Annotated in this window: 68 protein-coding genes (1 of these 68 cut by a window edge); 37 read left to right on the top strand and 31 right to left on the bottom strand. The window is 64.0% G+C overall.

What is annotated here, in order from left to right:
• Positions 1-233 precede the first annotated feature (233 nt).
• Entirely contained in the window at positions 234-1,136 is a 903-nt protein-coding gene (locus AC0YKC_RS06745) for a S1C family serine protease (RefSeq protein ID WP_320298420.1), read from the top strand.
• 13 nt (positions 1,137-1,149) lie between these two features.
• Complete coding sequence (locus tag AC0YKC_RS06740; protein ID WP_488510558.1) at positions 1,150-2,103, top strand: LysR family transcriptional regulator; 954 nt, start codon at positions 1,150-1,152, stop codon at positions 2,101-2,103.
• Here the strand turns inward: AC0YKC_RS06740 and AC0YKC_RS06735 are convergent.
• Both AC0YKC_RS06735 and AC0YKC_RS06730 read right to left on the bottom strand, forming a co-directional pair.
• Positions 2,054-2,782, bottom strand: a complete 729-nt coding sequence (locus AC0YKC_RS06735) for an SDR family oxidoreductase (protein ID WP_488510557.1) — start codon at positions 2,780-2,782, stop codon at positions 2,054-2,056. The genes AC0YKC_RS06740 and AC0YKC_RS06735 overlap by 50 nt on opposite strands.
• Positions 2,783-2,876: 94 nt before the next feature.
• Complete coding sequence (locus tag AC0YKC_RS06730; protein ID WP_434722217.1) at positions 2,877-3,221, bottom strand: VOC family protein; 345 nt, start codon at positions 3,219-3,221, stop codon at positions 2,877-2,879.
• Between the two features lie 176 nt (positions 3,222-3,397).
• Between AC0YKC_RS06730 and AC0YKC_RS06725 the strand changes: the two genes are divergently transcribed.
• Complete coding sequence (locus AC0YKC_RS06725) at positions 3,398-3,997, top strand: YdeI/OmpD-associated family protein (RefSeq protein WP_320298416.1); 600 nt, start codon at positions 3,398-3,400, stop codon at positions 3,995-3,997.
• A gap of 165 nt (positions 3,998-4,162) precedes the next feature.
• Here AC0YKC_RS06725 and AC0YKC_RS06720 read toward each other — a convergent pair whose 3' ends face one another.
• The gene (locus AC0YKC_RS06720; RefSeq protein ID WP_434722218.1) at positions 4,163-4,504 is read right to left on the bottom strand and encodes a hypothetical protein; all 342 of its coding nucleotides are present in this window, start codon (positions 4,502-4,504) and stop codon (positions 4,163-4,165) included.
• A gap of 354 nt (positions 4,505-4,858) precedes the next feature.
• Here AC0YKC_RS06720 and AC0YKC_RS06715 point away from each other — a divergent pair, with 354 nt between their 5' ends.
• The 7 genes from AC0YKC_RS06715 to AC0YKC_RS06685 all read left to right on the top strand — a co-directional run bounded on the left by AC0YKC_RS06715 (position 4,859) and on the right by AC0YKC_RS06685 (position 11,050).
• Entirely contained in the window at positions 4,859-5,566 is a 708-nt protein-coding gene (locus AC0YKC_RS06715; protein WP_488510556.1) for an SDR family NAD(P)-dependent oxidoreductase, read from the top strand.
• Between the two features lie 32 nt (positions 5,567-5,598).
• Positions 5,599-6,228 (top strand): NADPH-dependent F420 reductase, encoded by a 630-nt coding sequence (locus AC0YKC_RS06710; protein WP_488510555.1) that lies wholly within the window; start codon positions 5,599-5,601, stop codon positions 6,226-6,228.
• A 224-nt stretch (positions 6,229-6,452) separates the two neighbouring features.
• Positions 6,453-7,661 carry an ABC transporter substrate-binding protein gene (locus AC0YKC_RS06705; RefSeq protein WP_488510554.1) on the top strand — a complete coding sequence of 403 codons (1,209 nt, stop codon included), beginning with the start codon at positions 6,453-6,455 and terminating at the stop codon, positions 7,659-7,661.
• Positions 7,658-8,473, top strand: a complete 816-nt coding sequence (locus AC0YKC_RS06700; protein ID WP_488510553.1) for an ABC transporter ATP-binding protein — start codon at positions 7,658-7,660, stop codon at positions 8,471-8,473. Before AC0YKC_RS06705 ends, AC0YKC_RS06700 begins: the two co-directional genes overlap by 4 nt.
• Complete coding sequence (locus tag AC0YKC_RS06695; RefSeq protein ID WP_488510552.1) at positions 8,466-9,170, top strand: ABC transporter ATP-binding protein; 705 nt, start codon at positions 8,466-8,468, stop codon at positions 9,168-9,170. Before AC0YKC_RS06700 ends, AC0YKC_RS06695 begins: the two co-directional genes overlap by 8 nt.
• Before the next feature lie 7 nt (positions 9,171-9,177).
• Entirely contained in the window at positions 9,178-10,065 is an 888-nt protein-coding gene (locus tag AC0YKC_RS06690; RefSeq protein ID WP_320298409.1) for a branched-chain amino acid ABC transporter permease, read from the top strand.
• Between the two features lies 1 nt (position 10,066).
• Entirely contained in the window at positions 10,067-11,050 is a 984-nt protein-coding gene (locus AC0YKC_RS06685) for a branched-chain amino acid ABC transporter permease (protein WP_488510551.1), read from the top strand.
• 28 nt (positions 11,051-11,078) lie between these two features.
• Here the strand turns inward: AC0YKC_RS06685 and AC0YKC_RS06680 are convergent, their stop codons facing one another.
• Entirely contained in the window at positions 11,079-11,771 is a 693-nt protein-coding gene (locus tag AC0YKC_RS06680; protein ID WP_434722225.1) for a winged helix-turn-helix transcriptional regulator, read from the bottom strand.
• A 176-nt stretch (positions 11,772-11,947) separates the two neighbouring features.
• Here AC0YKC_RS06680 and AC0YKC_RS06675 point away from each other — a divergent pair, with 176 nt between their 5' ends.
• On the top strand, positions 11,948-12,274 hold the full coding sequence (locus AC0YKC_RS06675) for a DUF1330 domain-containing protein (protein ID WP_320298406.1): 327 nt from the start codon (positions 11,948-11,950) through the stop codon (positions 12,272-12,274).
• Between the two features lie 151 nt (positions 12,275-12,425).
• Complete coding sequence (locus AC0YKC_RS06670; protein ID WP_488510570.1) at positions 12,426-12,926, top strand: hypothetical protein; 501 nt, start codon at positions 12,426-12,428, stop codon at positions 12,924-12,926.
• 81 nt (positions 12,927-13,007) lie between these two features.
• On the opposite strand, the gene AC0YKC_RS06665 is transcribed toward AC0YKC_RS06670, so the two are convergent.
• On the bottom strand, positions 13,008-13,481 hold the full coding sequence (locus AC0YKC_RS06665) for an Lrp/AsnC family transcriptional regulator (protein ID WP_320298404.1): 474 nt from the start codon (positions 13,479-13,481) through the stop codon (positions 13,008-13,010).
• Positions 13,482-13,583: 102 nt separating this feature from the next.
• Between AC0YKC_RS06665 and AC0YKC_RS06660 the strand changes: the two genes are divergently transcribed.
• The 7 genes from AC0YKC_RS06660 (at position 13,584) to AC0YKC_RS06630 (ending at position 21,160) form a co-directional block, all read left to right on the top strand.
• Positions 13,584-14,786, top strand: a complete 1,203-nt coding sequence (locus AC0YKC_RS06660) for a diaminopropionate ammonia-lyase (RefSeq protein ID WP_488510550.1) — start codon at positions 13,584-13,586, stop codon at positions 14,784-14,786.
• Positions 14,783-14,926: a hypothetical protein gene (locus AC0YKC_RS06655; protein WP_488510549.1), complete on the top strand. Its 144-nt coding sequence runs from the start codon at positions 14,783-14,785 to the stop codon at positions 14,924-14,926. The genes AC0YKC_RS06660 and AC0YKC_RS06655 overlap by 4 nt, the downstream gene beginning before the upstream one ends.
• 147 nt (positions 14,927-15,073) lie before the next feature.
• The gene (locus AC0YKC_RS06650; protein WP_488510548.1) at positions 15,074-16,270 is read left to right on the top strand and encodes a diaminopropionate ammonia-lyase; all 1,197 of its coding nucleotides are present in this window, start codon (positions 15,074-15,076) and stop codon (positions 16,268-16,270) included.
• 177 nt (positions 16,271-16,447) lie between these two features.
• Positions 16,448-17,608 (top strand): M20 aminoacylase family protein, encoded by a 1,161-nt coding sequence (locus AC0YKC_RS06645; protein ID WP_488510547.1) that lies wholly within the window; start codon positions 16,448-16,450, stop codon positions 17,606-17,608.
• A gap of 276 nt (positions 17,609-17,884) precedes the next feature.
• Positions 17,885-20,002, top strand: coding sequence for an EAL domain-containing protein (locus AC0YKC_RS06640; protein ID WP_488510546.1), 2,118 nt, complete (start codon positions 17,885-17,887; stop codon positions 20,000-20,002).
• Between the two features lie 90 nt (positions 20,003-20,092).
• A complete protein-coding gene (locus AC0YKC_RS06635) occupies positions 20,093-20,401 on the top strand; it encodes a hypothetical protein (protein WP_488510545.1) in 309 nt (102 codons plus the stop codon).
• Positions 20,402-20,656: 255 nt separating this feature from the next.
• Entirely contained in the window at positions 20,657-21,160 is a 504-nt protein-coding gene (locus tag AC0YKC_RS06630; protein WP_488510544.1) for a hypothetical protein, read from the top strand.
• 6 nt (positions 21,161-21,166) lie between these two features.
• Here the strand turns inward: AC0YKC_RS06630 and AC0YKC_RS06625 are convergent, their stop codons facing one another.
• Entirely contained in the window at positions 21,167-21,466 is a 300-nt protein-coding gene (locus AC0YKC_RS06625; protein ID WP_488510543.1) for an AzlD family protein, read from the bottom strand.
• Positions 21,463-22,206: an AzlC family ABC transporter permease gene (locus AC0YKC_RS06620; RefSeq protein ID WP_320298396.1), complete on the bottom strand. Its 744-nt coding sequence runs from the start codon at positions 22,204-22,206 to the stop codon at positions 21,463-21,465. Before AC0YKC_RS06620 ends, AC0YKC_RS06625 begins: the two co-directional genes overlap by 4 nt.
• 170 nt (positions 22,207-22,376) lie before the next feature.
• Here AC0YKC_RS06620 and AC0YKC_RS06615 point away from each other — a divergent pair, with 170 nt between their 5' ends.
• On the top strand, positions 22,377-22,835 hold the full coding sequence (locus AC0YKC_RS06615; protein WP_320298395.1) for an Lrp/AsnC family transcriptional regulator: 459 nt from the start codon (positions 22,377-22,379) through the stop codon (positions 22,833-22,835).
• Between the two features lie 38 nt (positions 22,836-22,873).
• Here the strand turns inward: AC0YKC_RS06615 and AC0YKC_RS06610 are convergent, their stop codons facing one another.
• The 5 genes from AC0YKC_RS06610 to AC0YKC_RS06590 form a co-directional block, all read right to left on the bottom strand.
• Positions 22,874-23,191 (bottom strand): plasmid stabilization protein, encoded by a 318-nt coding sequence (locus AC0YKC_RS06610; protein ID WP_135873952.1) that lies wholly within the window; start codon positions 23,189-23,191, stop codon positions 22,874-22,876.
• 40 nt (positions 23,192-23,231) lie between these two features.
• The gene (locus AC0YKC_RS06605; RefSeq protein ID WP_434722233.1) at positions 23,232-23,429 is read right to left on the bottom strand and encodes a hypothetical protein; all 198 of its coding nucleotides are present in this window, start codon (positions 23,427-23,429) and stop codon (positions 23,232-23,234) included.
• A gap of 25 nt (positions 23,430-23,454) precedes the next feature.
• Positions 23,455-23,673 (bottom strand): hypothetical protein, encoded by a 219-nt coding sequence (locus AC0YKC_RS06600; RefSeq protein ID WP_488510542.1) that lies wholly within the window; start codon positions 23,671-23,673, stop codon positions 23,455-23,457.
• An 18-nt stretch (positions 23,674-23,691) separates the two neighbouring features.
• Positions 23,692-24,180: a hypothetical protein gene (locus AC0YKC_RS06595; RefSeq protein ID WP_434722235.1), complete on the bottom strand. Its 489-nt coding sequence runs from the start codon at positions 24,178-24,180 to the stop codon at positions 23,692-23,694.
• Between the two features lie 148 nt (positions 24,181-24,328).
• Positions 24,329-24,400, bottom strand: coding sequence for a KGG domain-containing protein (locus tag AC0YKC_RS06590; protein ID WP_488510569.1), 72 nt, complete (start codon positions 24,398-24,400; stop codon positions 24,329-24,331).
• 251 nt (positions 24,401-24,651) lie between these two features.
• Between AC0YKC_RS06590 and AC0YKC_RS06585 the strand changes: the two genes are divergently transcribed.
• Positions 24,652-25,119 carry a hypothetical protein gene (locus tag AC0YKC_RS06585; RefSeq protein WP_488510541.1) on the top strand — a complete coding sequence of 156 codons (468 nt, stop codon included), beginning with the start codon at positions 24,652-24,654 and terminating at the stop codon, positions 25,117-25,119.
• A gap of 53 nt (positions 25,120-25,172) precedes the next feature.
• On the opposite strand, the gene AC0YKC_RS06580 is transcribed toward AC0YKC_RS06585, so the two are convergent.
• Both AC0YKC_RS06580 and AC0YKC_RS06575 read right to left on the bottom strand, forming a co-directional pair.
• The gene (locus AC0YKC_RS06580) at positions 25,173-26,066 is read right to left on the bottom strand and encodes an alpha/beta fold hydrolase (protein ID WP_488510540.1); all 894 of its coding nucleotides are present in this window, start codon (positions 26,064-26,066) and stop codon (positions 25,173-25,175) included.
• A 30-nt stretch (positions 26,067-26,096) separates the two neighbouring features.
• Positions 26,097-26,330, bottom strand: a complete 234-nt coding sequence (locus tag AC0YKC_RS06575) for a DUF6894 family protein (RefSeq protein WP_320298388.1) — start codon at positions 26,328-26,330, stop codon at positions 26,097-26,099.
• Positions 26,331-26,496: 166 nt separating this feature from the next.
• Here AC0YKC_RS06575 and AC0YKC_RS06570 point away from each other — a divergent pair, with 166 nt between their 5' ends.
• Positions 26,497-27,216 (top strand): Crp/Fnr family transcriptional regulator, encoded by a 720-nt coding sequence (locus AC0YKC_RS06570; protein WP_320298387.1) that lies wholly within the window; start codon positions 26,497-26,499, stop codon positions 27,214-27,216.
• 40 nt (positions 27,217-27,256) lie between these two features.
• On the opposite strand, the gene AC0YKC_RS06565 is transcribed toward AC0YKC_RS06570, so the two are convergent.
• Complete coding sequence (locus AC0YKC_RS06565) at positions 27,257-27,556, bottom strand: DUF982 domain-containing protein (protein ID WP_488510539.1); 300 nt, start codon at positions 27,554-27,556, stop codon at positions 27,257-27,259.
• 207 nt (positions 27,557-27,763) lie between these two features.
• The gene (locus AC0YKC_RS06560) at positions 27,764-27,940 is read right to left on the bottom strand and encodes a hypothetical protein (RefSeq protein WP_320298385.1); all 177 of its coding nucleotides are present in this window, start codon (positions 27,938-27,940) and stop codon (positions 27,764-27,766) included.
• A gap of 160 nt (positions 27,941-28,100) precedes the next feature.
• On the opposite strand from AC0YKC_RS06560, the gene AC0YKC_RS06555 reads away from it, so the two are divergent.
• Entirely contained in the window at positions 28,101-29,120 is a 1,020-nt protein-coding gene (locus tag AC0YKC_RS06555; RefSeq protein ID WP_488510538.1) for an SDR family oxidoreductase, read from the top strand.
• A gap of 16 nt (positions 29,121-29,136) precedes the next feature.
• Positions 29,137-29,451: a hypothetical protein gene (locus AC0YKC_RS06550; RefSeq protein ID WP_488510537.1), complete on the top strand. Its 315-nt coding sequence runs from the start codon at positions 29,137-29,139 to the stop codon at positions 29,449-29,451.
• A gap of 24 nt (positions 29,452-29,475) precedes the next feature.
• On the opposite strand, the gene AC0YKC_RS06545 is transcribed toward AC0YKC_RS06550, so the two are convergent.
• The gene (locus tag AC0YKC_RS06545; RefSeq protein ID WP_320298382.1) at positions 29,476-29,661 is read right to left on the bottom strand and encodes a hypothetical protein; all 186 of its coding nucleotides are present in this window, start codon (positions 29,659-29,661) and stop codon (positions 29,476-29,478) included.
• Between the two features lie 343 nt (positions 29,662-30,004).
• Here AC0YKC_RS06545 and AC0YKC_RS06540 point away from each other — a divergent pair, with 343 nt between their 5' ends.
• A complete protein-coding gene (locus AC0YKC_RS06540) occupies positions 30,005-31,069 on the top strand; it encodes a YihY/virulence factor BrkB family protein (RefSeq protein WP_488510536.1) in 1,065 nt (354 codons plus the stop codon).
• A gap of 11 nt (positions 31,070-31,080) precedes the next feature.
• Here the strand turns inward: AC0YKC_RS06540 and AC0YKC_RS06535 are convergent, their stop codons facing one another.
• From AC0YKC_RS06535 to AC0YKC_RS06505, 7 genes are all read right to left on the bottom strand, one after another.
• Positions 31,081-31,293, bottom strand: a complete 213-nt coding sequence (locus AC0YKC_RS06535) for a hypothetical protein (protein WP_320298380.1) — start codon at positions 31,291-31,293, stop codon at positions 31,081-31,083.
• A 458-nt stretch (positions 31,294-31,751) separates the two neighbouring features.
• Positions 31,752-32,039, bottom strand: coding sequence for a DUF982 domain-containing protein (locus AC0YKC_RS06530; protein WP_320298378.1), 288 nt, complete (start codon positions 32,037-32,039; stop codon positions 31,752-31,754).
• A gap of 27 nt (positions 32,040-32,066) precedes the next feature.
• Positions 32,067-32,369, bottom strand: a complete 303-nt coding sequence (locus AC0YKC_RS06525) for a DUF982 domain-containing protein (protein WP_488510535.1) — start codon at positions 32,367-32,369, stop codon at positions 32,067-32,069.
• 180 nt (positions 32,370-32,549) lie between these two features.
• A complete protein-coding gene (locus AC0YKC_RS06520) occupies positions 32,550-32,894 on the bottom strand; it encodes a low affinity iron permease family protein (RefSeq protein ID WP_320298376.1) in 345 nt (114 codons plus the stop codon).
• 121 nt (positions 32,895-33,015) lie between these two features.
• On the bottom strand, positions 33,016-33,528 hold the full coding sequence (locus AC0YKC_RS06515) for a YciE/YciF ferroxidase family protein (protein WP_320298375.1): 513 nt from the start codon (positions 33,526-33,528) through the stop codon (positions 33,016-33,018).
• Positions 33,529-33,665: 137 nt separating this feature from the next.
• A complete protein-coding gene (locus AC0YKC_RS06510) occupies positions 33,666-34,262 on the bottom strand; it encodes a cysteine hydrolase family protein (protein ID WP_320298374.1) in 597 nt (198 codons plus the stop codon).
• Between the two features lie 7 nt (positions 34,263-34,269).
• On the bottom strand, positions 34,270-34,866 hold the full coding sequence (locus tag AC0YKC_RS06505) for an inorganic diphosphatase (RefSeq protein WP_320298373.1): 597 nt from the start codon (positions 34,864-34,866) through the stop codon (positions 34,270-34,272).
• 275 nt (positions 34,867-35,141) lie between these two features.
• On the opposite strand from AC0YKC_RS06505, the gene AC0YKC_RS06500 reads away from it, so the two are divergent.
• Positions 35,142-35,351 (top strand): cold-shock protein, encoded by a 210-nt coding sequence (locus AC0YKC_RS06500; protein WP_095768399.1) that lies wholly within the window; start codon positions 35,142-35,144, stop codon positions 35,349-35,351.
• Positions 35,352-35,458: 107 nt separating this feature from the next.
• Positions 35,459-35,653 carry a hypothetical protein gene (locus AC0YKC_RS06495; RefSeq protein ID WP_320298372.1) on the top strand — a complete coding sequence of 65 codons (195 nt, stop codon included), beginning with the start codon at positions 35,459-35,461 and terminating at the stop codon, positions 35,651-35,653.
• Positions 35,654-36,072: 419 nt separating this feature from the next.
• Here AC0YKC_RS06495 and AC0YKC_RS06490 read toward each other — a convergent pair whose 3' ends face one another.
• Complete coding sequence (locus AC0YKC_RS06490; protein WP_320327891.1) at positions 36,073-36,279, bottom strand: hypothetical protein; 207 nt, start codon at positions 36,277-36,279, stop codon at positions 36,073-36,075.
• A gap of 100 nt (positions 36,280-36,379) precedes the next feature.
• Positions 36,380-37,099, bottom strand: coding sequence for a Crp/Fnr family transcriptional regulator (locus tag AC0YKC_RS06485; RefSeq protein ID WP_320298370.1), 720 nt, complete (start codon positions 37,097-37,099; stop codon positions 36,380-36,382).
• Positions 37,100-37,421: 322 nt separating this feature from the next.
• Here AC0YKC_RS06485 and AC0YKC_RS06480 point away from each other — a divergent pair, with 322 nt between their 5' ends.
• A complete protein-coding gene (locus tag AC0YKC_RS06480; protein WP_488510534.1) occupies positions 37,422-38,669 on the top strand; it encodes a trimethylamine methyltransferase family protein in 1,248 nt (415 codons plus the stop codon).
• A 58-nt stretch (positions 38,670-38,727) separates the two neighbouring features.
• Here the strand turns inward: AC0YKC_RS06480 and AC0YKC_RS06475 are convergent, their stop codons facing one another.
• On the bottom strand, positions 38,728-38,931 hold the full coding sequence (locus AC0YKC_RS06475) for a CsbD family protein (protein ID WP_320298367.1): 204 nt from the start codon (positions 38,929-38,931) through the stop codon (positions 38,728-38,730).
• A gap of 349 nt (positions 38,932-39,280) precedes the next feature.
• Here AC0YKC_RS06475 and AC0YKC_RS06470 point away from each other — a divergent pair, with 349 nt between their 5' ends.
• A complete protein-coding gene (locus AC0YKC_RS06470; RefSeq protein ID WP_434722247.1) occupies positions 39,281-39,694 on the top strand; it encodes an HD domain-containing protein in 414 nt (137 codons plus the stop codon).
• 49 nt (positions 39,695-39,743) lie between these two features.
• On the opposite strand, the gene AC0YKC_RS06465 is transcribed toward AC0YKC_RS06470, so the two are convergent.
• Positions 39,744-40,244 (bottom strand): hypothetical protein, encoded by a 501-nt coding sequence (locus AC0YKC_RS06465; protein WP_320298365.1) that lies wholly within the window; start codon positions 40,242-40,244, stop codon positions 39,744-39,746.
• Between the two features lie 88 nt (positions 40,245-40,332).
• Between AC0YKC_RS06465 and AC0YKC_RS06460 the strand changes: the two genes are divergently transcribed.
• Together AC0YKC_RS06460 and AC0YKC_RS06455 are read left to right on the top strand one after the other, a co-directional pair.
• Positions 40,333-40,578: a hypothetical protein gene (locus tag AC0YKC_RS06460; RefSeq protein ID WP_320298364.1), complete on the top strand. Its 246-nt coding sequence runs from the start codon at positions 40,333-40,335 to the stop codon at positions 40,576-40,578.
• A gap of 111 nt (positions 40,579-40,689) precedes the next feature.
• On the top strand, positions 40,690-41,712 hold the full coding sequence (locus AC0YKC_RS06455) for a sensor histidine kinase (protein WP_320298363.1): 1,023 nt from the start codon (positions 40,690-40,692) through the stop codon (positions 41,710-41,712).
• On the opposite strand, the gene AC0YKC_RS06450 is transcribed toward AC0YKC_RS06455, so the two are convergent.
• On the bottom strand, positions 41,702-41,872 hold the full coding sequence (locus AC0YKC_RS06450; RefSeq protein WP_488510533.1) for a hypothetical protein: 171 nt from the start codon (positions 41,870-41,872) through the stop codon (positions 41,702-41,704). The two genes, AC0YKC_RS06455 and AC0YKC_RS06450, sit on opposite strands and share 11 nt — an antisense overlap.
• A gap of 237 nt (positions 41,873-42,109) precedes the next feature.
• On the opposite strand from AC0YKC_RS06450, the gene AC0YKC_RS06445 reads away from it, so the two are divergent.
• From AC0YKC_RS06445 to AC0YKC_RS06425, 5 genes are all read left to right on the top strand, one after another.
• Positions 42,110-42,463 carry an SPW repeat protein gene (locus AC0YKC_RS06445; RefSeq protein WP_320298361.1) on the top strand — a complete coding sequence of 118 codons (354 nt, stop codon included), beginning with the start codon at positions 42,110-42,112 and terminating at the stop codon, positions 42,461-42,463.
• Between the two features lie 148 nt (positions 42,464-42,611).
• A complete protein-coding gene (locus AC0YKC_RS06440) occupies positions 42,612-42,779 on the top strand; it encodes a hypothetical protein (protein WP_434722249.1) in 168 nt (55 codons plus the stop codon).
• A gap of 108 nt (positions 42,780-42,887) precedes the next feature.
• Positions 42,888-43,328 carry a hypothetical protein gene (locus tag AC0YKC_RS06435; protein ID WP_488510532.1) on the top strand — a complete coding sequence of 147 codons (441 nt, stop codon included), beginning with the start codon at positions 42,888-42,890 and terminating at the stop codon, positions 43,326-43,328.
• Positions 43,312-44,217, top strand: a complete 906-nt coding sequence (locus AC0YKC_RS06430; protein WP_488510531.1) for an HTTM domain-containing protein — start codon at positions 43,312-43,314, stop codon at positions 44,215-44,217. Before AC0YKC_RS06435 ends, AC0YKC_RS06430 begins: the two co-directional genes overlap by 17 nt.
• Complete coding sequence (locus AC0YKC_RS06425; RefSeq protein WP_488510530.1) at positions 44,214-45,383, top strand: SdrD B-like domain-containing protein; 1,170 nt, start codon at positions 44,214-44,216, stop codon at positions 45,381-45,383. Before AC0YKC_RS06430 ends, AC0YKC_RS06425 begins: the two co-directional genes overlap by 4 nt.
• Before the next feature lie 25 nt (positions 45,384-45,408).
• Here AC0YKC_RS06425 and AC0YKC_RS06420 read toward each other — a convergent pair whose 3' ends face one another.
• Both AC0YKC_RS06420 and AC0YKC_RS06415 read right to left on the bottom strand, forming a co-directional pair.
• The gene (locus AC0YKC_RS06420) at positions 45,409-46,200 is read right to left on the bottom strand and encodes a hypothetical protein (protein WP_488510529.1); all 792 of its coding nucleotides are present in this window, start codon (positions 46,198-46,200) and stop codon (positions 45,409-45,411) included.
• A 162-nt stretch (positions 46,201-46,362) separates the two neighbouring features.
• Complete coding sequence (locus AC0YKC_RS06415) at positions 46,363-46,833, bottom strand: Lrp/AsnC family transcriptional regulator (protein ID WP_434722254.1); 471 nt, start codon at positions 46,831-46,833, stop codon at positions 46,363-46,365.
• 139 nt (positions 46,834-46,972) lie between these two features.
• Between AC0YKC_RS06415 and AC0YKC_RS06410 the strand changes: the two genes are divergently transcribed.
• On the top strand, positions 46,973-47,449 hold the 5' portion of the coding sequence (locus tag AC0YKC_RS06410) for a tryptophan 2,3-dioxygenase family protein (RefSeq protein ID WP_488510528.1). 279 nt of this gene lie beyond the right edge of the window; 477 of the gene's 756 nt are visible here — the first part of the coding sequence; its start codon is at positions 46,973-46,975; the stop codon falls past the right edge of the window.

Here is a 47,449-nt window from a genome sequence, read left to right as displayed (position 1 = left end):
CGGAGGATGGAACGGCTACGCCAAAGAGCGGCCGCCAGGCCCGGTCACCTTCAGCAACGGCCTCAAACGTTTCCATGCCATCGCCGAGGGCTTCGCTCTTGCAAATCCCAACTAACCCGCACAACGCAAATGTGTGCGCACGCTAGCCCACAAGGGGAGAAGGGGAAGAAGCCCTTGCGTCGCGCTCCTTCGGCCATACTTATAGATAGAGACCCGCAATCCAGGATGGATCGATGACGATCGAGAAAATTTCGCGCTCCGTCGTTGCCGTGCGCGCCATGGTTCCGGACGACGCTTTCACCGCCAATGCGCTCGGCACGCGCCGCGAAGGCAGCGGCGTGGTGATCCGCGACAATGGCCTGGTGCTCACCATCGGCTATCTCATCACCGAGGCCGAGGAAGTGTGGCTGACCGACCAGGACGGCCGCGTGGTGGCGGCGCACGCGCTTGCCTACGACCAGGAAACCGGCTTCGGCCTTGTGCAGGCGCTGTCGCCGCTCAACCTCCCGGCTGTGCAGTTCGGTAACGCCAGAAAGGCCAATGTCGGCGATGCGGTGACGCTCGCCGACGGCATCGGCCAGCAGGTCGACGCCCACATCGTCACCAAGCAGGAATTCGCCGGCTATTGGGAATATCTGATCGACGAGGCGATCTTCATCACGCCCGCGCATCCGTCCTGGGGCGGGGCCGCGCTGTTCGATCGCGACGGCAAGCTGCTCGGCATCGGCTCGCTGCGTCTGCAGATGAGCCGCGCCGGCGAGGTGGCCGACATCAACATGGTCGTTCCCATCGATCTTCTGACGCCGATCCTCGACGATCTCATCAAACGCGGCCAGGCGGCCAAGGCGCCGCGTCCGTGGCTCGGCGCCTTCTCGGCCGAGTCGAACGGCATGGTGGTGGTGATGAGCGTGGCCGAAGGCGGTCCAGCGGCGAAGGCGGGGCTGCGCCAGGGCGACATCATCTCCGACGTGCGCGATGGCGAGGTCGACGGTCTGGCCGATTTCTACAGAAAACTCTGGCAGAACCCGGCCGGCGCGGAAATTCCGCTGCGCGTCGTGCGCGACGGCCGCGAGACCTGGCTGCGCGTCAAATCGGCCGACCGCAATTCCTTCCTGAAGAAGCCGCAGCTGCAGTAGCCCTGAAGCGCCGATGCATCCCAGGCTGCTGAAGACTTTTCTGGCGGTCGCGCGAACGCGCAATGTCACGCGCGCGGCGCAGGAGGTCAATCTCGCCCAGTCGAGCGTCAGCGACCAGATCCAGGCGCTGGAGACAGAGCTTGGCGCCAGCCTGTTCACCCGCTCGCGGCAGGGGCTCGCTCTGACGCCGGTGGGCGAGGCGCTGAAACCCTATGCCGAGGACTTGCTGGCGCTCGCCGACGACGCTCGCGCCGCCATCGATGCCACGAGGGCCGAGGCGGCCGGCAGCCTGGCGATCGGCGCGCTGGGAACGATCGCCTCGGCAAGACTTGCCGGCTGGCTCGCCGGTTTCCGCGCCGCGCATGCCGGCATCGACATCAAGCTTAAGGTGGCCGGCAGCGGCGAGTTGCTGCGCCGGCTGGGCGACGGCGAGGTCGACGTCGCCTTCTGCTTCGAGCGACCGCCCGAGCTTGAAGACGCCAGCGCGCCGGACCGGCGCCTGGCCAGGCGCGTGGTGGCGGTCGAGCCGCTTGCGCTGATCGCGCCGCCCGGCGACAACCGGGCGGACGTCGATCTGGCGGCGCTGGCCGAAAAGCATTTCGTCGCCACCGAGACAGGCTGCGTCTACCGCGCCATGGTCGACAGGGCATTTGCCGAAGCAGGTCTCGGCAAGCCCAGCCTCGCCGCCGAAGCCGGCAGCATCGACGCCATAGCCGGGCTTGTGGCGGCCGGCGCAGGCTTTGGCCTGGTGCCGCGTCTTGCGGTCGCCGCCGCGATCGATCGCGGCGAGGTCGCCGAGCTTGCCTGGCCCGGCCCGGTCCGCTCGGCCGACATCGTGATGATCTGGCGCCGCCGCCGCGTCCAGCCGCCGGCGCTGAAGGCGCTGCTCACCGCCATAGGGGAGGGCTTCGCCCTGGTCACACCAGCCGGTGCCCGCCCTCGACATGCAGCGTCTCCCCCGTCGTAAAGCCATTGCCGATCAGGAAACCGATCGCGTCGGCAATGTCGTCGGGCCTTCCGACCCGCCCCGCGGGCAACCGCTCCGCCATGGCGGACAGGGTCTCAGCCTTCCTGTCGCCGGCGACGAACTCCCAGATCGGCGTGTCGACCCAGCCTGGCGAGACGGCGTTGACGCGGATCGGCGCGAGCTCCACGGCCAGTGCCCGCACCAGCCCTTCCAGCGCCGCGTTGACGGCGGCGACCACCGAACCGCGCGCCGCCGGCCGATAGGCCGCGATACCGGAGACGAAGGTGAGCGAGCCGGTCGGCGGCAGCTTCGGCGCGCCGTGCTTGGCAAGCAGCAGCGGCCCATAGAACTTGCTTTCCACGACCCGCTGCGCGGCTGAAAGCTCGATCTCGGGCAACAGGCGGTACGCGCCTTCGATATCGGCCGCCGTGCTGACGATATGATCGAGCTGCCCGATACGCTGAAACAACGCCGCAACCTCATCCTCGCGGCTGATATCGACCACCGCCGTTTCGAGCGTGGCAGGTCGGCCGAGCTCTTCCCGCGCCGCGTTCAGCTTCGCCTCGCCACGCCCGCCGATGATGACGTCGGCGCCCTCATCGAGACAGCGCCTGGCAAGTGCCAGCCCCATGCCCGAGCTGCCGCCGACGATCAGGATCTTTTGCTTGTCCATGTCCATGCCTTTCCTTTGCATGGACGGTCATGTGGCAGCCGGAAGCTCCAAGCGGAAACGGAAGAAACCGATAGGCCTATCGGGGACTCCGATGACACCCTCAGTTCCGCCTGGCGCTGGCGAAGACGACGAGGTTGTCGTCCGGATCGCGCATGCGCATGATGTAGAAATCCTTCGCATCCTCGACTGGGCCGGGCTTGAGGCCTGCATCGGCCAGCCGCTTGCGTTCGGGCTCCAGCGGCAGGACGCCAATGGTCAGCGTGCTGGTGCCGGCTCTGTCCTTGTCTTCGAAGAGCTGCACTTCCGCGCTGTCGGTGAACTGCCATTCGACCAGCCCTGCCATTGGCCGGCGGGCAGGGGCCTTGCCGAACAGCTTCTCGTACCATCGCGTGCTGGCTTCGAGATTTGAACAACTGACATGGGCGAAGATTGTTTCGATACCCATCGAACTCATCCTCCGTTCGACTGCGATGAGGCAGGAACGCGGCGCCGAGCCGGCGCGTTCCGGCCGGACAGTACTTATCGGTCGCTTTTAGCCGTCTGCTGACAGGAGCTGGCAACAGTGGCGGCTACAAAACGCGAGGAATCGTCCAGACTGTCTGGAAGCAAAACGAGGTGACGATGGCCCCCATCAAAGTCGATCCAGCAAAAGTGCGCGAGTTCCCCGATGCCGAAAGCTTCTATGCGTGGCTCTCCGACAACCATGCCGGCGAAAGCGAGGTCTGGATCAAGGTTCACAAGGTTGGTTCCGGTCTCGCCTCGATCACACCGAAGGAGGCGATCGACGTCGTGCTCTGCTTCGGCTGGATCGACGCGGTGCGCAAGTCGCTCGACGACAAGAGTTTCCTGCAGCGCTATACGCCGCGCGGCAGGAAAAGCATCTGGAGCAAGATCAACATCGACAATGTCGCGCGCCTGGTCGAGGCGGGCCGCATGACCGAGCACGGCCTGCGCGAGGTCGAGGCGGCCAAGGCCGACGGTCGCTGGGACCGCGCCTATGGCGGGTCGAGGCAGATGACGATCCCGCCCGACCTGCAGGCCGCGATCGATGCCGAACCGAAGGCGAAAGCGATGCTGGAAAAACTTTCGGCGCAGAACCGCTTCTCGCTCGCCTTCCGCACCCACAACATGAAGACCGAGGCTGGGCGCAAGAAGAAGATCGCCGATCTGGTGGCGATGCTGAAGCGCGGCGAGACGATCCACCCGCAGAAGAAGGCATGATCCCGAAAAGTGGTTGCCGGTTTTCGGAAAAGATCATGCCTCATTGACACCGCAAACAAAAACGCCGCCCGGAAGGGAGGGCGGCGTTTTCGGGAAGCGATGATCCTGAACCCTTTGCAAAGCGGTCCCGGATCATCCGGTCATGAAGTTGGAAAGCGTCAGGCCTTATGCGGCCTTCTTCGCAACATGCTTCTTCACATGGTGCTTGCGCACGTGGTGCTTCTTCACGTGATGCTTCTTGGCATGATGCTTCGCGTGCTTCTTCACGTGATGATGCTTGCGGGCATGATGACGGTGATGCTTGCGGTGATGCTTCTTGTGCGGGCCATTGCTGGCCGGCTTGGCGGCCTCGGTCGCTGCCGGCTTCGCGGCTTCGGTGGTCGCGGCCGGAGCAGTCGCTGTCGCTGCGGTCGTCGCGGCGGCGTTGGCTTCGGTGGTGCCGAGCGCCGGCACCGCGAAAGCGAGCGCGACGGCAAGGCCGAGTGCGGAAAGAATGGTCTTTTTCATAATCGGCATTCCTTGGTTGAGAACGATGTCTTCGTGTCGCGCGCCGCAAATCATCGGCTGCTCCGGTACCGCTTATGACAGCCCGACTTTTCGCGAGTTTTTCCCGACTGTTGAATCTTGTTTCTGGATCGTGTCTGGCGAGGCCCTCGCTCCTGGAATGGGCGCGGGTGGCCGCGTGGCGACCGGCGAAGGGCAGCGCGGTTACACCTCTGCCGCGGCGAGCGCGTTTCCAGCTCGTTCAGGATCGTCACTCATGAGCCATGCCGCATAATGATTGCAGACCCTTCACTCTAATCAAACAGTGCAATCGATGCGATCTTTCAGGCGGTACAAAGAACCGAAGGAGCAAGAGCAATGACCAGCCACACAAATCATTCCGGCAAGGTGGCGCTTGTCACCGGCGGCAACCGTGGCATCGGCCTGGAGACGGCGCGTCAGCTCGCGGAGCTTGGCCTCATCGTGCTGATCGGCGTGCGCGATCTCGCCAAGGGCGAGGCGGCGGCGAAGCGGCTTGGCGGCAAGGTCGAGGCCATCGCGCTGGATGTCGCCGCGCCCGAGGCTGCGGCCCGCGCCGCGGCCGAGGTCGAACGCCGATTCGGTCGGCTCGACATTTTGGTCAACAATGCCGCGATCCATTACGACCCTTCGGCGCGCGCGCTCAGGCCCGACTGGACGGTGATCCGCGAGGCCTTCGAGACCAATGTCTTCGGCGCCTGGCGCGTCGCGGCCGCCTTCGCGCCGCTGCTTGCCGCTTCTGGTCGCGGCCGCCTGGTCAACGTCTCATCGGAGGGCGGCTCGCTTGCCTCGATGGGCGCCGGCGCGCCGGCCTATTCCACCAGCAAGGCGACACTGAACGCGCTGACCCGCATCCTGGCCGCGGAGCTGCGTGGCGCCGGCGTGCTGGTCAACTCGATCTGCCCCGGCTGGGTTGCCACCGACATGGGCGGCCCCGGCGGACGCCCGGTCGCGCAGGGAGCCGCCGGCATCGTCTGGGCCGCGACCTTGCCCGACGACGGCCCGACCGGCGGCTTTTTCCGCGATGGCAAGCGGCTGCCGTGGTGAGCGGCCGCTCAACGAATTCGAAGGAGGCGAACATGAAGATCGGAATCCTTGGCGCCGGCATGATCGGCGGCACCGTCGGTCGCCTTTGGGCGCAAGCCGGACATGACGTGACCTTCGGCGTGCGTCATCCCGCGCGGCTGGCCTCGCTGATTGCCGGGCTTGGCGGCAAGGCCAGCGCCGCCTCTGCGCTCGAAGCCGTGCATGGGGCGGATGCGGTTCTCGCCGCCATCCCGTTCCGCGCCTGGCCGGACATTGCCGGCGAAATCGCGGGCGAGCTCGGCGACAAGGTCCTGCTCGACGCCACGGTTCCCGATCCGCCGCGCGACGGCGCCTTCGGCGATGCCGCGCTCGCGCGGCCTGATGGCGTCGCCTTTGCCGTCGCGCCGCTGCTGCCACGCGCAAAACTGGTGCGCGCCTTCTCGACGGTGATGTGGACGACGCTGGGCAACCAGGCGCATCGCGCCGGTGACCGCATCGGCATCCCGCTTGCCGGCGACGATGCCGAAGCGCTGGCGCTCGCGGAGCGTCTGGTGACAGACGCCGGCTTCGACCCGGTCGTCGTCGGTCCGCTGTCTGAAGCCAAGCGCTTCGATCCCGGCACCAAGGTCTTCGACAGCAACATGAGCGGCCGAGAGGTGGCGGCGGCGCTTGGCCTCGGTTGAGGCTGCCGGAAGATCACGCTGCCGTGACCTGCGCCATGCTACGAAAATAGCATTCCAGGCCCGTGAAATGTGATGCTAGGTTTCGCGCGGCCAGGGCTGCGGCGTGATCGGCAGAGGAGAGCGAGCGGGGCGCGAGCCCGGATTTTCCACGGATACCGGACGGAACTGTTGAACCATCAAGAGGCAGCCGCGTTTCCGTGGTTGCCATATGGGAGGAACCACCAGTGAAAGCATCCTATCTCGTCTCGGCCGCGCTCCTTGCGGCATCTGCAATGCCGGCGGCGGCCGGCGAAATCTCCGACGGCAAGGTCAAGATCGGCATCCTCAACGACCAGTCGGGCGTCTATGCCGATTTCGGCGGCAAATGGTCGGTCGAGGCCGCCAAGATGGCGGTCGAGGATTTCGGCGGCAAGGTGCAGGGCGCGCCGATCGAGATCGTCAGCGCCGACCACCAGAACAAAGCCGATATCGCCTCCAACATCGCCCGCCAGTGGTATGACACCGAGCAGGTCGACGCGATCATGGAGCTCACGACGTCCTCCGTGGCCTTGGCCGTCCAGGGCATTTCCAAGGAAAAGAAGAAGATCGACATCGTCACCGGCGCGGCCTCCACCGACCTCACCGGCAAGCAGTGCTCGCCCTACGGCTTCCACTGGGCCTATGACACGCACTCGCAGGCCGTCGGCACCGGCGGCGAGCTGGTCAAGCAGGGCGGCGACAGCTGGTATTTCATCACCGTCGACTATGCTTTCGGCTATTCGCTGAAGGACCAGACCGCCAAGCTCGTCGAGGCAAGCGGCGGCAAGGTGCTGGGCGAGGTGCGCTATCCGCTCGGCTCCACCGACTATTCCTCCTTCCTGCTCCAGGCGCAGTCCTCCGGTGCCAAGATCGTCGGGCTTGCCAATGCCGGCCTCGACACGTCCAATTCGATCAAGCAGGCGGCCGAATTCGGCATCGTCGCGGGCGGCCAGCGGCTGGCGGCACTTCTCTTCACGCTCGCCGAAGTGCATGGGCTGGGCCTCCAGGCGGCGCAGGGCGTGGTGCTGACCGAAGGCTTCTACTGGGACCGTGACGACAAGAGCCGCGAATTCGCCCAGCGCTTCTTCAAGCGCACCAACCGCATGCCGAACATGATCCAGGCCGGCACCTATTCGGCGGTGACGCAGTATCTCAAGGTCATCGACAAGGCCGGCACCGACGAGACCGAGGCGGTCGCCAAGGAGCTGCATGAAATGCCGGTCAACGACGTCTTCACCGCCAACGGCAAGGTGCAGGCCGACGGCTCGATGGTGCACGACATGTATCTCTATCAGGTCAAGAAGCCGGAAGAATCGAAGAAGGACTGGGACTACTACACCTATCTGGCGACCATTCCGGGCGACAAGGCCTTCATGAAGGCCGAAGACAGCGGCTGCCCGCTCGTCACCAAGTGACGCTCGACACCGCCACCGCTGTCCGGCCGGACAGCGCCGATGAGACGCCGCGGGTGGTGCTTTCCGCCCGCGGTTTGAGGCGCGACTTCGCCGGCTTCGTCGCAGTGAAGGATGTCGACCTCGACATTCATCACGCCAAGATCCATGCGCTGATCGGCCCGAACGGCGCCGGCAAGACGACCATCTTCAACCTGTTGACCAAATTCCTGCAGCCGACCAGCGGCAGGATCGAACTGCTCGGCACCGACATCACCCGCACGCCGCCGGCGAAAGTGGCGCGCATGGGCCTGGTGCGCTCCTTCCAGATATCGGCGATCTTCCCGCATCTTTCCGTGCTCGACAACGTGCGCGTCGCGCTGCAGCGCCCGGCCGGGCTCGGCTACCAGTTCTGGCGCCCGGTCTCGGCGCTGGATCGGTTGACCCCCAGGGCGCGCGAGCTGCTCCGCATCGTCGGCCTCGACGATGCGGCGAACCGACTTGCCGGCGATCTCTCCTATGGCAGGAAGCGTGTGCTGGAGATCGCGACCACGCTGGCGCTCGATCCAAAAGTGCTTCTGCTCGACGAGCCGATGGCAGGCATGGGGCATGAGGATGTCGGCATGATCTCCGGCATCATCCGCTCGCTGGCAAAAGACCGCGCCGTGCTGATGGTCGAGCACAACCTCACGGTGGTCGCCGATCTCTGCGACTGGATCACCGTCATGCAGCGCGGCCAGGTGCTCGCCGCCGGCGACTACGCCACCGTCAGCCAGGACGAGCGCGTGAGGGTCGCTTACATGGGCACCGAGCATGGGGGGACCGAGCATGAGTGAGCCGCTGCTTGCCGTGCGCGACCTCCACGCCTGGTACGGCGAAGGCCATGCACTGCACGGCGTCGATTTCGATGTCATGCGCGGCGAGACCGTTACGCTGCTTGGCCGCAACGGCGTCGGCAAGACGACGACGCTGCGCGCCATCATGGGGCTGATCCGCAAGCGTACCGGCTCCGTTACCTTCAACGGCAAGGACCTGATCCGCCTGCCGCTGCACCGCGTCGCGCATCAGGGCATCGGCTTCGTGCCCGAGGAGCGCGGCATCTTCGCGACCCTCACCGTCGACGAGAACCTGATCCTGCCGCCGGTGGTCGCCAAGGGCGGCATGAGCGTCGAGGAGATCTTCGAGCTCTTCCCCAATCTGAAGGAGCGTCGCAACAGCCAGGGGACAAAACTGTCCGGCGGCGAGCAGCAGATGCTGGCCATCGCGCGCATCTTGAGGACCGGCGTCGAGATGCTTTTGCTCGACGAGCCGACCGAGGGTCTGGCGCCGGTCATCGTGCAGCGCATCGGGGAATTGTTGGCGACACTGAAGAAGCGCGGCATGACCATCCTGCTGGTCGAGCAGAATTTCCGCTTCGCCGCCCGCATCGCCGACCGCTTCTACCTGATGGACCACGGCAGGGTGGTGGAAGGTTTCCCGGTGGGCGAGCTTGCGGCGCACACCGAGAAATTGCACGAGGTGCTGGGGGTATGATCGCGCCATGACCATGATCTTCGGCATCCCCATCCAGGCGCTTCTCGGCCAGCTCCTCGTCGGCCTCATCAACGGCTCCTTCTACGCCATGCTAAGCCTTGGGCTGGCCGTCATCTTCGGCCTCCTGCGCATCATCAATTTCGCCCATGGCGCGCTCTACATGCTGGGCGCCTTCATCGGCTATCTGCTGCTAGTGCATCTCGGTATCGGCTACTGGCCGGCGCTGATCCTGGTGCCGCTTATCGTCGGCCTGTTCGGCATGGCGGTGGAGCGCGTGGCGCTGTCGCGGCTCTACCGCCTCGACCCGCTTTACGGCTTGCTCTTCACCTTCGGCCTCGCCTTGGTGATCGAAGGCGTGTTCCGCTATTATTACGGCGTCTCGGGCAATCCCTATGCCGTGCCTTCGCTGCTTGCCGGCGGCACCAATCTCGGCTTCATGTTCCTGCCCAATTATCGCGGCTGGGTGGTGGTCGCCTCGCTGATCGTGTGCATCGGCACCTGGCTTTTGATCGAGAAGACCAGGCTCGGCTCATACCTGCGCGCCGCCACCGAGAACCCTGAACTGGTTCAGGCCTTCGGCGTCAACGTGCCGCTGCTCTTGACGCTCACCTACGGGCTGGGCGCGGCCCTTGCGGGGCTCGCCGGCATTCTTGCCGCTCCGGTCTACCAGGTCAGTCCGCTGATGGGCTCGGACCTGATCATTGTCGTCTTCGCCGTCGTCGTGGTCGGCGGCATGGGATCGATCCTCGGCGCCATCGTCACAGGCTACATGCTCGGCCTCGCCGAGGGGCTGACCAAGGTTTTCTATCCCGAAGCGTCGAACCTCGTCGTCTTCGTCATCATGGTGATCGTATTGCTGCTCAGGCCCGCCGGCCTGTTCGGAAGGGATGCCTGAGATGAGCGAGGCGACCCTGCACCAGGACCGCGCCGCTGCCTCCCTCAGGCTGGAACGGGCGCTGATCGCGCTGGGCATCGTGGCGCTGATCGTCGCGCCCTTCTTCGTCTATCCGATCTTCATCATGAAGATGCTGTGCTTCGCACTGTTCGCCTGCGCCTTCAACCTCTTGCTCGGCTACACCGGCCTGCTGTCCTTTGGCCATGCCGCCTTCTTCGGCGGCGCGGCCTATTTCTGCGCCTACGCCGTGAAAGCCTGGGGCTGGCCGCCGGAGGCCGCCATCCTGCTCGGCACCGCGGGGGCCGCGGCCATGGGCCTTGTCATGGGTTTCCTCGCCATCCGACGGCAGGGCATCTATTTCTCGATGATCACGCTGGCGCTGGCTCAGATGTTTTATTTCTTCTGTGTCCAGGCGCCCTTCACCGAAGGCGAGGACGGCATCCAGGGCGTTGCGCGAGGAACGCTCTTCGGACTGGTCGACCTCGGCGTCACCATGAACATGTATTTCTTCGTGCTTGCCGTCTTCCTTATCGGCGTCTTCGCCATCTGGCGCATCGTCAACTCGCCCTTCGGCACGATCCTGCGCTCAATAAGAGAGAACGAGAACCGCGCCATTTCGCTCGGCTATTCCGTCGGCCGCTATAAGCTCGCCGCCTTCGTCATGTCGGCCGCGCTCGCTGGCCTTGCCGGTGCCACCAAGGCAATCGTCTTCCAGTTCGCCACGCTCACCGACGTCACCTGGCAGATGTCGGGCGAGGTGATCCTGATGACGCTGCTTGGCGGCATCGGCACCATGGTCGGCCCGGCGGTGGGCGCGGGACTGGTGGTCGGCCTGGAGAATACGCTTGCCACCTCCGGCTTTCCCGTGACGATCGCGACAGGCCTGATTTTCATGATCTGCGTGCTGATCTTCCGGCGCGGGATCGTCGGGGAGATTTATGCGCGGTGGTTGGGGCGCGCCGAAGCCGGCGGCGACAAGCATTGATCTGTGAGCTATCAACTGGCGCCTGGAATTAGGCCGCCCGCTTGGGTTCGACCGCGAACGGGCTGAGCCCGAGCCAGGTCTGCATCTTCCTGCCGATGGCCTTGTCGCCGGTCAGGGCGACTTTCGCGCCGGCCTTCTCGACGGTCAGCAGTCCCATCCAGATTGCGGTCATCGTGTGGAGGTCGGTCGAGACGTAGAGATCGACCTCGAAGCCCGGATCGTACCAGCACAGATCGACTTCGCCATGCTTCTCGACGATCAGCCACCACGAGCGTTTCGACGCCGGGAGATCCTGATACAGAAATTGTATCACGGTTCTTCCCTCGGGCAGCGGCGAGGGGTTCAGATTGCGCCGCATGTCCCACATCAGCAACGACGGATCGAGGTTCTTCAGCGATAGCCGGGACTCGACCCATTTCTGTCCCCAAAAGCCCATCGCCTCGACCACTGGGCGCAAATCGCGGCCCGCCTCGGTCAGCCGATAGTCGAAGATGCCTTTCTCGCCGGGCACTTCTTTGCGTTCCACGATCCCCGCCAGCTCGAGCTCCTTCAGCCGTTGCGACAGAAGGGTCGGCGACATTTTCGGCACGCCGCGGCGCAGGTCGTTGAAGCGGGTCGAGCCCGCAACCAGCTCGCGCATCAGCACCATCGTCCAACGGGTGCACAGCACCTCGGCGGCCATCGATAGCGGGCAGAACTGCTTGTATCCGTGCTGGGCCATGATCGGTTCTCTCCCTCGAAGCCGGGCCGAACATTAGACCTTCATGAATGAAGCGGCGAGTACAGAAACTGTACCGGCCCGGTACAGATCGCGGACTGGTTGGCGCGGGCCCTGCCGTGCGAGCCGTTTGGCCGACGCACGGGATACCCCTGTGCGCAGCAACCAGGAGACTGACCATGACCGCTTATCTTATCGCCGACATCAAGGTGAAGGACCCGAAATGGATACCGGACTACGCCGCCACCGTGCACGAGCTCGTTCACAAGCACGGCGGCAGATATCTGGCGCGCAGCGGCAATGTGAAGACGCTCGAGGGCAAGCCGCTCGACACGACGCTGATCGCGCTGATGGCCTTCCCGTCGGAAGCGGCGGCGCACGCCTTCACCAATGATCCCGCCTACGCCCCCTTCGTGTCGGCCCGCCAGGGTGGCAGCGACAGCCGCTTCCAGCTGATCGACAACACCGACCTGGCCGGCACGATTTCGTACCTGCCCAAGGGATGATCGGCAGCCGCCGCATCCAATCCGGGATCATCGAGCACAAACAGCCACGGCGCTTGCCCGTCGCGCCGCCATATTTTCGGCGGCCGGGCAGCCGGGCTTTTTCAGGAAGAATGGAATGAACATGACACCACACTTTTGCAACAGACTTCTCATGGCAGCGGCCGTGCTGACGGCCTGTACGGCCTTCGCGCAGGCGCATCAGGACGCGGCTGCGTCCGTGTCCGGCGTCAGCCCGCTGGCCGACAAGGTGCGTGCGGCCAACAGCCGGTTTCTCGACGTCAAGGCCGCTACGGCCGAGGGCTATGCGCCTATTCCTTGCGCCAGCGGCATCACCGGCGGCGCCATGGGCATCCACTATGTCAACGGCCAGTATCTGAAGGACGACAAGATTGATATCGCCCGTCCGGAAGCGGTCATGTACGAGCCGACGGCCGACGGCACGCTGAAGCTGGTGGCGGTCGAATACATCACCTCGAAGGGTCCCGCGTCGCTCGACGGCCAGCTGTTCAACTTCAACAGCGCGCCCAACCGCTACGGTCTGGGCGAGTTCTACGAACTGCATGTCTGGGCCTGGAAAGGCAACCCGACCGGCACCTTCGCCGACATGAACCCGAAAGTGTCGTGCGAACACGCGGCGTCGCCGACCCAGTAGACGTTGGAGATTGGCGAAAGCCAAGACGACAGCCGATCTCCCTCACTCGGGGGAGATCGGCAGCTCCAACGCGGCCCTATCTCACTCCACCGGCACTTCCAGCCCTACCTTCACCCGGTCCATCGCCACGAACGTCCGGAACCGTTTCACATTGTTGTTCTCGAAGAACAGCCGCCTTGTCAGCGCCTCGTAATCGGCCATCGTCGCCACGGTGACGACGAGGATGAAATCGGCCTCGCCGGTGACGTAGTAGCACTGCTGCACTTCCGGCACTTGCGCGAAGCCGCGCTTGGCGGCGTCGATCAGCTCGGCGCGCTCGCTCTCCACCTCCACCTCGACGAAGATGGTGATCGGATGGCCGACCTTGGCCGGATCGACCAGCGCGACATTGGCGCGAATGACGCCGGTCTCCTCCATGCGCTTGATGCGCCGCTGCACGGCCGGCGCCGAGAGGTTCACCACCTCGCCGATGGCGCGCTGCGGCGTGGCGTTGTCCTTTTGCAGGATGGCGAGGATGGCGCGGTCGAAGGCGTCGAGATCGGGCGAAACGGACATGGCAGCGTTCCAGACGAAACAAAATTGCATTTCAAGCACCAAAACAGAGCGCTCTTCTCTCTCTGCTTGCAATAAATTTCAGTGATCAGAACGGAGAAAGCCATGTTCCTGCTCAACCGCCACCCGGACCATGGCCAGCCGCTGACGCCCGAGGATGCCGCGACGCTTGGGCTCGCCGGCGCCGACGAGGCCGAGCGCTTCCTGGCCGCGCGCGACAACCATGCCGAGACGCCGCTGCATGCCCTGCCGGCGCTGGCGGGCGAACTCGGCATCGGCGCGCTCCACCTCAAGGACGAGGGCAAGCGGCTCGGCCTCGGCAGCTTCAAGGCGCTGGGCGGCGCCTATGCCGTGATGCATCTGGTGCTGGAGGAGGCCGGCAAGCGGCTCGGCCGTTCCGTCGATGTCGCGGAACTGCATAACCCCGAGGTCAACGCGATTGCCGCCGGCATGACGTTCGCCTGCGCGACCGACGGCAATCATGGACGCTCCGTGGCGCAGGGCGCCGGTCTTGTCGGCGCGCGTTCGGTCATCTTCGTCCATTCGGGCGTCAGCAACGAACGCGTGGCGGCCATCGCCCGCTTCGGCGCCGAAATGGTGCGCGTCGCCGGCGACTACGACCAGTCGGTCAGGGAAGCCGCCCGCGTCGCCGCCGAGCGCGGCTGGACCGTCGTCTCCGACACGTCCTGGCCGGGCTACGAACGCATACCGGGGCTGGTCATGCAGGGCTACACGGTGATCGTGCGCGAAGCATTGAAGCGTCTGCCCGAGCCGCCCACCCACGTCTTCCTGCAGGCCGGCGTCGGCGGCTTCGCCGCGGCGGTGGCCGGGCATCTCGCCATCGTGCTTGGCGAGGATCGGCCGACCGTGACAGTGGTCGAGCCGGCTCGCGCTGCCTGCGTCTATGAGACGGCCAAGGCCGGACGTCCGGTCACCATCGCGCACAGCAAGCCGACGGTGATGGCGATGCTCGAATGCTACGAGCCGTCGCTGGTCGCCTGGCGGGTGCTGTCGCGCCTCGGCGATGCCTTCATGACCGTTGACGAGGAAGATGCGGTTTCGGTGATGAACCGGCTGGCGCGGCCTGCGGGCAACGACCCGGCGATCGTCTCCGGCGAAAGCGGCGGGGCAGGGCTAGCCGGGCTGATCCGCGCCGCCGGAGACAAGAAGATCCGGACAGCGCTCGGCCTCGACTCCAGCTCCCGCGTGCTCATCATCAACTCCGAAGGCGCGACCGATCCCGGCCGCTATGCCGAGCTGGTCGGGATGGCGCCGGACGAGGTCGCAAACGCAAGGCTGCCGGCATGAGCAATCTGACGATCAACGCCGACCGGCTTCTAGGCCGCATCGAGGAGCTCGGCGGAGTCGGCCGCGACGCTCAGGGGCGACTGGTCCGCTTTTGGGCGTCGACGGCACGGTGCCGCCGGGCCAAATACCACCAAAAATAGTCATGTTGGCTGTATCGGTCCCTTCGAAGCGAACATTCGGCGACATCCAATCGAAACAAACTTCAATCACTTAGCCAATTAAAGCGCGCGGAATCGCGCCGGAATCGCGCCCGCCGACAGAATTCAGTGCCTAGCAGGAAGACTAGCATGCTGCTTCTCAACCAACGTCCAGAACACAACCAGCCGTTGGTTGCCGCCGATGCAGAGGCCCTCGGCGTGGCTGGCGGCGAGCGGGCCGAGCATTATCTCAAGGCGCGCGACAACCATGCGGAAACACCGCTGCACGCCTTGCCGGCGCTGGCCAATGAGCTCGGCATCGCGGCGCTTCATGTCAAGGATGAAGGCCGTCGTCTTGGCCTTGGCAGCTTCAAGGCGCTGGGCGGCGCCTATGCCGTCATGCGGCTGGTGCTGGAGGAGGCCGGCAAATGGCTCGGGCGCGATGTGGATATCAGCGAGATAAACGACGCCAGAGTGCGCGAGATTGCGTCGAGCATGATCTTCGTCTGCGCCACCGACGGCAACCATGGCCGCTCCGTGGCGCAGGGCGCCAGCCTCGTCGGCGCTCGCTCGGTGATCTTCGTCCATGCCGGCGTAAGCCCCGAGCGTGTCGCGGCCATCGCCCGCTTCGGCGCCGAGATTGTCGAGGTCGAAGGCGGTTATGACCATGCGGTGCGCGAAGTCGCCCGCCTCGGCGCCGAGCGCGGCTGGAAGATCGTCTCCAACACGTCCTGGCTGGGCTATGAGCGCGTCCCCGGACTGGTCATGCAAGGCTACACGGTGATCGTGCGCGAGACGTTGCGGCGCATGGCCGAGCCACCAACGCATGTCTTCCTGCAGGCTGGCGTCGGCGGCTTCGCGGCGGCGATCGCCGGCCATATGGCTGTCATGCTTGGCTCCAGGCGGCCGAAGGCCGTGGTGGTCGAGCCGCGGCGCTCGGCTTGCGTCTACGCTTCGGCTGAGGCCGGACGTCCGGCAGCGATCGCAAATCAGCAGCCGACCGTCATGACGATGCTCGAATGCGCCGAGCCGTCCTTGGTCGCCTGGCGCGTGCTGGCGCGCGTCGGCGATGCCTTCATGACGGTGGAAGAGGAGGACGCGATCGCGGTGATGAAGCGGCTGGCGCGGCCCCTGGGCAACGATCCGGCCATCATCTCCGGCGAGAGCGGCGGGGCAGGACTCGCCGGACTGGTCCGCGCCGCGGGCGATAGCCATATGCGGGCGGCGCTCGGCCTCGATACGCGTTCGCGCGTGCTCGTCATCAACTCGGAGGGCGCGACCGACCATGGCCGCTTTGCCGAGCTGGTCGGGATGGCGCCGGAAGAGGTGTTCCTGCAGACTGCCTGAGAGCAATTCCAGGAAAAGTGCGTAGCGGTTAAGCTCGGCGCCTTCGCCGTAGCCTTCCGTCCGGAATTGCGTCAAGAAAACAGCAGTTCCAGGAAGAAGCATTTAGCGGGTAAGGCTCCGCCCTTCGCCGTAGCGCCCGTCCGGAATTGCGTCGAGAAAAGGAACGTGAGGACGACGATGGCTGAACTCGACCAGCAAGAGCTTCACCGCGAGATGACGGCGTGGCGGCGCGATCTCCACGCCCATCCCGAGTTCGGCTTCGAGGAAAAGCGCACGGCGGCGTTCGTGGCGGAAAAACTCCGCGCGTTCGGGCTGGAGGTGGCCGAAGGCGTCGGGGGCACCGGCGTCGTCGGCACGCTGACCCGGGGCAGCGGCAACCGCGCCATCGCGCTGCGCGCCGACATGGATGCGCTGCGCATCGCCGAGCAGGGCACGCAGGCCTGGCGCTCGAAAACGCCCGGAACCATGCATGCCTGCGGCCATGATGGCCACACATCGATGCTGCTCGGCGCGGCAAAGCTGCTTGCGAGTGAAGGCGGCTTCGACGGCACGGTGCGCTTCATCTTCCAGCCGGCCGAGGAATGGGGCAGGGGCGCGCTGGCCATGCTGGACGACGGCCTGCTCGAGCGCTTTCCATTCGAGGAGATATTTGGACTGCATAACATGCCGGGCCTGCCCATCGGCCATTTCGAGACCCGCAGCGGCCCGGTCATGTCGGCCGAGGACAATTTCGAGATACTGCTGAAAGGCCTCGGCGGCCACGCGGCGCGCCCGCATGCCGGCCAGGAAACGCTGGTCGCCGCCTGCGCGCTGGTGGTCAACCTGCAGACCATCGTCTCGCGCCGTCTGAGCCCCGCCGATATCGGCGTCGTCTCGGTGACCGAGCTCGTCACCGACGGGATCCGTAATGCGCTGCCGGGGCTGGCGCGTATCCTGGGCGATTGCCGCAGTTTCCGGCCCGAGGTGAGCGCCGCGATCGAAAAGGAGATGCGCCGCATCGCCGAGGGCACGGCGCAGGCCTATAACGTCGCGGCCGAAGTCGCTTACACCCGCGAGTTCGTGCCGTTGATCAATGATGTAGGCCTTGTCGATGAAGCGCTTGCCGCCGCGCGCACGGTGCTGGCCGACGACGCTGTTCGCGTCGCGGCTGAGCCCATGACCGCTTCGGAGGATTTCGCCCGCTTCCTGGCCCACGTGCCCGGTTGCTTCGTCTTCATGGGCAACGGCGGCACCGCGCCGCTGCACAACCCGGCCTATGATTTCAACGACGAAGGCCTGCTGCACGGCGCGCGGTATCACGCGGCGCTGGTGAGGCGAAGGCTGGCGGTGGCCTCGTGATGTCGTCATCCTCGGGCTTGACCCGAGGATTCATCCCGTGACGGCCGCCGAAGAATGCAGTGGTTCAGAACTTCTGCTCCGCCGCAACGCTCCTAGGTAACGGCATGAATTCTAGGGTCTGCGCGCGTCGCTTCGCTCCTTGCTCCGCCCTAGAATGACAAACGCGGGGTTCGCCGTTTCCGCCTTGCTTGATACCTCATCGCAACTCCACCCCCGGTAACCCTTTCTTCTCTGCTTTCATGCAGTATTGCCGTGGCAGGACGGCAAGAACAGAGAATGGCGGACGACAATAAACGCAACGGCACGTTCTGGGCGCTGGCGCTTGACCGCGCTCATCTGGGCCTCTGGGACTGGAATCTGTCGACCGGCGATTGCTATTATTCGCCGACCTGGTCGAAGATGCTGGGCTATGAAGCGGGCGAACTAGCCAACACGCCCGATCTCTGGCTGAAGCTTACCCATCCCGACGATTGCCAGCGCGCGCAGGAAAGCGGCGACCGGCACATTGCGGGCATCGTCGATTCCATCGAGACCGAGCTGCGCCTGCGCCACAAGGACGGCCATTGGGTCTGGGTGCTCGACCGCGGCGGCATTGTCGAGCGCGACACCGACGGCAAACCGCTCAGGCTGATGGGCGTGCAGACCGACATCACTCGGCAGAAAGAGGCCGAGGCGGCGCTCGAGCAGGTTAATATCCGTTTCCGCCTGGCGCTCGCCGCCAGCGGCACCGGCATCTGGCACCACGATATCGGCACCAAAAAGAGCTATTGGGACGCGCGCAGCCGCGAGATATTCGGCCTCGTTGCCGACAAGGACGAGGTGTCAGCCGAGCTGTGGCACACCTATCTTCATCCGGACGATAAGGAAGCCACCGAGCGCGCCCATCAGATCGCGCCTGGCTCCAACGATGTCCTGGCCTCGCAATACCGCATCATCCGGCGCGACGGCGAGGTCCGCCATCTCGAATCGTTGGTGCGCTTCGTCGCCGATGTCGGCGCGGCCGGCCAGGTGCTGGGCACCGTGCGCGACATCACCGAGGAGAAGACGCGCGCCGAGGAGCTTGCCTTCGCCGCGCGTCACGACGCGCTGACGGGGCTGCTCAACCGTTCGGCCTTCGACCGGCTGCTTGCCGAGAACATCGCCATGACCGAGCGCCTCCCGCTTGCCGTGTTCTATGTCGACCTCGACTACTTCAAGGCGCTCAACGACTATGCCGGCCATGCCGCCGGCGACCTCGCGCTGAAGAGCGTCGCGGCGGGCATCCTCGCCTGCTTGCCGGCGTCGGCGCATGCGGCGCGCCTCGGCGGCGACGAATTCGCGCTGCTGGTGCCGAACTGCAACGACGCCTGTGCCGAGCAGCTTGCCCGCGCGGTGCTTGCCGCGGTGCGCAACGCCGACCTCGGCCCGGCCGTCACGTCGCGCAGGCTTGCCGCCAGCATCGGCATCGCCTTCGTGCGCGACCGCAATATGAGCGTGGCCGACGCGCTCGCCTGCGCCGACGATGCCTGCTACGCCGCCAAGGCCGGTGGCCGCGACCGCTTCGCGGTGTTCTCGCCGGAAACGACGTCGGGCGCCAGCGGCCTCAATGCCGCGCGGCTGGCCGCCGATCTGGTGGATGCGATGGAGGATGGCAGGCTGAAGCTGTTCGGCCAGGAGATCCACCGCCTCGGCCAGCCATGGGAAGACAGCCGCCACGTCGAGGTGCTGGCCAGGCTCGAGGCCCGCAACGGCAAGATGATCCCGCCCGGCGATTTCATGCCGGTCGCCGAACGCTTCGGCCTTGCCGCCCGGCTCGACCGCTGGATTATCCGCACCGCGCTGACGCGCCACGGCGAGGCGATGCGCGCTGGCGCCATCTCGCTCGACTTCAACCTGTCGGCGCAGACGCTTTCGGATCCGCAGCTCTGGGATTTCGTCGATGAGGCCATCGCCGAGAACGGCGCGCCGCCGTCGGCCGTCGGCTTCGAGATCACCGAAACCGCCGCCGTCACCAATTTCGACGCAGCGGCCGAATTCGTGCGCAGGGCGCGCGAGCGCCATTGCCGCGTCAGCCTCGACGATTTCGGCGCCGGCATGAGTTCGTTCGAATATCTCAGGCGCTTTCCCATCGATGCCATCAAGATCGACGGCTCCTTCGTCGAGCACATCGCCGAAAGCCGCTTCGACCGCGAGATCGTCTCGGCGATCACCGGCATCGCCCGCTCGATGGGCGCTGCCGTGGTGGCCGAGAAGGTCGAGGAGAAAAACGCGCTGGAAATCCTCATAGGCATGGGCGTCGCCTATGGCCAGGGCTATTTCCTGCACCGCCCGGAGCCGTTGGAGGGGATCGTGGCGAGAGCCGTAAGCGGGGTTGCGTCGCCGAAACGGCCGCATGCCAGGTTGGGCATAAAATAAGCAGTTGCTAAAATTGCGAATACTCATTTAAGGGCGCCGTAATCCGCTACGGATGATGATCCGAGCCACAAAACGAATCGGAGCGCCTGGATGAAAACCCTTCCCTTGCTTGCGGCAACTGCAGTCGGCCTGCTCGGCATCCTCGCCACGCAGCCATCCCATGCGGGCTCGGACAATGGCGGCGGTCTGACGGCGGCGTCGACGGCCGACGGTGATGACGATCAGGTCAATACATCCAGCGTCGGTGACGACCACGAGGCCGCCGAGAACGACCAGGCCGGGGACAAGGGTGACGGCGCCACTTCCGGCTCGCATGAAGGCGACCAGGATGGCGGTGGCGACAGTGGTGGCCACGACGGCGGCGGGGACAGCGGCGGCCACGATGGCGGCGGCGACTGAGTCTCGGGGTTGAGCCAAAACAAGGCAATTCCAGGAAAAGTGTGAGCGGACAGGCTCGGCGACTGGCAGCCTTCCGTCGGAGTTGCGTCAAGACAAGGATAGCGCGGGCTCATCGTTAAAAGGTGAACCATCGTTCTATCGAACTCTTAGGACATCTGGGCTTACTGCCTGTGAAACGCTCTGCTCGGACATGACGTCTTGGCTCGATTGTCCGGCGTCCGATCCATGACGGACGGGCGCCTGCGAGACCCGGCAATGTCCTCGACGCTCAACGGCACCGCGCTTGTGATCCTGCTGCGGCAACGCCTGTCACCGAGCCCCAAAGCGGCGATCATCGGCATCGCCCCCAGCCCAGTAGCCTCACCGCTAACGCAGGCCAAATCCGCGGTCTCGGCATCCATGTTCAGCGTCGACAGCCTCAACATCACGGCCGTCAAGGTGCGGCTGATGGAGCGCGCGGGCAAGGAGTTCGGCGTCGATCAGACCGACTACGAGACCGTGTCTTCCTATGGGGCGGCGGTTAAGAACGCCGTCGAAGCGTTGAAACCGCAATCTCCATCGGCGATTGCCGAAATCGAGAGACAGCTTGGCCTGGACCAGCTTGGCGTTTCTCTCGATACGCTCGTCGGCGCGATAGGCGATCCGCGAGGCAGCGACAACGAAAGTCTGGATGCCGCGTTGAAGCAGCATGCGGGCCGACAGGGCGAGGGCGACGCTGCTTCGGTCCAGCCGGACGAGCTCGGGCTCTACGGCGGCTGAGGACAGCTAACCCATCACCCACCTGAGCATGCCTGCCGAAGCCACCCCGACCACCACCGTCGGCAGCATCGACAGCCTCGTCGCGGCAAGCACGGTTATGGCCAGCGCCGCGAGGTCGGCTGGGTTCTTCGAGACGAAGTCCGGCGCGATCACCGAGATCAGCACGCAGCCGGGCGCGGCCTCCATCACCGCCGTGGCTCGCGTGCTGAGCGTGCGGTTCCTCAACACCACATAGCCGCCGATGCGGGTGAGATAGGTCACGCCGGCCATCGCCAGGATCGCAAGCACGGTCATCGGATCGATCATTTTTCACCTGCCAGGAACCAGGCGGCCACCAGGCCGGACAACGCGCCGGCCGCCACATACCAGGCGCCAGGCACGACGAGATAGGTGAGCGCCGCCACCACCAGGCTGACGAGCCAGGGCCGCGCCGCGGCAAAACCCTTCCACATGCCGCGAAGCAGCACCAGGAAGACGGCCGGGAAGGCCATCGCGAAACCGTATGCCTCGACATCGCCAAGCACCGGGCCGAGCGCTGCGCCGCAGGTCGTGAACACCACCCAGGCGAGATAGAAGGGCAGGCCGGCGCCCAGATAGAAAGGCAGGCTGAAGGCTGGCCGCAGGCCGACGGCGGCGCGGCGCTGTGCATCGGCCAGGCCCACGGCCCAGCTCTCGTCGCACATCAGGAACAGCGCCGGAAACACCTGGCGTTTCGGCAGGTGCTTGACGAACGGCGCAAGTGCCGCGCCCATAAGCAAATGCCGGCTGTTGACCAGGAAGGTGATGGCGGCGATCAGCAGGATATGCGGCGGCGAGGTCCACAGCTGGATGGCGGCGAACTCCGAGCCTCCGGCGAAGTTGAGCCCGGTCATCAGCGGCACCTCGACCACGCTGAGGCCTTTCTGCGCGGCTTGCGCGCCAAGCACCAGCGCATAGGGGATGATGCCGAGCAGCACTGGCGTCGAGGCGGCAAGCCCGCGCCTGAACTCGGCGCCGCGGCCGTTGCTGGTTTGCTCCCCGGCGAGGGCGATCTCGGAAATGCTCATGATTTTGCCTTCGGCTGGCCTCGCGGCCGCCGTTCTCCCGGTCGGTTGTGGGGTTGTCGGTCACCGGACCATAGCCGAAACGCTTGGCAATTGGGTTGCGAAGATGCGCCATTTCTGCAAATATTTGGCATTGGATAGCGTATTCAGACAGAGAGCTGGAATTTTACGCCATGAAGCTGGATGAGATCGACAAGCGCATCCTGCGCGCCTTGCAGCGCGACGGTCGCATGGCCAACAATGATCTTGCTCGGGAAGTGGGCCTTTCGCCGTCGCCCTGCCTGCGCCGCGTCAAGCTGTTGGAGGAGGCCGGCGTCATCGATCGCTATGTAGCGGTCCTTAATCCGGCCAGGATCGGCCGCGGCCAGACCTTCTTCACCCGCATCTGGCTGAAGCAGCAGGACGAGGACACGATCGAGCACTTCGCCGCCGAGGTGGCGAAATTCCCCGAAGTGATGGAGTGCTATCTGATGCTGGGCGACTGCGACGCCATGGTGCGGATCGTCGCCGCCGGCATCGATGATTACCGCCGCTTCCAGTCCGAGCATCTGAGCCGCATCAAGGGCGTCCAGAACGTCAAGACGGATGTGCCCAGCCAGACGATCAAGCAGACGTCGGAGATGCCGCTGTAGGATTCTTCCGTTGTCCCCTTGGGGGAGAAGGGAAGTCCTCAATGATGCGCGTGGCTCTCGTTCCGTTTGCGCGTCGCCGCCGCCTTCTTGGCCGAAGCCGAACGTTCGGCCGCGGAGCGCTCGCCCGAGGCCTTTCCGCCCATCCTGCCGCCCTTGTGCGCGGCGGGATTGCCGGTGTGCTTGCCGCGGCCCGAGCCGCCTTCCTTCTTGCCGCCGGCGTCATCCTTGTTGACGGTCGCCCAGGCGCGCCGCTCGGCTTCCTTCTCCGATACGCCGCGCTTCTCATAGCCCTCGGCGATATGGTCGGCCTTGCGTTCCTGCTTGTCGGTGTATTTCGATTTGTCGCCACGTGGCATTTTTCTTCTCCTTGTGCGCTGAGTGAATTCGGTAACAGGGTCAATTACCCTTCTTCTTGGCGACGTCGCCAAGATCGGAGCGTTCCGGGTCCTTGTTGTTCTCGCCGGCCGCGTCGCGATTCTCGTCAGGGTCGTCCTCGGCCGGGAGGTAGCCGCGCGGCTTGTTGGCCTTCGGGCCTTCCCAGCGCGGCCATTGATCGGAAGTCCCGGCTGGTCCCTGTTTCGGTGCATTGCTCATCTTTGCCTCGCTTTCCGGACGGTGTTCAGCCCTCCGCCTTCATGGTTCGTGCGATCTCGAGCAGCTTGGCGCGGTCATGCCCGTGCTCGCGTATCAGTTCGCGCGCCTGCTTTGGCGACAGATCGGTGTTCTCCGCCAGGAAGCGCACATCGGGATCGTCACCCCCTTTGGTCGGCAGATTGCTCGTCCGCGGCGCGTGGGCGGCGCCGGGGCGATGCGGGATGTTCTCGTTGGTCCGGGTCATCGCAGGCCTCCTTCGGTTTCAACTTGCCGGCTGCCTGCGGCGTGCTTCCTTCTTGCGGCGCAGCACCTCGTCGGTGCCGACAATCTCCTTCGCCCCGCCGGTGATCGCGGTCGAGACCACAGCCGGCGGATCGCTTGCCGGAAAGCTGTCCTCCAGCCCGGACTGCAACTGCTCTTCCAACGTATCTGGATTCTCCGACCGGCCTTCGGTGCGCCGTTCGTCGATCTCCTCCAGATCGTGCTTGGCATCGGGATGCTCGCGGACATTGCGCAGCGTCGAGACGACGAGCTCGACAGCGAATTCTTTCATCGCCTCGGCCTGCGGCGCGGCGACGTCGGTCTCCTCGATCAGCCGCAGGAGCGACTGCTCGAGTTTGTCCAATTCGCGTATGCCCTGGCAACGTGCCAGTTTCTGAGCCAGCGCATGGACCAGCAACGGGCCGAAGGTTGAATAAGCTTGCATGCGGGTCTCGTCGACCCGTTCGGGATGGAGCGTATGCAGGGACATTGGTGCCTCCATGGAACGTCCTGCCTGCGGCCTCTGCCGTCAGCGGCGGCCGTTAGGGGAACTGGAGGGCAGGGAAGAGGTTCCATCGGAAGGCGAATGTGGAGCAAGTGAAACGGCGTCCGTGAAGCACACGAACGCCATTTTGAACTCAACGCTGGCCGCCCTTGCGGCCGGCTTCCGACGCACGCTGGCGGTCTTCGGCGAAGTTTGCCGCTGCCACCCCTGTGCCGGCCGGCGCTCCGCTGACCCATGTTGCCGTCCTCGGCCTGCTGCTGCCCGCTGCCGCGATGCTGCCCACCGTTATGTGGGTCGCCGCGGTTCTTGTGGCTTTGCTGGCCGGCCTTGACGTGCTGTTCGTGGGTTCCGCCTTGATTGGGCATATCGAATTCTCCGTTGGTTCGGAGTTGGTTCGGATTTTTCTTCGGGGGTGAATTCAAGGACGCGTTCGGCCTCCTTGAGTAGGGGGAACAGGTGTCGGCAATCGATGTTCCGGCTGAAACATTTCGTGACCCGGGTCAGACTGAAGTCCGACCTGACCAACGCATTCGGCTGGCTTATGCAACCAATCTGCTTTCTACGGATTGGGGAGCGGCCGTCGAGAAAAGCCCCCATCGCCGGCCATCCTGGTGCCCGCCGATCCCCGCGCAATTCCGGCGGGCATCAATATCCATCAACAAGAAAGCCGCGCAGCCGGCTTCGGAGCGAGACGACGTTTTGACCTATATCTCTGCAAAGCCCACCCGGCAGGATGTCGAAACCCTGCCTGCCAACGACAACGAACGTGCCGCCCTTGCCGATCTTTCCTTCCTTGACGTCATCAATGACGAGGACGAGGTCGCCGACATTGCCAGGCGCGCGGAGCGCCTGGGCCATGCCACGCTTATCGCGATGGCAATCGGCTTGGCGGCGGTGCCGTTGCTTTATCTGATGCTTGCGTGAGCGGGCCGGCCAGTCATCTGGCCGGCCCGCGCAACTCCCGCGACGCTGTGCTTCTATCTTCCGGAGAAGAAGGCATCGAGCGTGGCCGCCGTTTCGATCGGCGACTCCTCCGGAAAGAAGTGGCCGCCGCGCAAGGCGCCGCCACTGACATCTTCCGCCCAGTTCCGCCACAGCGCCAGCGGGCCGCCCGCCTGCGCGTACCATTCGGCCAGCACCCCATGCTCGCTCCATAGCGCCAGCAGCGGGCAGGCGATGCGCCGGCTGGCCGCTTTGTCGGCATGGTCATGATCGCGGTCGAGGGACGCCGCGGCGCGATATTCTTCGCAAATGGCATGGATGTGCGCCGGGTCGCGCAACGCATCCACATAGAGTTGCCGAACCTCGGGCGGGAACGCGTCGGGCGACGATCCCCAGCCGGAAAGCGCATTGTCGACGATGGCATCGGCGGCGGCCGCAACCATCGTCTCCGGCAGCGGCTCGGGCTGTGCCAGCAACGACCACGGCCAGTAGCCGAGCGCCAGCCTCGCGTCGGCGCGGTCCCAGGCATCGGCGGTGGGAATGATGTCGAGCACGGCGAGCTTCTCGACGCGGTCCGGGTGGTCGAGCGCCATCCGGTAGGCGACACGCCCGCCGCGATCGTGACCGGCGACCATGAAGCGCCTGAAGCCCAACGTCTCCATCAGCACCACCAGATCGGCGGCCATGGCGCGCTTGGCATAGGGGGCGTGATCGGCGGAGGACGGCGGGCAGGAGCTTTGCCCATAGCCCCTGAGATCCGCGCACACGACGGCGAAATCGCGCGCGAGGCTCGGCGCCACGTCGCGCCACATCGCATGCGTCTCGGGAAATCCGTGCAGCAGCAGCAGGCCGCTTCCACTGCCGGCCCGGCGGGCGAAGATCCTTGCTTCGCCGGTGTCGATCTCGCGGCTGTCGAAATCCTCGAACATTGCTTGCCTCCGGTATCGGTGCCGGCCATCTCACGTCCAGGCTGAATCGAGCGTCAACGACGCTTCGAAAATCTGGTCGCGCTGCTCGTCCAGTACCTTCACGGTGATTGTCAGGTGCCTGCCGCCCGGCATCTCGTCGCGGGCGACATCATGCAGGATGCGCAGCGCCTCTATGCCCGCGCGCTCGCGACTGGCAAGAAGCTGCCCTTCATCGTCCCTCTGGCTGTGCTCGGTGTTGTACAGGTCGAAATAGAAGCGTTGCATCGGCACGTCGATCCCGGCGTTTCGAGCTTCAATTCGTCAGCGCGGTCATGGTTCCAAGCGGCTGATCCCGAGAGGAAATCCATGATGCGCCGCGCTTGCGGCGCGCGCAGCCGCCTGCAACCAGCCCGCCGCCTGCGGCGTTGCTGCTGCGAATGGAGGACGCAGGATGCTGGAATCGCTTTATCTCAACCTCGGCCAGCACGATGCCTTGTCGGAGGAAGAGAAGGCGCTGCTTGCAGGCGTCATGTCATTCGAGAAATACATCGCGGCCGGCGAGGATGTCGTCTCGGAGGGATCGAGGCCAAGTTACAGCACGCTGATCATCGATGGGCTCGCCGCCCGCTACAAGGTTTTGGAGGACGGGGGCCGCCAGTTCACCTCGCTCCAGGTCGCCGGCGATTTCGTCGACTTGCATGCCTTTCTGCTGAAGACGATGGATCACGGCATCATCGCGCTCTCGCCATGCCACGTGCTCGCCGCCGAGCATGGCAAGCTGAAGACTATCACCGAGCAGGCGCCGCATCTCACCAGGCTTTTGTGGCTGGACACGCTGGTCGACGGCGCCATCCACCGCGAATGGATAGTGGCCATGGGCCGGCGCTCCAAGACCTCCCATCTCGCGCATCTGATATGCGAGCTGTTTGTCCGGCTGCAGGTGGTGAAAAAGACCCGCGAGATGAGCTTCCATCTGCCGCTGTCGCAGGCCGAGCTCGCCGACGTGCTCGGCCTCTCCGTCGTCCATATGAACCGGGTGATCGGCACGCTGCGCCGTATGAACGTGATCAACTGGACGAGCCATATGATCACGATCCTCGACTGGGAGCGGCTGGTTGCGATCGCCGAATTCGATCCAACCTATCTCAGCATGACCCGCGAGCCGAGATAGGTCGGCCAAGACGGTAGCAAGGACAGATTGCCTGCGGCATCTAGCTGGGCGGAGCCTTGGAGCGCGACCACAGCTCGTCCAGCATGGTGAGGGCGGCACTCGGCTGGGCAGGCCTCAGCAGGCCTTGCTGCGCGGCGACCCTCTTGAAGGCGGCAAAGGCGATGGCCGGACGGCAGGTGCCTGCGATCGCGTCATTCACCAGCCGGGCAGCTTCGAGATAGGCTGGCGCCTCCTTGTTCTTCCATGTGCCGGCGAGCGCCTTCTTGGCCTCGGCGACGGTAGTGACCACCATCGTGCCGCCGCTGACGAAGCGAATGGTGAGGGGCAGGAAACGGCTCATCGGTCATTCACCATCCGAGCCATTCGAGCGTGCGCCAGGCAAGGCCGACAAAGGGCACGGCCGTGATCATGACGGCAATGAGGAGAAAAAACGGGCTGTTCATAGGCAAGGACTTCATGTTTCACCGCAAAATTGAGGATGGCCGTAAACGATGACTTCGCCAGTCGGTTGCATTCGGCCGGCCAGTCTGACGCTATAAATTTGGGGCTACATATTGCTCGCGGGCCGGGCCGGCGGCGCCGGCCGATGTGGCGGCCGCGGGCGCGGCCTCAGCGGCACCTCGGCGAGCGAAGCGCGGATCACCCGGACCGGCACCGGTGGTGCGGCGGCGCGCCGGCGCAGCATTGCGGCCGAGAGACTGCCGACGAGAGTTCGAACGTCCATGGGACTCCTCCTGAAGAGTCCCCCCAATGACGAAGGGTTAGCACCACGGCCGGGCGGCCGCATTTAACTTTGATGTATGGCCGGGCATGTCGGCGAGGTGCGACGAACCGGGGGCCAACCTTTTCCGTCGGCACGCGTTGTCCTCTGAAAGGAGACCACCATGCCGACCAGCAGCCGAACGAAAACCGACACGACCAAAAAATCAGCCGCCGGCAACAAGACGGACACGGCGAAGACCACGCGCAGGCAGCGCGGCGTCCAGCGCAAGGTCGATGCCACGGACAGCAGCAAGCCGAAGCCGAAAGCGCCAGGTGCGATGCAGGCCGGCGCGCGCAGATACCCCGTGCCACCTTTTCCCAGGCAGCATCATCCCAAACCAGGCGAGGAATGGGCGATCGAGCCGGCGCCGCTCTATGACGCCCCGTTCTGGCAGGGGTCGGGCAAGCTCAAGGACAAGGTCGCGCTGATTACCGGCGGCGATTCCGGCATCGGTCGCGCGGTCGCGGTGCTCTTCGCGCGCGAAGGCGCCGATATCGCCATCGCTTATCTCAGCGAGGACCGTGACGCCAAGGCGACGAAGCAGGCGGTCGAGGCGGAGGGCAGGCGCTGCATCATCTTGCGCGGCGACGTCGCCAAGCGCGCCTTCTGCCGAAAGGCGGTGGGTGAGACGATCAAGGCTTTCGGCAAACTGGACGTGCTTGTCAACAACGCCGCCTTCCAGGTCCACTCGGCCGATTTCGCCGATCTCACCGAAGCGCATTTCGACATCACGCTGAAGACCAATCTCTACGGTTATTTCCACATGGCGCAGGAAGCCGTGCCGCACATGAAACCAGGATCGGCCATCGTCAACACCGGCTCGGTCACCGGCATAGAGGGCTCGAAGGAACTGGTCGACTATTCCATGACCAAAGGCGGCATTCACGCCTTCACCCGCGCGCTCTCCGGCAATCTCATCTCCAAGGGCATCCGCGTCAACGCGGTGGCGCCCGGTCCGGTCTGGACGCCGCTCAACCCGTCGGAGAAGGAAGCGGAGGACGTTTCGCAATTTGGCGCCAAGACGCCGATGAAGCGGCCCGCCCAGCCGGAGGAGATTGCGCCGGCCTATGTGTTCCTGGCCTCGCCGCAATGCTCGAGCTACATCACCGGCGAGATCCTGCCGATCATCGGGGGTTACTGACCATGAGGAGGATCCCATGAAAGATCTCACGAAGAAAGCGCTTCTCATCGCTGCCGTCGCGCTGATCCCGGTGCTGCCGGCAGCGGCCCAGACTGCCGCTCAGCCGAAGGACCAGCAGGCGCAGAACTGCCAGGCCAAGCCCGACGCCAACGACCAGCAGCAAAAACAGAAGCAGCAGGCCGATACGGATGAACTGTCGAAACAGCTCGGCGATTGCGGCGGCGTGCTGAAGCCGCCGCCGACCGGCGACCAGAACGCGACGACGCCACCGCCGACCGGCGACATGCCAGTGATCAAGCCGGGCGAAGTTCCGCCGCAGAACGGCCAATGAGGCGTGCGTCTTCAACAACAAGGGTCAATGCTTGCGCTTCTCGCCCTCGGTCGCCCGGACGGCCGGCAAGCCGTGGGCCTCGCGCATCATCTGCAATGCCTCGTCGCGGGTGAGGCCGCATTTGCGGGCAAAATAAGCCGCCTCGTGGATTTCGGCGCGGGAAGCTGCCGAAACACTGGAAGCTGACCGTCTGTTCTTCTTCTTGGCCATCGGTTCACCGCGCCATGAATCACTTAGTCAGCTAATTATAAATCCATTGTTTCTTATTGCAAATGGGCCGCCGTTTTTAGCGATCCGGCATCCTCGCCCATTGGGAACCATTGTGCCGGCATGGGATTGTGGTTTGCGGGCCGCGTCAGCCGGACCAGGTGGCAAAGAGAACAGGGCTGGTTTCTCCGGCTTCCCGCCCTGGCCAACGAAAGGGCAGTCGAGCTCTTGTCCCACCCGGCCCGCTCCGTATTTGGCGGGGGGCAGCAAATGGCAGGGCACACGCTATTCGACAAAGCCGTCCTCGAGTCGCACGAAATATGTGTCCAAAATAGGTGAGGCGACAATGCCGGGCTGGGTTCGTGAAGGCTGGCTGCTCTTGCGGGAGAGTGTCACCGGCTACATCGACGACAATGCGCTGAGCCACGGCGCGGCGATCGCTTTCTACGCCACGACCTCACTGGCGCCGATCCTGCTGATCGTCGTGGCGATTGCCGGCGTCGCCATCGGCAACGATGCCGCCCAGGTCGCGCTGTCGGCCGAGATATCCGGCGTCATGGGCCCGCAAAGCGCCGACCTCCTGAAGGCCACGATCGAGAGCGCCGCACAGCGTTGGTCAAGCACGCTTGCCACGCTGATCGGGCTGGTCACGCTTTTCGTCACGGCGTCGGGCGTCTTCGGTGAAATGCAGCAGTCGCTCAACGAGATCTGGAAGGTGAAGCCCAACGGCGTGTCGCTGTCGCGCCTGGTGCGGGCGAGGGCGGCGAGCCTTGGTCTCGTCGCGGCGCTTGGCTTCCTGCTGCTGGTATCGCTGGCGGCAAGCACGGCGATCTCGGCGCTGGGCGAACTGATCAACCGGCGCCTGCCGTTCGGTGGCGTGATCGTCAGCGGCGTCAACACGATCGTCTCTTTTGTGCTGATCGCTCTGCTCTTCGCCGCGATCTACAAGGTCCTGCCGGACCGCACGCTAAAATGGCGCGATGTCGGCGTCGGCGCGGTGGTGACCGCGCTGCTCTTCACCATCGGCAAGTCGCTGATCGGCTGGTACATCGGCACCAGCGCTATCGCCACATCCTACGGTGCCGCCGGAGCGCTGATGGTCGTATTGGTGTGGGTCTATTATTCGGCGCAGATTTTTCTCTTCGGCGCCGAAATCACGCGCGCCTATTCGGTCCGTCGCGGCAGCCGGCGCGACCTCGCGCCGGTCATGGCACACGCCAACCACCGGGGTGCGCCGCGCCAGACCGAACAAGTAGCCAAATCCGAGGCGACGATGCCCGCCAACGCTGATAGAAGCGTCGGCACGGCGCCAGCCCGGCCAACCGCATTTGGTGGCGAGATCGTCGGTTGGATTGTGCTGAGCAGCCTGATCACTCTGCTCGTGACGCGGATCTTGCGCCGCGGAGACTGATACCGAGTGCCCTACCGCCGCTCTTCCTGCCGTTTCTCGATTTGGTAGGACAGCCAGCGGCAGAACATGCCGATAATCGAGGTAGCGGCTCCGCCGAGCAGACAAGCGATCAGCAACGGACTTTTCGATGCGCTGTCCCAACTAACGATCGCCAACAGGGTCACGCTCACCGTGGAAATCAGATACCCCGTACCCTTGAGAAGATGAAGTGACGATCTGGTCATACTGGCCGCCTTCCAATGCAACTGACAGCCCCGATCAAGGTTCCATTTACCCGATGTCCCTCCACGACAGTTGCTGCTGTGGCACCTACGTGGCATCCAGGGGGGGCGGTCGGGTGTGACGCCTGTTAGCCCGCCGCCGTTCTTCAACGGGGCGGCGGGCTTTTTACGCGATATGCGCTGCTCGCGGTCCTAGTAGCTCTAGGTGCGGGCATTGAGGCGTTTTCCTGCAAGGTACATTAGTGCCGTCGCGGCACGGTTCCTGCCCAAGCGGCAGCTTCCGCCTGTGCGAGCAGGCCATCGAGAGAGCCGGCCAACGCCTCCTGGCAATCGCTGTCGTACCGGGCGGCGTTGACCTCATTGACGGGTTTTCCAATGGCTGGTTCTGCCATCGAGGTTCCTCGTCAATCATCTAGGTTTGGTGCGAGGCGCCCCGACAGCGGTCGTAGGCGCCCCGATCGTCATTGGTGATGTGACGGCTGGGCCCATCCGACGGCGGGAGGGATTGCTCCGTCCTCGACAAGGATATCCTTCTTGCGCGCGAACGCGGCGAAAACGCCTCGCGCGGTTTCCGCGTCGACGTCGCCAATCAAAGCCGCCTTGCAGGCACGGATGGCCGCTTTCTGCTCCGGGCTATTGCCGCACCAGTCGATCGCGAACTGATAGGCGTCGACGACGGTGTTCAGTTGCCGGGGAAAGCCCAGTCCGACCCAAACGCGAAGGGGTTTCTCGAAAGGTTTGGAAAGCATCGCGAACTCCCATACACCGCGATACTTTCAAACAGCCAGTCCGCCGCCGCGGCCGCCTTTGCCGGTCATCCATGGCAAGGGGACACTCACGTCCTCAAGAATTCTGACCGACTTTGCGAAACCGCAAAAGGCATCTCTGGCGCCAGTCAGCGGATAGCCGCTGTCGAATGCCCGCTGGCAGGCACGAAGGGCCGTTTCAAAGATGGTTCCGCGCCTGTTCTTGGGCCACGCGTAGAGAAATTCCAGAGCATCTTCCAAGCACGCGATTTCCTGGATGAGGCTGTTTCCGCTCTTCACGAAAACGGGGCTGTCGAACATCCGGTCGTTCATAACGTCCTCCAATCGAACGAACAATTGAGTACAAGCCACGGCTTGGGACCGACAGAGGCCCAAGCCCAGCGGCGATATGGGTTTGTGGATTTTGACCGTCAAGAGCTTTCCCGGTCGCTGCGAGAACCGGCGCGTCTCGGAGGGATGAATAGCGGCTATTCGGCCAAGGCGCCGTTCGGCTTAGGTGTTAGCCGCCTTTCTCTTCTTGGCTGCCGCGCAGCGCGCCCGGAACGCCTCGACCTCGGCTTCGGTAAGATGCTCGATACCGATGAAATCATTCTTCGCATGGCCTGAGCGGATTAACTCGTCGAGTTTGGCCTGGATCGCCGCGCCGTCCCGGTTCTGGGTGTTCTGGATCAGGAACACCATCAGGAAAGTGACGATTGTGGTGCCGGTGTTGATGACAAGCTGCCAGGTCTCCGAATAGTCGAAGACCGGACCGGTTGCCCCCCACAGCAGAACCGATCCCAGGCATAGGCCAAAAGCCAACGGCCTGCCGGTGGCATGAGCGACGGCCGCCGCCATGCGATTGAACGCTTTTTCCATGGGATGATACTCTGGGGAACGGTAGCAACGAGCCCCGGCAACCTGCCAGGGCTCGGCGGAAGCCGGACCGAGCGAATATCCGGCCGTGCGCGGAGCGCCGCTAGGCAGCCTCGGCAGCTACATTGACGGCGGATTCGGCGAGTTCGGTGAGCGCTGCGTCCGTTTCCTTTTCCTCGGCCAGCGTCTTGTCGAGCAGATTGACAGCTTCCGTCAGGCCGAGTTCCTGCGCCCAGGTCCTGAGCGTGCCGTAGCGCGAAATCTCGTAATGCTCGACGGCTTGGGCGGCGGCCAGCAGGCCGGCGTCGAGCGAGGGCGAGCCCTTGTACTCATCCATGATTTCCGCGCCTTCCTCGGTGATGCCCATGATGGCCGCGCAGGTCTTTCCCACAGGCTTCTTGTCGATCACCTCGAACACTTCCTCGAGACGCGCGACATGCTCCTCGGTCTGGTCGCGGTGCTTCTCGAAGGCCGCCTTCAACGCATCGTCCTGCGCCGCCTTGGCCATCTTGGGCAGCGTCGCCAGAATCTTCTTTTCGGCGAAGTAGATGTCTTTCAGCGTGTCATGGAAAAGTTCGTTGAGGCCCTTGTTCGAGGCCGCTTTCGTCGTCGCCATTTCTGCATCTCCTGGTGGGGTTGGATCATCACCAACACGGCCGCCCGCAAGTTGTTCCGAATAGATTTTTTGCCGGTGAAGGCCCTGGACCCTCAATTGTTATTGACGAGGCTCCGCGTTGATCTTTGGCGCACGGGCTAAGCCCAGGACTCCAGGATTTCATCCACCGGGGCGACTTCCACATGGTGCGAATATCTTTTGGTGAACAGCCTGATGATGCTGTCATAGGCTTCGTCGGAGGTGCTGCAAATCGCATCCTCCGCCAGAACCGTTCGAAAGCCGAAATCGATAGCTCCAAGAAGCGTGGCCAAAACGCACATGTCGGCCTCGCCTCCGCTGACGACAATTGTGTCAACATCCTCGGCTGCAAGCGCGCGCCTCAACCTGCCTCCGAACCAGGGCGAATAGACGGGTTTGTCGAACTGTCGTGCCGGCGGAACGAAATCCTTCAGCTCCGGCGCCAACTCGATGATGTCGTTCCCTGCTTTTTCAAGCGTCATTTCTGCCCAGCGCTCATAGTAGCTGCGCCACTGGCCATGCCCTTCTCCTGCCCGCAGTGCCGGAATGAAGCGGGTGAAGATGGTTCGTGCCGGCCACCGCTCGGTGAGCCGAAGCACCTTGGGCAGAGTCTGGGGAAACCACTCGACCGCCCACGGTCCGGGCGGCATGAACATGCGCTGCATGTCGACGCAAAGATGCACGGCGTTTGCAGGAATAGGGCGGGAGACGGGCATCAGCCGCTCACCGATTTGCGAGTTTTCGCTTGAAGGATTTCATTCCCTTCGTCAGCGAGGCCCTGGCCTCGGCCGCGTTTTGCCAGCCCTTCAGCTTGATTTTCTTGCCGGTACCCAGCACCGAGGAAAGGAAGAACTGCTCTATTTCCCGGCGAAGATCTTCAGGCACATCGACTGACGCCACGGGCTCATCCGGCGCGTCTTCCTTATGAGGGCAGAAAATGTACCGGTCGTTGCGGACTTTCGAGCCGTCGGGATCGCGCTGCTTTACCCTGAGCGCGCCCAGCAGGTCGCATTTTATCACGACCCCCGGAGCGCCGGCGGCCTGGTGGATGACGAGCCCGTCCAGCGGATCACCATCGTCTCCCAGCGTCGATGGCACGAAGCCCCAATCGTAGGGATAGGTGTTACCGACAGGAAGGGGGCGGGAATATTCGAACACCCCGGTCTTCGGTTCATAGGCGAGTTTCGCGGCCGATCCCCGCGGTGTTTCCACGACCACGCGGAACAGGTTACGAGAAGTTGCCGGAAGCGTCAGATAATTAGCCATTGCCAAACCGGGAGCCGACCAAACCACATTGCGCAAGGTGAACTTCACCGGCACCTGAATGTTCCATGACGAAGGAGGTGGCCGACTGAATCGCCCAGGCCGAGATGCGCAGGCTGGCTCACTGCGAAAGGAGGGCCTTGGATAAATATATCCGGGGTTGTCTTGCCGGGAGTCAGTTTAAACGCTATATGTATGATATCGATCTTGCTGAACGAACGTTGTTTCTGGCGCCTTTGTGCCCCGACGATCTTCCCTCTCAATTTCGAAAACTGTGACGTTTGGCATTCGGCCAAGCGGCGGTAATTTGCGTCGATTTGAAAGGAAATCGTATGACTACTGGAACCGTGAAGTTTTTCAACGCCACCAAGGGCTTTGGCTTCATCGAGCAGGGCGGCGGCCAGCCGGACGTGTTCGTTCACATCTCTGCCGTGGAGCGCGCCGGGATGCGTTCTCTCGTCGAAGGCCAGAAGGTAAGCTTTGACGTCGTCAAGGACGCCCGCAGCGGCAAGAGCGCCGCGGAGAATCTGCAGGCCGCCTAAGCCATGCATCGGCGCCTTTGACCACGGATGTACTGGCACAGGCGCTGGGGCTTTGAGGGAAGGTCGGGTTCGCCCGGCCTTTTTCATTTTGTATAGCGAGGTAGCACATGGCTGATACGAATGTGTTCAAGCCGAAAGGCGACGCCAAGAACGAGGCCACCACAAAAACCGCGCGCGCCATCATCGACGGGGAGGCGGCGGCCAGAATTGCAAAGACGGCGCGTCTTCGCGAGGCCAGACTGGCGCAGGAGCCAGTGGAGGAGCCGGTAAAGAAGGCGAAGAAAAAGGCCGCCGGCAAATAGGGCGCCGACCTGAGATGCGATCTGCGGAAGTCGGGCTGGCGTTTCGGTTTTCCCTGAAACACTAGCGTTCCAACTGCGCCGTCGTATGGCAGGTCAGGGCCGACGCAGCCCCGATTCACGCAGCGGCATTGGGCCCTACTTCGGCGTCACCGGAAGCCGAGAAAGCCCAATATGGCAATGACGATGACGACCGCTCCTACGAGCCAGATGATATTGTTCATGTCTGCTCTCCCAATGCTGACGTTCCGGCGCTGGCGCCGGCAAATGCAGCGGTCATGATGGCCATGGCACCAGCGCTCTTTGAAATGAGTTTGGCCTTCATTCTCTATTCTCGATGCCTAATTTAGAAATAACTGCAGTGAGATAGCGTTCCTGAGGCGAAATAGTTCCGGTGAGCGCGAAAAACAGAAGAACTCTGATCAGTGCCGGCTCTTGAGGAACCTCGCCTCGCGCACCAACGAGGTCCAGTCGGTGCCAATGAGCTTGATCAGTTCGCGGGCGTCGTCCTCGGAGATGTCCGTGTCCTTCGCCAGCCGAAGGGCTAGCAATTCGACATCGCTCTTCGCTGGCTGAGCCGCGTTGCCGTTCTCGGCGTGGCGTGTCTTGCCGTCATTTCCGCCGATCATCATCCGCCTCCTTCCAGTAGGAACTTTCGAGGCGGCGGCATGTTTCATGCCCTCGGCAAATAACATCCGAAGGCGCCTCGCCGGCGGCAGGCCGTGAGAGTTAACGCGGTTCGCGGGTCATTGAGAGATAGGTCGGATCGAACTCGGCGATCTGCTGCAGCTTCTGCCAGTCGAGGATCGTCACCGTATGGTTCGCCCAGGCGATCACGCCGCTGTTGCGCAGCGCGCTAATGACGCGGTTCATATGCACCACCGACAGGCCCAGCACGTCGGCGAGCTCGGCCTGCGAGACGGGCAAATGAAAGCTCATGCCGTTGGTGCGCTTCACCACCTCCAGCCTGACGAACAGCTCGCAGAACAGATGCGCCAGATGCGAGACCTTCGAGCGCCGCCCCATGGCGACGATCCACTCGCGGTGGATGGCGCCGTCGATCAGCGTGTCGAGCCACAACAGCCGCGTCAAATGCGGCGCCCGCTCGGTGATGCTGCGCAGCTTCGAATGGTCGGCCAGGATGACGCGGCAAGGCGAAAGCGCGATGACGCCGTGGTCCATCGTCTTCAACAGGAAGGCGTAGAGGTCGACGAAATCGCCTGGAACCTGCAGCGAGGTGAATTGCCGGCCGCCATCAGCAAGCACCTTGTAACGGGCGGCGAGCCCGTCGAGCACGAGAGTGCTGTAGGCCGGCCGGGATCCCGACGCGACGATGTCCTGACCAGCGGCGAAGTGGCGTTCGCCCGCCATCAAGTCGCCGAGCAGGGTTTTCTCGTCGTCGGATAGGCTGTCGTGCTGGCCGAGATTCAGGAAAAGGGATTCAAGCATTCATGTCTTCCATGAGCGGGCCGAGCGGCCCGGTCACAGCGGATGTCAAAGTGATTCAAAACAGGCGCGTTTGACGAGGTATGGGGTTGTTGGTCAAAGCGCGCTAACATTTGATACTTCGGCGCTTTTTCCTCCGCGAAATGCCGAAAAGCGCATTGCGGTCGCGTTGCCGCACGGCCGATGCTTGCCTCACCCGTCGCCGGCGCGACGCCTTCCTGGAAGCGACGCAAGGTGGCGCGGCAGGAGCCTCGCGAAGGCAAACCGAATCCGGATAATCCGGCACGTCGGTGCCGTCGAACCGTTTGCGCCGGCCGGGGGATGCATGTCGGCTACATTGGTTCCTGAACATCGCGCGGCGGACTTCATCGCCTCGTCCTATCGCCCCGGGCGCGACGAGGCCGGGCTCGAGACGATCGAGAAGGCGGCCGACCGGGTGCTGGAGGAAACCGGAATCCGCTTCATGGACGATCCGCAAACCATCGACATGCTGAAGCAGGCCGGTGGCGTGGCGAGCGGCGATGTGGTGCGCCTGGACGGGGCCGAGCTGCCCCGCATCGTGCGCCGGCATGCGCCAGAAAAATTCCTTCTGCGCGGCAGGAACCCCGCAAGGGATACGACTGTCGGAGAAAGGGCACCGCCGGTCTTCGCGCCGATCTACGGCGCGCCCAATGTCGTGCTCGACAATGGAACGAGAGTAGCGGGCAGCCGGCGGATCTATGGCGATCTCGTCGCCGCCGCGCATGCCGCTCCCGGGTTGACCAACACCGGACAGATGATCTGTGTCATGGAGGACGTAGCCGAGGACCGGCGGCCGCTGGAAATGCTGCTTGCGCATCTCACCCATTCCGACAAGCCGCTCATGGGCAGCATCGCCTCGCCGGCGGCAGCCGAGGCGGTGATCGACCTGACGGCCGCGGCGGTGGGGCGACCGGCGCGTGGCGGCGAATGCAATCTCCTCCATCTGATCAACGCCACACCGCCGCTCACCTATTGGCCGAACCCGTTGAAATGCCTGCGGGCGATCGCGATGAAGGGCGAGGCGAGCATGGTTTCGTCCTACATGATGATGGGTGCGACGGCACCGGTTACCGTGGCCGGCGCGCTGATCCAGGGCTATGCCGAGGTGCTGGCCGGCCTGGCGCTGGCTCAGCTCTGGCGCCCGGGCGCGCCGGTGGTGATGGGCATCCTCGCCTACCCGTTCGACATGCGCCGGATGTTGCCCAATTTCGGTGACCCGGCCTCGCAGCTCGTCCAGTTCTACGCCGCGGAACTGGGCAGGCGGCTCGGCGTGCCGGTGCGGGGCGACGGCGCCATCACCTCGGCCAAGGTCGATGATGCCCAATCCGGCGCCGAAGGGGGCAGGGTGCTTTCGGCAGCGGTGGCCTCAGGCGCGCATTTCATCCTGCACGCAGCCGGCTGGCTGGAGCAGGGCCGCACCGTGTCGCTCGAAAAATTCCGCCGCGATGCTGCGGCGTTGGCGGAACTCGGCCCTGGCAGGCCCGCCGATTTGCCCGCGCCGCTCGATCGCGGGATCGAGATGGAGATACGCGGCCGCCTCGCGCGGGCTTGAGCCCACGAAAAAGGGCGCTGCCGCGAGGCCGCGCCCTTCGTTTCGTGGGAGCCGGCTTCTACCAGCCCTGCATGCTGTACCAGTCATCGATGTCGCGGCGCACGCGGTCCTTCTCGAGGCCGTAGCGTTCCTGGATCTTGCCTTCGAGCTGGTCGCGTTTTCCCGCGATGCGGTCGAGGTCGTCGTCGGTGAGCTTGCCCCACTGTTCCTTGACCTTGCCCTTCACCTGCTTCCAATTGCCTTCGACGCGGTTCCAATCCATTGCCGGACCTCCTGTTGGACACGGAGGGCTAACGGCAAGGCGGTCGCGAGGTTCCTGCCAAAAACTTTTTCTCCGACGGCGTCAGGCATCGGCCCGACGGCTCCTGGCCGGGCTTCTTTTAGGTACGGGCGTCCGGCTGCAACGGGTCGCTTCGATGGTCATGGCGCGTCCTCAAAAATTCGGGAGCGGCGGAACATTCGCCCGGCGCCGATGTTCTTGAATGCAGGATGGCGCGCAGCCCCGCTCCCCCGCGAAGGCGCGCCACCGGACCGGGCTCAGACCCGAGCAAGCCCGCCTCGGCCGTCCCTCGCCGGGGCGGGCTTTATTGCGACGAGATTGGAAAGACCTCATGCTTCATCAGGCAGCGAAGATAGCTGAGCAGGCCCATCGCGGCCAGAAGGACAAAACCGGCCAACCCTATATCGAACATTTGAGACGCGTAGCCGACGCGGTTGAAACGCTGGACGAAAAGACGGTCGCCTACCTGCATGACGTCGTCGAGAAGGGGAACGGCTGGAGCCTCGACCGGCTGCATGAGGCCGGCTTCAGCTTGACGGTTGTGGCGGCGGTGGACGCGCTGACCAAGCGCATGGACGAGAGCGAAGAGGGCTCTATTTTCCGTGCCGCCTCGAATGAGCTTGCCTTGCCCGTGAAAATAGCCGACCTGCGCGACAATCTCTGGCAGGCGCACCAGGCTGGCGTTGCCCCAGACCGGTACGAGACCGGGCTCGGCATTCTGGGCGACCTGGCCGCCAGGGACTAGTGGCCTCTTCGGAACCGCCCCCGCTTTCCCCACATCGCAGCGCCGACAGCTATTTGTCCAGCTGCAACAGGTTGACCGGCGCGTCGGGCAGCGAGCGCTCCCAAAGAGCCCTCTCAAGGTCGTTCCGATTGTCGGCGCCTAGGGCCTGCGGCAGGTCGAGCGCCGTCAGGGCCTGGTCGTCGAACTCGATCGGCGCCCCGTAAAGCTGGGCAATCTGCATCACCAGGCTTTCTATGTCCTCGCGCGCGATGTTGTCGGCGAGGTTTTTGAGCCTGATTTCTTCGGCAAGCCGGATGATGTTGACGATGCCGTTCGTCCGCAGGGCCTGCTGGACCTTGCAATGAGCATCATCGCGCAACTGGTTGGAAAATCCTAGTATCATTGGAAAACCCTCCTTTCGCGGGGGTTTATCCCTCTGTTGCAACCATGCGCCGGAGGAGAGCGGTTGACAATACACAAATGTTAAAAACAATAAATAAATCAGTTGGTTAGCATAATATATCAAATGTGATTTCGCCCCATCCTGAGTATCGTTAGCTTCGTTGCCCATCGGCAAATCATCCCCCCTTGACGCTTCATGAGCCGTTTCCTACTTCTACTCATAGTGAGGCACATACTAACTCACAGCGGAGGCGGAAGTGGCTGAGCTTGAACGGCCGCAAAGGTTGCAGATCATGCTGACCGACGAGGAATTGGCGGCGCTGGAAAACTGGCGTTTCGAAAAGCGCATGCCGAGCCGTTCGGCCGCGGTCCGCGAGCTGTTGCGCCGTGGGCTGGCATCCGACGGGTTTCTGACCGCTGACACGGGCGCAAGGTCGCAGGATTTCGGTGTGATATCACCGAACCGGAATGTCGCCGATGGCCCCAGCGAATCGAAGCCCTGAGCAAATGCGTTCTCGCTCGCGTCAGATTGCCTTGACTCCGGCCGGCCCTAATTACCTTACATGACCAATTCCGGGGGGACGTTCCAACACGCTCCAAATGCCGATGCGCGTTTGGCCGCGATCGTCGATTCTTCGTACGACGCAATCGTCGGCAAGAATCTGGACAGCATAATCACCGACTGGAACCACGCGGCCGAGCGCATGTTCGGCTATACCGCCGAAGAAGCCGTCGGCCAGTCGATCCTGATGCTGATCCCCGAGCATATGCAAGGCGAGGAAACCGAGATCATCAGCCGCATCCGCAAGGGCGAGCGCATCCCGAGTTTTGAGACGGTGCGCAGGCGCAAGGACGGCTCGCTGGTCACCGTTTCACTGACGATTTCGCCGATCAAGAACAGCGCGGGGGAAATCGTTGGCGCCTCGAAAATCGCCCGCGACATCACCCCCGCCAAGGAAAGTGAGCGCCGCATTCGGCTTTTGATGCGCGAGGTCAACCATCGCGTGAAGAACCAGTTCGCGGTGATCCTGTCGATGGTCAGGGAAACCAGCAAGCGTTCGACCGATCCAGCCGAGTTCGAGCAGATGATCCGATCCCGCATCATGGCATTGTCGCGGTCCCATGATCTGCTTGTCACCTCGGAATGGGCCGGCGCCAGCCTGTTCGACCTGATTCAGGAGCATTTGAAGCCTTTCGGCCATGAAGAGCGTATATCGCTTTCCGGGCCGCTCCTCACACTGCAGTCGAATGCGGTGCAGAATCTCGGCATGGCCTTCCATGAGCTGGGCACCAACTCGTCCAAATACGGCGCGCTGGCGGGCGAGGGCGGCCGCGTCGAAATCACTTGGAAGGTCGAGAGCGGACCGGAAGCGCAGCGCCGCTTTCACCTTCTCTGGCACGAGACATCCGGCGTGACAGCCGACGGAGCGGCGCGCAAGACGAGTGAGCGCACCGGTTTCGGCGACCGCAAGGGTTTTGGCACGGTGGTGTTGCAGCGGGTGGCGCCGCAGGCGCTGAGCGGCTCCTCCAGTCTCGAACGTGCGCCTGGCAGCGTGAAGTGGGAGCTCGACGCGCCGCTCGAGGCAATCGTCGTGCCGCAACTAGGGGCCGACACCGAGAACGACTTCAGCGTTTGAGAGACCTGCCCGCGAGGCTACCGAATTGCGCGCCGGCCTTCAGGAAGATGTCTTCGGTGCGTGCCGGTTCGCTCGGCGCGACATGGGTCGGCGCGCCGTCGACCTCATCATGATCGGTATAGGCGCATGGCTCTGCCGGCTGCGCGCGAAACGATGCCATTTTCCAATAGTCCCAAACCCCCAAAGCTCACCCACAACCCCGACGATCGTGAGCACAAACATGCCGGGCGCGGTGAGTTTGGCCATAAGATGCAGATGAGGAGGCATTGGGCAAGGTACAAGCCACAGCCTGGCCCGCTCCTTGCAGAGCGGTAAAAGCGTAATTACATCAATGATGAGCGTGCAATGTCCACGCGGATGCAGTTGCTTTGGTCAAGCTTCATCTATGGAGGTTGTCATGGCAATGATGGAAGCAAGAAAGAGCCTCGACTGGATCACCTTGGTCCTGGCGATTTGCCTGTTTATCTCCCCCTGGGTCATCGGATTCACCGCAGCGATGGTGCCCGCGTGGAACGCCTGGATTGTCGGCGTTCTCCTCGGCGCGCTGGCGCTGGCGATGTTTTCGGTGTTCGCCGAGTGGGAAGAATGGGTAAGTTTGGCTCTCGGGCTCTGGCTGATCGTGTCGCCCTGGCTTTTGGGCTTCAAGGCTGACACGCACGTCATGACCACGCATGTCGCTCTCGGCGTGCTGGTGGTCGTGGCTTCGGCCTGGGCCGTCTGGGACTTCCGTCATCCCCACGCGCATGCGTGAGCGGTGACTGAACGGGAGCCCGCCGCGCGAGCGGCGAGCTCCTGAAACTGGCAGGAACATTTTTGGGGCATCGGGCTAAAATGCAGCGGCGTCTTCACGCAATTGCTGCAACCGGAAACCTTTTCGTGCATTCTTGGGAATGGCCTCGATGTTCAACTCCGACACCCCCGCCAAATGCTGCTCCTATTGCGGCGGCCGGGACCATGATTTCGAGGAATGCCCCAAGCGCAAGGCCGATGCCGAGAAGGAAGAGGCGGCACGCGTCGCCAAGGCTGCTCGTGCAGAGCCTGGCTTCACCACTGATTTTCATCCGTAGTGTTCCCTCGCGCTCTCTCAGCCTATAGGCGCGCCGGGATCTGACTTTTTCTGGGATGGTCGCAGAACGGTGCTGATCCGGTCTATAAGTCCGGACGGGGGTGCGCGGGTGGCGGACATCATCTCGATTGGAACAGGCGCGGAGCCTGCCGGACGGCTGTCGGCGGGGCGCTTGCGGCTGGTCGCCTTCACGGCGATCGCCGCCTTCATGATCGCCGGACCCGCCGCGGAGCAAATCTTCGGGGTGCAATCGCCGTGGCTTCGCTCCTGGACCATGTTCAGCGCGATCGGGCTGGGCGTGATCGACGTTTCCTTCGAAATCCGCCGGCCGGACGGCGCGCTTGCTCCGCTCGACCGGTTCGCGATGCTCGGCGTCCCTCGCAACGGCAAGCTGAAGTGGATCCAGAACCGCGAGGAACTGGCTTCCGTCATCAAGCGGCTCTGCACGGTCGCCGGGCAGGGCGCCGATATCCGTGTCCGTGCCCGGCTGGGCACGCGCAGCGGCTGGCAGACCATCCATACCGATGCCGAAAATGCCTGCGCCGAGTGACGCCGCCAGCGACCGGTCCGGCTTGCGCTCGATGCAAGCTTTTGCCCGGCGCTTTGCCGACTGGGCGGTCGGCACCGAGGGCTCGTCGCGGCCATCCGCGTTGATCCGCATCGGCCTGGCCATGCTGTTCTGGTCGCGCTGGGCAGGCGAGTTGCTGCTCTATATGGACCAGTCGCCAGCCGGCCTGTTCCTGGCGGCCAACTTCTTCGTCGCCACGACGCTGCTCTTCGTCGGCTATCACAGCCGCGCCGCCGCCGTCTGGACGGGCGCGGTCGGGCTGGCGATGTACCATTACTTCGGCTTCGAGCTCGGGCGCGAGCCCTGGACCCACCACCATACCTATCTGCTGGCCGTTGCCGCGTTGCTGATCGCGCTCACGCCTTGCGACCGCTCCTATTCGCTGGACCGTTACCTGGCGGTGATGCGCGCCGAGCGCGCGGGCCTTCCGCCACCGGCGGAGCGCGGCAATCTGTGGGGGCTGCGGCTGATCGTGGTGCAGCTCTCGGTGCTTTATTTCTTCGCCGCCTTCGACAAGTCGAACTATGCCTTTCTCAGCGGCGCGAGGATCGAGCAGATCTTCCTCTGGTTCTACGCGGGGTCGGACTATCCGGCCGGTCTTGCCTGGCCCGCCACCATGGTGTCCGTCGCCGTGGTCGCGCTCGAATATTGCCTTGCCCTTGGCCTGCCGTTTCGCGCGACAAGGCGCTATCTGGTCCTGCCGGGCCTGGCCTTTCACGCCATCATCTATCTGACGCTGCCGGTCTACACGTTCAGCGCCACCATGGCGTTGCTCTATCTCGCCTATTTCGATGCGGATGCCGTGAGCAAGGTCCTCACGCGTCTCCAGGGGACCGGATCGACAGCGACTGCCAAAGGGGAAATTTCGTGAAGCGTGATTTGTTGTTTTCGGGCGCCGTCGTCGTCGCGGTCGCTGGCCTGGCCGTGCTCTGCGGCTCGGCGCGCGCCGGCGGCGCTGCGGACTATTATCCCAAGCGCGCGTGGGGTTCCTTCGAAGGCGGCCAGATGAACACATCGCTGCTGGTGTTCCGCGACCTCAACAGGAACGGCATCTACGATCTGGGCGACCGGCCGATGTCGCGCGTCGCTGTCGAACTCGACAAGCCGAACGGCAGCACCATCATGCGATTGACCAATGCCGGCGGTTTCGCCAACTTCCGCATGTCGGTCATGCAGCGCGACTTCGAAGTCGTCGATCCCGGGCACTACGCGTTCCGCGTCGTGCCTCCGCCAGGTTATTCCGTCACCACCGGCAACGCCTCGCAGGAAAGCGACTATGTCGTTTCGCCGGGATCGCCGGGCGACATGATCGCAAAGACCACGACGCACCCGGTCGGGCTTGCGGCGGATCTGACGATCAGCGGCGCGGTCGCCGCCGGATCGCGCGTTTCGCTGACAGGGCCGGACGGCGTCAGCGCCGCCGCCCATGTCGGTCCGGACGGGCGTTTCAGCGCACCCGTGACACCAGGCGAATGGCTGGTTGACTTCGCGGCCGGCGACGCGACTGAGCGGCGGCATGTCGTCGTCGGCGCGTCACCGGTGGTGCTCTCGGCGTTTTCGGGCAAAAGCGGACCCGCCGAGAAGCCGCTGCCCCTGGAGCATGTCGTCGGCTTCGACGACCTGATGACGTCGCCCGGCGTGTTCGAGGTTCCGTCGGGCTATGGCGGGCTGAACTGGTACAATCTCGTTGCCATGCACCAGCGCTTCACCGACGGTCCCGGCTACACCAACACGACCATGTCGGGCGAGTTCATCGCGTACAACAGCTCCGGACATCCTGCGCAGGTCTTCAGTGACAAGCCGTTCGATTTCACCGGCGCCTATTTCGGCGCCGGCTGGGACGACGCGGAGGGCGAGACGCTTGTTCTCAAGGCCTGGCGGGGCGATGAGCTCGCCTATGAGGATCAACTGGTGCTGTCCGCGAACGGTTTGGTCTACTTCGCGGCCGACTACCTGCGTATCACGCGGCTCGAGATCCGGACGCAGCATTACTGGCAGGCCGCTATCGACGATTTCGCTTACCGCACCGGCCCATAAGGGCGGGCGGAGAGCGACCGCTGCTTCAGCAAGAAGCTCGCGGCGATGCCGCGCAGGAACGGGGGCCGCCGTCCGAACGCCCGGCGGTGTCCTGATGCCCGCCGCCATGGCCGCTGGAATTGCCATTGCCGCTCGAACTGCCGCTGCCGCCGGAGCTGCCGTTGCCACCCGTGCCACCACCGCCATTTCCGCCTGCGGAGCCGCCATTGCCGCCAGTCCCGCCGCTGCCGTTTCCGGCCGAGCCACCATTGCCGCCGGTCCCACCAGTGCCGCCACCGCCGCCATTTCCGCCTGCGGAACCACCATTGCCGCCGGTCCCACCAGTGCCGCCACCGCCGCCATTTCCGCCTGCAGAGCCGCCATTGCCGCCGGTCCCACCAGTGCCGCCGCCACCACCATTTCCGCCTGCGGAACCACCATTGCCGCCGGTCCCGCCACCGCCGCCATTCCCGCCTGCGGAGCCTCCGTTGCCGCCGTTCCCTCCGTTGCCGCCCGCGGAACCACCGTTGCCGCCATTGCCCCCATTGCCACCTGCGGCCTGAGCCAGAAGAGCACGCTTGGCCTCCTGCAACATGGCTTGCGGATTCATCGCCTGGTGGAAACCGTCTCCCGGCTCCGGTGGTGCCGAAGCCGCGCGAACTGCCATGGTGGTCGGCAGCAGCATGGTCGAGGCAAGCAGCGCCGCCGCCAGAACACTGCCGGCAAAGGAACGGCGCGCGATATCGGCATTTCCCATGACGTTGAAAACCCTCAAAAGCCGCGCCGACCGCCGCCCGGCAGGCTCCGCACCTGTTTTGATCGAGACGATGTTGGTCACCCGCGTACCCCCGTCCCAACGTATAGACCGGTTCGACGCCCGTTCTTCGACCGTGCCAGAAAAAGTCAGGACCCGACGCCCGACGTTGCGGCTGGTGTCCGCGGTTCGATCCGGCCGAGGGGTGCCGTCCGGCCGGCGTCTCAAATCATTTTGGCGCTCGCCTTATCCCCTCAACGCATGCGCCGCCGCGTCGGCGAACGAGATGTCGCCCTTGATCTCGCGCATCGCCATCGAAGTGACGGTACGGCGGACGCCTGGCAGCCGGCTGAGCTCCTCGCGCAGCATCCTGTCCAGCGCCCTCATGTCGACGGTGACGATCTGCAGCAGATAGTCTGCCTCGCCGGTCGTGGCGTAGCAGCGGCGGATCAGCGGGTGTTTCTTCACCGCCGCCTCGAAGGCGTCCGACACTTCGAAGTCGATCGACACCTGGATGAAGGCCTCGATGCCGAAGCCGATCGAAGCGGGATCGACGCGGGTGGAATAGCCGCGGATGACGCCTTTATCCTCCAGCGCCTTGACCCGTTTCCAGCACGGCGTCTTGCTCAAGCCCACCGCTTCGGCGAGCTCGCCGAAAGAGATGCGCGCGTCGCGCTCCAGGGCCGCCACGATCTTGCGGTCGAGCATGTCCAGCATGATTCGTTCTCCAAGGTTCCTCAAATGACGATAGATCGTCCTCCAATTTCGAAAGATTGGATAACAGAAAGGAACAATGTTCAAGCCGAAAGTGCTATGCTTGGCACCTGCCGAACATGCCCGCGCGAGGAGATGAGCCATGGACAAGACGGACTATCACGCCCGCATCGAGACGCCCGAGATGCGCGATTACGGCGTCTACCTGCAATGCGACAAGCTTCTGACCTGCCAGAAGCCGCTCTCCGACATGGTCAACGCCGACGAGCTGCAGTTCCAGATCGTGCACCAGGTCGAGGAGCTTTGGATGAAGCTCATCGCCTACACGCTGGTCGATGTCCTCGACCATCTGGAGAAACAGGAGACGCACCGCATCGTCACGCTGATGGGCCGCGTGCACCGGCTGATGCGCATGATGACGGCGCAGCTCGATCTCCTGGAGACCATGTCGCCCAAGGAATACCAGCAGATCCGCCTGCAGCTCGGCAATGGCAGCGGCCAGGAATCGCCGGGCTTCAAGTTCCTGCTGCGCCTGCCGCCGGACCTCTGGAGGGCCTTCAAGCATGCCTATCTCGACGGCCGCGGGCTGACCGTGCAGGACATCTATGATGAGCATTAC

The organism is Mesorhizobium sp. CNPSo 4661 (genome assembly GCF_057784215.1).
The sequence above is the reverse complement of the archived record's forward strand: the minus strand, read 5'-3'. Positions and strand labels throughout refer to the sequence as shown.

What these genes read in the sequence shown, in the direction of transcription:
- AC0YKC_RS06745 (WP_320298420.1), top strand. Translation starts at nt 234, where the DNA reads ATGACGATCGAGAAAATTTCGCGCTCCGTCGTTGCCGTGCGCGCCATG.
- AC0YKC_RS06740 (WP_488510558.1), top strand. Translation starts at nt 1,150, where the DNA reads ATGCATCCCAGGCTGCTGAAGACTTTTCTGGCGGTCGCGCGAACGCGC.
- AC0YKC_RS06735 (WP_488510557.1), bottom strand. Translation starts at nt 2,782, where the DNA reads ATGGACATGGACAAGCAAAAGATCCTGATCGTCGGCGGCAGCTCGGGC.
- AC0YKC_RS06730 (WP_434722217.1), bottom strand. Translation starts at nt 3,221, where the DNA reads ATGGGTATCGAAACAATCTTCGCCCATGTCAGTTGTTCAAATCTCGAA.
- AC0YKC_RS06725 (WP_320298416.1), top strand. Translation starts at nt 3,398, where the DNA reads ATGGCCCCCATCAAAGTCGATCCAGCAAAAGTGCGCGAGTTCCCCGAT.
- AC0YKC_RS06720 (WP_434722218.1), bottom strand. Translation starts at nt 4,504, where the DNA reads ATGAAAAAGACCATTCTTTCCGCACTCGGCCTTGCCGTCGCGCTCGCT.
- AC0YKC_RS06715 (WP_488510556.1), top strand. Translation starts at nt 4,859, where the DNA reads ATGACCAGCCACACAAATCATTCCGGCAAGGTGGCGCTTGTCACCGGC.
- AC0YKC_RS06710 (WP_488510555.1), top strand. Translation starts at nt 5,599, where the DNA reads ATGAAGATCGGAATCCTTGGCGCCGGCATGATCGGCGGCACCGTCGGT.
- AC0YKC_RS06695 (WP_488510552.1), top strand. Translation starts at nt 8,466, where the DNA reads ATGAGTGAGCCGCTGCTTGCCGTGCGCGACCTCCACGCCTGGTACGGC.
- AC0YKC_RS06690 (WP_320298409.1), top strand. Translation starts at nt 9,178, where the DNA reads ATGACCATGATCTTCGGCATCCCCATCCAGGCGCTTCTCGGCCAGCTC.
- AC0YKC_RS06685 (WP_488510551.1), top strand. Translation starts at nt 10,067, where the DNA reads ATGAGCGAGGCGACCCTGCACCAGGACCGCGCCGCTGCCTCCCTCAGG.
- AC0YKC_RS06680 (WP_434722225.1), bottom strand. Translation starts at nt 11,771, where the DNA reads ATGGCCCAGCACGGATACAAGCAGTTCTGCCCGCTATCGATGGCCGCC.
- AC0YKC_RS06675 (WP_320298406.1), top strand. Translation starts at nt 11,948, where the DNA reads ATGACCGCTTATCTTATCGCCGACATCAAGGTGAAGGACCCGAAATGG.
- AC0YKC_RS06670 (WP_488510570.1), top strand. Translation starts at nt 12,426, where the DNA reads ATGGCAGCGGCCGTGCTGACGGCCTGTACGGCCTTCGCGCAGGCGCAT.
- AC0YKC_RS06665 (WP_320298404.1), bottom strand. Translation starts at nt 13,481, where the DNA reads ATGTCCGTTTCGCCCGATCTCGACGCCTTCGACCGCGCCATCCTCGCC.
- AC0YKC_RS06660 (WP_488510550.1), top strand. Translation starts at nt 13,584, where the DNA reads ATGTTCCTGCTCAACCGCCACCCGGACCATGGCCAGCCGCTGACGCCC.
- AC0YKC_RS06655 (WP_488510549.1), top strand. Translation starts at nt 14,783, where the DNA reads ATGAGCAATCTGACGATCAACGCCGACCGGCTTCTAGGCCGCATCGAG.
- AC0YKC_RS06650 (WP_488510548.1), top strand. Translation starts at nt 15,074, where the DNA reads ATGCTGCTTCTCAACCAACGTCCAGAACACAACCAGCCGTTGGTTGCC.
- AC0YKC_RS06645 (WP_488510547.1), top strand. Translation starts at nt 16,448, where the DNA reads ATGGCTGAACTCGACCAGCAAGAGCTTCACCGCGAGATGACGGCGTGG.
- AC0YKC_RS06640 (WP_488510546.1), top strand. Translation starts at nt 17,885, where the DNA reads ATGGCGGACGACAATAAACGCAACGGCACGTTCTGGGCGCTGGCGCTT.
- AC0YKC_RS06635 (WP_488510545.1), top strand. Translation starts at nt 20,093, where the DNA reads ATGAAAACCCTTCCCTTGCTTGCGGCAACTGCAGTCGGCCTGCTCGGC.
- AC0YKC_RS06630 (WP_488510544.1), top strand. Translation starts at nt 20,657, where the DNA reads ATGTCCTCGACGCTCAACGGCACCGCGCTTGTGATCCTGCTGCGGCAA.
- AC0YKC_RS06625 (WP_488510543.1), bottom strand. Translation starts at nt 21,466, where the DNA reads ATGATCGATCCGATGACCGTGCTTGCGATCCTGGCGATGGCCGGCGTG.
- AC0YKC_RS06620 (WP_320298396.1), bottom strand. Translation starts at nt 22,206, where the DNA reads ATGAGCATTTCCGAGATCGCCCTCGCCGGGGAGCAAACCAGCAACGGC.
- AC0YKC_RS06615 (WP_320298395.1), top strand. Translation starts at nt 22,377, where the DNA reads ATGAAGCTGGATGAGATCGACAAGCGCATCCTGCGCGCCTTGCAGCGC.
- AC0YKC_RS06610 (WP_135873952.1), bottom strand. Translation starts at nt 23,191, where the DNA reads ATGCCACGTGGCGACAAATCGAAATACACCGACAAGCAGGAACGCAAG.
- AC0YKC_RS06605 (WP_434722233.1), bottom strand. Translation starts at nt 23,429, where the DNA reads ATGAGCAATGCACCGAAACAGGGACCAGCCGGGACTTCCGATCAATGG.
- AC0YKC_RS06600 (WP_488510542.1), bottom strand. Translation starts at nt 23,673, where the DNA reads ATGACCCGGACCAACGAGAACATCCCGCATCGCCCCGGCGCCGCCCAC.
- AC0YKC_RS06595 (WP_434722235.1), bottom strand. Translation starts at nt 24,180, where the DNA reads ATGTCCCTGCATACGCTCCATCCCGAACGGGTCGACGAGACCCGCATG.
- AC0YKC_RS06580 (WP_488510540.1), bottom strand. Translation starts at nt 26,066, where the DNA reads ATGTTCGAGGATTTCGACAGCCGCGAGATCGACACCGGCGAAGCAAGG.
- AC0YKC_RS06575 (WP_320298388.1), bottom strand. Translation starts at nt 26,330, where the DNA reads ATGCAACGCTTCTATTTCGACCTGTACAACACCGAGCACAGCCAGAGG.
- AC0YKC_RS06570 (WP_320298387.1), top strand. Translation starts at nt 26,497, where the DNA reads ATGCTGGAATCGCTTTATCTCAACCTCGGCCAGCACGATGCCTTGTCG.
- AC0YKC_RS06565 (WP_488510539.1), bottom strand. Translation starts at nt 27,556, where the DNA reads ATGAGCCGTTTCCTGCCCCTCACCATTCGCTTCGTCAGCGGCGGCACG.
- AC0YKC_RS06560 (WP_320298385.1), bottom strand. Translation starts at nt 27,940, where the DNA reads ATGGACGTTCGAACTCTCGTCGGCAGTCTCTCGGCCGCAATGCTGCGC.
- AC0YKC_RS06555 (WP_488510538.1), top strand. Translation starts at nt 28,101, where the DNA reads ATGCCGACCAGCAGCCGAACGAAAACCGACACGACCAAAAAATCAGCC.
- AC0YKC_RS06550 (WP_488510537.1), top strand. Translation starts at nt 29,137, where the DNA reads ATGAAAGATCTCACGAAGAAAGCGCTTCTCATCGCTGCCGTCGCGCTG.
- AC0YKC_RS06545 (WP_320298382.1), bottom strand. Translation starts at nt 29,661, where the DNA reads ATGGCCAAGAAGAAGAACAGACGGTCAGCTTCCAGTGTTTCGGCAGCT.
- AC0YKC_RS06540 (WP_488510536.1), top strand. Translation starts at nt 30,005, where the DNA reads ATGCCGGGCTGGGTTCGTGAAGGCTGGCTGCTCTTGCGGGAGAGTGTC.
- AC0YKC_RS06535 (WP_320298380.1), bottom strand. Translation starts at nt 31,293, where the DNA reads ATGACCAGATCGTCACTTCATCTTCTCAAGGGTACGGGGTATCTGATT.
- AC0YKC_RS06530 (WP_320298378.1), bottom strand. Translation starts at nt 32,039, where the DNA reads ATGCTTTCCAAACCTTTCGAGAAACCCCTTCGCGTTTGGGTCGGACTG.
- AC0YKC_RS06525 (WP_488510535.1), bottom strand. Translation starts at nt 32,369, where the DNA reads ATGAACGACCGGATGTTCGACAGCCCCGTTTTCGTGAAGAGCGGAAAC.
- AC0YKC_RS06520 (WP_320298376.1), bottom strand. Translation starts at nt 32,894, where the DNA reads ATGGCGGCGGCCGTCGCTCATGCCACCGGCAGGCCGTTGGCTTTTGGC.
- AC0YKC_RS06515 (WP_320298375.1), bottom strand. Translation starts at nt 33,528, where the DNA reads ATGGCGACGACGAAAGCGGCCTCGAACAAGGGCCTCAACGAACTTTTC.
- AC0YKC_RS06510 (WP_320298374.1), bottom strand. Translation starts at nt 34,262, where the DNA reads ATGCCCGTCTCCCGCCCTATTCCTGCAAACGCCGTGCATCTTTGCGTC.
- AC0YKC_RS06500 (WP_095768399.1), top strand. Translation starts at nt 35,142, where the DNA reads ATGACTACTGGAACCGTGAAGTTTTTCAACGCCACCAAGGGCTTTGGC.
- AC0YKC_RS06495 (WP_320298372.1), top strand. Translation starts at nt 35,459, where the DNA reads ATGGCTGATACGAATGTGTTCAAGCCGAAAGGCGACGCCAAGAACGAG.
- AC0YKC_RS06490 (WP_320327891.1), bottom strand. Translation starts at nt 36,279, where the DNA reads ATGATCGGCGGAAATGACGGCAAGACACGCCACGCCGAGAACGGCAAC.
- AC0YKC_RS06485 (WP_320298370.1), bottom strand. Translation starts at nt 37,099, where the DNA reads ATGCTTGAATCCCTTTTCCTGAATCTCGGCCAGCACGACAGCCTATCC.
- AC0YKC_RS06480 (WP_488510534.1), top strand. Translation starts at nt 37,422, where the DNA reads ATGTCGGCTACATTGGTTCCTGAACATCGCGCGGCGGACTTCATCGCC.
- AC0YKC_RS06475 (WP_320298367.1), bottom strand. Translation starts at nt 38,931, where the DNA reads ATGGATTGGAACCGCGTCGAAGGCAATTGGAAGCAGGTGAAGGGCAAG.
- AC0YKC_RS06470 (WP_434722247.1), top strand. Translation starts at nt 39,281, where the DNA reads ATGCTTCATCAGGCAGCGAAGATAGCTGAGCAGGCCCATCGCGGCCAG.
- AC0YKC_RS06465 (WP_320298365.1), bottom strand. Translation starts at nt 40,244, where the DNA reads ATGGGCAACGAAGCTAACGATACTCAGGATGGGGCGAAATCACATTTG.
- AC0YKC_RS06450 (WP_488510533.1), bottom strand. Translation starts at nt 41,872, where the DNA reads ATGGCATCGTTTCGCGCGCAGCCGGCAGAGCCATGCGCCTATACCGAT.
- AC0YKC_RS06445 (WP_320298361.1), top strand. Translation starts at nt 42,110, where the DNA reads ATGGCAATGATGGAAGCAAGAAAGAGCCTCGACTGGATCACCTTGGTC.
- AC0YKC_RS06440 (WP_434722249.1), top strand. Translation starts at nt 42,612, where the DNA reads ATGTTCAACTCCGACACCCCCGCCAAATGCTGCTCCTATTGCGGCGGC.
- AC0YKC_RS06430 (WP_488510531.1), top strand. Translation starts at nt 43,312, where the DNA reads ATGCCTGCGCCGAGTGACGCCGCCAGCGACCGGTCCGGCTTGCGCTCG.
- AC0YKC_RS06415 (WP_434722254.1), bottom strand. Translation starts at nt 46,833, where the DNA reads ATGCTGGACATGCTCGACCGCAAGATCGTGGCGGCCCTGGAGCGCGAC.